The organism is Blastococcus sp. SYSU DS0828, assembly GCF_054050975.1.
Map to the genome: position 1 here is coordinate 1 of NZ_JBJHAK010000010.1, position 56,755 is coordinate 56,755.

55 protein-coding genes (1 of these 55 cut by a window edge) are annotated in these 56,755 nt (G+C 74.3%); 21 read left to right on the forward strand and 34 right to left on the reverse strand.

All coding sequences use genetic code 11. From position 1 onward, the window contains the following. Positions 1-398: 398 nt before the first annotated feature. From ACI79Q_RS09985 to ACI79Q_RS10020, 8 genes are all read right to left on the reverse strand, one after another. Complete coding sequence (locus ACI79Q_RS09985; RefSeq protein WP_456590221.1) at positions 399-1,091, reverse strand: hypothetical protein; 693 nt, start codon at positions 1,089-1,091, stop codon at positions 399-401. Next, positions 1,088-2,002, reverse strand: a complete 915-nt coding sequence (locus ACI79Q_RS09990; protein ID WP_456590222.1) for an ABC transporter ATP-binding protein — start codon at positions 2,000-2,002, stop codon at positions 1,088-1,090. Before ACI79Q_RS09990 ends, ACI79Q_RS09985 begins: the two co-directional genes overlap by 4 nt. Next, positions 1,999-2,361: a GntR family transcriptional regulator gene (locus ACI79Q_RS09995; RefSeq protein ID WP_456590223.1), complete on the reverse strand. Its 363-nt coding sequence runs from the start codon at positions 2,359-2,361 to the stop codon at positions 1,999-2,001. The genes ACI79Q_RS09990 and ACI79Q_RS09995 overlap by 4 nt, the downstream gene beginning before the upstream one ends. A 228-nt stretch (positions 2,362-2,589) precedes the next feature. Continuing rightward, positions 2,590-3,720 (reverse strand): ergothioneine biosynthesis PLP-dependent enzyme EgtE, encoded by a 1,131-nt coding sequence (egtE, locus tag ACI79Q_RS10000; RefSeq protein WP_456590224.1) that lies wholly within the window; start codon positions 3,718-3,720, stop codon positions 2,590-2,592. A 21-nt stretch (positions 3,721-3,741) separates the two neighbouring features. Next, complete coding sequence (locus ACI79Q_RS10005) at positions 3,742-4,530, reverse strand: anti-sigma factor domain-containing protein (RefSeq protein WP_456590225.1); 789 nt, start codon at positions 4,528-4,530, stop codon at positions 3,742-3,744. Then, positions 4,511-5,113 carry an RNA polymerase sigma factor gene (locus tag ACI79Q_RS10010; protein ID WP_456590226.1) on the reverse strand — a complete coding sequence of 201 codons (603 nt, stop codon included), beginning with the start codon at positions 5,111-5,113 and terminating at the stop codon, positions 4,511-4,513. The genes ACI79Q_RS10005 and ACI79Q_RS10010 overlap by 20 nt, the downstream gene beginning before the upstream one ends. A gap of 47 nt (positions 5,114-5,160) precedes the next feature. Next, positions 5,161-5,829, reverse strand: a complete 669-nt coding sequence (locus ACI79Q_RS10015; RefSeq protein WP_456590227.1) for a class F sortase — start codon at positions 5,827-5,829, stop codon at positions 5,161-5,163. Positions 5,830-5,854: 25 nt separating this feature from the next. Next, entirely contained in the window at positions 5,855-6,676 is an 822-nt protein-coding gene (locus ACI79Q_RS10020) for a DUF4397 domain-containing protein (protein WP_456614631.1), read from the reverse strand. A 149-nt stretch (positions 6,677-6,825) separates the two neighbouring features. Here ACI79Q_RS10020 and ACI79Q_RS10025 point away from each other — a divergent pair, with 149 nt between their 5' ends. Together ACI79Q_RS10025 and ACI79Q_RS10030 are read left to right on the forward strand one after the other, a co-directional pair. Next, positions 6,826-7,293, forward strand: a complete 468-nt coding sequence (locus ACI79Q_RS10025; protein ID WP_456590229.1) for a DUF309 domain-containing protein — start codon at positions 6,826-6,828, stop codon at positions 7,291-7,293. A gap of 68 nt (positions 7,294-7,361) precedes the next feature. After that, a complete protein-coding gene (locus tag ACI79Q_RS10030) occupies positions 7,362-8,150 on the forward strand; it encodes a hypothetical protein (RefSeq protein ID WP_456590230.1) in 789 nt (262 codons plus the stop codon). A 3-nt stretch (positions 8,151-8,153) separates the two neighbouring features. Here ACI79Q_RS10030 and ACI79Q_RS10035 read toward each other — a convergent pair whose 3' ends face one another. Both ACI79Q_RS10035 and ACI79Q_RS10040 read right to left on the reverse strand, forming a co-directional pair. Next, the gene (locus tag ACI79Q_RS10035) at positions 8,154-9,521 is read right to left on the reverse strand and encodes a cryptochrome/photolyase family protein (RefSeq protein ID WP_456614632.1); all 1,368 of its coding nucleotides are present in this window, start codon (positions 9,519-9,521) and stop codon (positions 8,154-8,156) included. 37 nt (positions 9,522-9,558) lie between these two features. Further along, positions 9,559-9,933, reverse strand: coding sequence for an STAS domain-containing protein (locus ACI79Q_RS10040; RefSeq protein ID WP_456614633.1), 375 nt, complete (start codon positions 9,931-9,933; stop codon positions 9,559-9,561). Between the two features lie 114 nt (positions 9,934-10,047). On the opposite strand from ACI79Q_RS10040, the gene ACI79Q_RS10045 reads away from it, so the two are divergent. Genes ACI79Q_RS10045 through ACI79Q_RS10055 form a run of 3 tightly spaced genes read left to right on the forward strand, consistent with a single transcriptional unit; the run spans position 10,048 to position 13,275 of the window. Further along, positions 10,048-10,764 (forward strand): response regulator, encoded by a 717-nt coding sequence (locus tag ACI79Q_RS10045; RefSeq protein ID WP_456590233.1) that lies wholly within the window; start codon positions 10,048-10,050, stop codon positions 10,762-10,764. A 7-nt stretch (positions 10,765-10,771) separates the two neighbouring features. Next, positions 10,772-12,145 carry a sensor histidine kinase gene (locus tag ACI79Q_RS10050; protein ID WP_456590234.1) on the forward strand — a complete coding sequence of 458 codons (1,374 nt, stop codon included), beginning with the start codon at positions 10,772-10,774 and terminating at the stop codon, positions 12,143-12,145. After that, on the forward strand, positions 12,142-13,275 hold the full coding sequence (locus ACI79Q_RS10055) for a GerMN domain-containing protein (RefSeq protein ID WP_456614634.1): 1,134 nt from the start codon (positions 12,142-12,144) through the stop codon (positions 13,273-13,275). Before ACI79Q_RS10050 ends, ACI79Q_RS10055 begins: the two co-directional genes overlap by 4 nt. A gap of 79 nt (positions 13,276-13,354) precedes the next feature. On the opposite strand, the gene ACI79Q_RS10060 is transcribed toward ACI79Q_RS10055, so the two are convergent. Further along, a complete protein-coding gene (locus ACI79Q_RS10060) occupies positions 13,355-13,936 on the reverse strand; it encodes an AMIN-like domain-containing (lipo)protein (protein WP_456614635.1) in 582 nt (193 codons plus the stop codon). A 210-nt stretch (positions 13,937-14,146) separates the two neighbouring features. On the opposite strand from ACI79Q_RS10060, the gene ACI79Q_RS10065 reads away from it, so the two are divergent. Further along, entirely contained in the window at positions 14,147-15,001 is an 855-nt protein-coding gene (locus tag ACI79Q_RS10065) for an Fpg/Nei family DNA glycosylase (RefSeq protein WP_456590237.1), read from the forward strand. Positions 15,002-15,036: 35 nt separating this feature from the next. On the opposite strand, the gene ACI79Q_RS10070 is transcribed toward ACI79Q_RS10065, so the two are convergent. From ACI79Q_RS10070 to ACI79Q_RS10080, 3 genes are all read right to left on the reverse strand, one after another. Beyond that, positions 15,037-16,245: an MBL fold metallo-hydrolase gene (locus ACI79Q_RS10070; RefSeq protein WP_456614636.1), complete on the reverse strand. Its 1,209-nt coding sequence runs from the start codon at positions 16,243-16,245 to the stop codon at positions 15,037-15,039. Positions 16,246-16,373: 128 nt separating this feature from the next. Next, on the reverse strand, positions 16,374-18,830 hold the full coding sequence (locus tag ACI79Q_RS10075; RefSeq protein WP_456614637.1) for an ABC transporter permease: 2,457 nt from the start codon (positions 18,828-18,830) through the stop codon (positions 16,374-16,376). A gap of 1 nt (position 18,831) precedes the next feature. Continuing rightward, positions 18,832-19,605, reverse strand: coding sequence for an ABC transporter ATP-binding protein (locus tag ACI79Q_RS10080; RefSeq protein WP_456614638.1), 774 nt, complete (start codon positions 19,603-19,605; stop codon positions 18,832-18,834). Between the two features lie 781 nt (positions 19,606-20,386). Here ACI79Q_RS10080 and ACI79Q_RS10085 point away from each other — a divergent pair. Further along, the gene (locus ACI79Q_RS10085; protein WP_456614639.1) at positions 20,387-21,280 is read left to right on the forward strand and encodes a hypothetical protein; all 894 of its coding nucleotides are present in this window, start codon (positions 20,387-20,389) and stop codon (positions 21,278-21,280) included. A gap of 200 nt (positions 21,281-21,480) precedes the next feature. On the opposite strand, the gene ACI79Q_RS10090 is transcribed toward ACI79Q_RS10085, so the two are convergent. From ACI79Q_RS10090 to ACI79Q_RS10100, 3 genes are all read right to left on the reverse strand, one after another. Beyond that, a complete protein-coding gene (locus tag ACI79Q_RS10090) occupies positions 21,481-22,176 on the reverse strand; it encodes a response regulator (protein ID WP_456590241.1) in 696 nt (231 codons plus the stop codon). Further along, positions 22,173-23,378 carry a sensor histidine kinase gene (locus tag ACI79Q_RS10095; RefSeq protein ID WP_456597394.1) on the reverse strand — a complete coding sequence of 402 codons (1,206 nt, stop codon included), beginning with the start codon at positions 23,376-23,378 and terminating at the stop codon, positions 22,173-22,175. The genes ACI79Q_RS10090 and ACI79Q_RS10095 overlap by 4 nt, the downstream gene beginning before the upstream one ends. Before the next feature lie 75 nt (positions 23,379-23,453). Continuing rightward, the gene (locus ACI79Q_RS10100; RefSeq protein WP_456590243.1) at positions 23,454-24,017 is read right to left on the reverse strand and encodes a hypothetical protein; all 564 of its coding nucleotides are present in this window, start codon (positions 24,015-24,017) and stop codon (positions 23,454-23,456) included. Between the two features lie 94 nt (positions 24,018-24,111). Between ACI79Q_RS10100 and ACI79Q_RS10105 the strand changes: the two genes are divergently transcribed. Next, complete coding sequence (locus ACI79Q_RS10105; RefSeq protein WP_456590244.1) at positions 24,112-24,276, forward strand: hypothetical protein; 165 nt, start codon at positions 24,112-24,114, stop codon at positions 24,274-24,276. 6 nt (positions 24,277-24,282) lie between these two features. Here the strand turns inward: ACI79Q_RS10105 and ACI79Q_RS10110 are convergent, their stop codons facing one another. Beyond that, complete coding sequence (locus ACI79Q_RS10110; protein WP_456614640.1) at positions 24,283-25,596, reverse strand: Rieske 2Fe-2S domain-containing protein; 1,314 nt, start codon at positions 25,594-25,596, stop codon at positions 24,283-24,285. A gap of 113 nt (positions 25,597-25,709) precedes the next feature. Then, on the reverse strand, positions 25,710-26,123 hold the full coding sequence (locus ACI79Q_RS10115) for a hypothetical protein (RefSeq protein WP_456614641.1): 414 nt from the start codon (positions 26,121-26,123) through the stop codon (positions 25,710-25,712). A 183-nt stretch (positions 26,124-26,306) separates the two neighbouring features. Here ACI79Q_RS10115 and ACI79Q_RS10120 point away from each other — a divergent pair, with 183 nt between their 5' ends. Then, complete coding sequence (locus ACI79Q_RS10120; RefSeq protein WP_456590247.1) at positions 26,307-26,585, forward strand: DUF4212 domain-containing protein; 279 nt, start codon at positions 26,307-26,309, stop codon at positions 26,583-26,585. Then, the gene (locus ACI79Q_RS10125) at positions 26,582-28,318 is read left to right on the forward strand and encodes a sodium:solute symporter family protein (protein ID WP_456590248.1); all 1,737 of its coding nucleotides are present in this window, start codon (positions 26,582-26,584) and stop codon (positions 28,316-28,318) included. The genes ACI79Q_RS10120 and ACI79Q_RS10125 overlap by 4 nt, the downstream gene beginning before the upstream one ends. A 106-nt stretch (positions 28,319-28,424) precedes the next feature. Here the strand turns inward: ACI79Q_RS10125 and ACI79Q_RS10130 are convergent, their stop codons facing one another. The 3 genes from ACI79Q_RS10130 to ACI79Q_RS10140 all read right to left on the reverse strand — a co-directional run bounded on the left by ACI79Q_RS10130 (position 28,425) and on the right by ACI79Q_RS10140 (position 30,526). Next, positions 28,425-28,694 carry a hypothetical protein gene (locus ACI79Q_RS10130; RefSeq protein ID WP_456614642.1) on the reverse strand — a complete coding sequence of 90 codons (270 nt, stop codon included), beginning with the start codon at positions 28,692-28,694 and terminating at the stop codon, positions 28,425-28,427. A 103-nt stretch (positions 28,695-28,797) separates the two neighbouring features. Next, positions 28,798-29,658 carry a manganese catalase family protein gene (locus ACI79Q_RS10135; RefSeq protein ID WP_456590250.1) on the reverse strand — a complete coding sequence of 287 codons (861 nt, stop codon included), beginning with the start codon at positions 29,656-29,658 and terminating at the stop codon, positions 28,798-28,800. A 130-nt stretch (positions 29,659-29,788) separates the two neighbouring features. Further along, positions 29,789-30,526 carry a sensor histidine kinase gene (locus ACI79Q_RS10140; RefSeq protein ID WP_456590251.1) on the reverse strand — a complete coding sequence of 246 codons (738 nt, stop codon included), beginning with the start codon at positions 30,524-30,526 and terminating at the stop codon, positions 29,789-29,791. A 62-nt stretch (positions 30,527-30,588) separates the two neighbouring features. Between ACI79Q_RS10140 and ACI79Q_RS10145 the strand changes: the two genes are divergently transcribed. Beyond that, entirely contained in the window at positions 30,589-31,305 is a 717-nt protein-coding gene (locus ACI79Q_RS10145) for a response regulator (RefSeq protein ID WP_456590252.1), read from the forward strand. A 93-nt stretch (positions 31,306-31,398) separates the two neighbouring features. On the opposite strand, the gene ACI79Q_RS10150 is transcribed toward ACI79Q_RS10145, so the two are convergent. Both ACI79Q_RS10150 and ACI79Q_RS10155 read right to left on the reverse strand, forming a co-directional pair. Beyond that, positions 31,399-32,940: a PH domain-containing protein gene (locus ACI79Q_RS10150; RefSeq protein ID WP_456614643.1), complete on the reverse strand. Its 1,542-nt coding sequence runs from the start codon at positions 32,938-32,940 to the stop codon at positions 31,399-31,401. A gap of 5 nt (positions 32,941-32,945) precedes the next feature. After that, positions 32,946-33,485, reverse strand: coding sequence for a PH domain-containing protein (locus ACI79Q_RS10155; protein WP_456614644.1), 540 nt, complete (start codon positions 33,483-33,485; stop codon positions 32,946-32,948). Positions 33,486-33,554: 69 nt separating this feature from the next. Between ACI79Q_RS10155 and ACI79Q_RS10160 the strand changes: the two genes are divergently transcribed. Further along, positions 33,555-33,884 (forward strand): rhodanese-like domain-containing protein, encoded by a 330-nt coding sequence (locus tag ACI79Q_RS10160; protein ID WP_456613388.1) that lies wholly within the window; start codon positions 33,555-33,557, stop codon positions 33,882-33,884. Positions 33,885-34,001: 117 nt separating this feature from the next. On the opposite strand, the gene ACI79Q_RS10165 is transcribed toward ACI79Q_RS10160, so the two are convergent. The 6 genes from ACI79Q_RS10165 to ACI79Q_RS10190 form a co-directional block, all read right to left on the reverse strand. Beyond that, positions 34,002-34,787, reverse strand: a complete 786-nt coding sequence (locus ACI79Q_RS10165; RefSeq protein WP_456613387.1) for a hypothetical protein — start codon at positions 34,785-34,787, stop codon at positions 34,002-34,004. Continuing rightward, on the reverse strand, positions 34,784-35,290 hold the full coding sequence (locus ACI79Q_RS10170; protein WP_456590257.1) for a SigE family RNA polymerase sigma factor: 507 nt from the start codon (positions 35,288-35,290) through the stop codon (positions 34,784-34,786). Before ACI79Q_RS10170 ends, ACI79Q_RS10165 begins: the two co-directional genes overlap by 4 nt. Before the next feature lie 149 nt (positions 35,291-35,439). Next, positions 35,440-37,056 carry a long-chain fatty acid--CoA ligase gene (locus tag ACI79Q_RS10175; protein WP_456590258.1) on the reverse strand — a complete coding sequence of 539 codons (1,617 nt, stop codon included), beginning with the start codon at positions 37,054-37,056 and terminating at the stop codon, positions 35,440-35,442. Positions 37,057-37,119: 63 nt separating this feature from the next. Next, positions 37,120-38,124, reverse strand: a complete 1,005-nt coding sequence (locus ACI79Q_RS10180) for a hypothetical protein (protein ID WP_456614645.1) — start codon at positions 38,122-38,124, stop codon at positions 37,120-37,122. Continuing rightward, positions 38,121-38,645, reverse strand: a complete 525-nt coding sequence (locus ACI79Q_RS10185) for a SigE family RNA polymerase sigma factor (RefSeq protein ID WP_456590260.1) — start codon at positions 38,643-38,645, stop codon at positions 38,121-38,123. Before ACI79Q_RS10185 ends, ACI79Q_RS10180 begins: the two co-directional genes overlap by 4 nt. Positions 38,646-38,739: 94 nt before the next feature. Further along, complete coding sequence (locus ACI79Q_RS10190; protein ID WP_456590261.1) at positions 38,740-39,948, reverse strand: cytochrome P450; 1,209 nt, start codon at positions 39,946-39,948, stop codon at positions 38,740-38,742. 144 nt (positions 39,949-40,092) lie between these two features. Here ACI79Q_RS10190 and ACI79Q_RS10195 point away from each other — a divergent pair, with 144 nt between their 5' ends. The 8 genes from ACI79Q_RS10195 (at position 40,093) to araA (ending at position 50,422) form a co-directional block, all read left to right on the forward strand. Next, positions 40,093-41,022 carry a DUF5926 family protein gene (locus tag ACI79Q_RS10195; protein ID WP_456590262.1) on the forward strand — a complete coding sequence of 310 codons (930 nt, stop codon included), beginning with the start codon at positions 40,093-40,095 and terminating at the stop codon, positions 41,020-41,022. Positions 41,023-41,311: 289 nt separating this feature from the next. Continuing rightward, entirely contained in the window at positions 41,312-42,463 is a 1,152-nt protein-coding gene (chvE, locus tag ACI79Q_RS10200) for a multiple monosaccharide ABC transporter substrate-binding protein (RefSeq protein ID WP_456590263.1), read from the forward strand. A 142-nt stretch (positions 42,464-42,605) separates the two neighbouring features. After that, positions 42,606-44,141: a multiple monosaccharide ABC transporter ATP-binding protein gene (mmsA, locus tag ACI79Q_RS10205; RefSeq protein ID WP_456590264.1), complete on the forward strand. Its 1,536-nt coding sequence runs from the start codon at positions 42,606-42,608 to the stop codon at positions 44,139-44,141. Beyond that, positions 44,138-45,388: a multiple monosaccharide ABC transporter permease gene (gene mmsB, locus ACI79Q_RS10210; RefSeq protein WP_456590265.1), complete on the forward strand. Its 1,251-nt coding sequence runs from the start codon at positions 44,138-44,140 to the stop codon at positions 45,386-45,388. Before mmsA ends, mmsB begins: the two co-directional genes overlap by 4 nt. Positions 45,389-45,440: 52 nt before the next feature. After that, positions 45,441-46,481 (forward strand): LacI family DNA-binding transcriptional regulator, encoded by a 1,041-nt coding sequence (locus ACI79Q_RS10215; RefSeq protein ID WP_456590266.1) that lies wholly within the window; start codon positions 45,441-45,443, stop codon positions 46,479-46,481. Between the two features lie 34 nt (positions 46,482-46,515). Beyond that, on the forward strand, positions 46,516-48,219 hold the full coding sequence (locus ACI79Q_RS10220; protein WP_456614646.1) for a xylulokinase: 1,704 nt from the start codon (positions 46,516-46,518) through the stop codon (positions 48,217-48,219). Further along, on the forward strand, positions 48,216-48,896 hold the full coding sequence (locus tag ACI79Q_RS10225) for an L-ribulose-5-phosphate 4-epimerase (protein WP_456590268.1): 681 nt from the start codon (positions 48,216-48,218) through the stop codon (positions 48,894-48,896). The genes ACI79Q_RS10220 and ACI79Q_RS10225 overlap by 4 nt, the downstream gene beginning before the upstream one ends. 14 nt (positions 48,897-48,910) lie before the next feature. After that, a complete protein-coding gene (araA, locus tag ACI79Q_RS10230) occupies positions 48,911-50,422 on the forward strand; it encodes an L-arabinose isomerase (protein ID WP_456590269.1) in 1,512 nt (503 codons plus the stop codon). 298 nt (positions 50,423-50,720) lie between these two features. Here the strand turns inward: araA and ACI79Q_RS10235 are convergent, their stop codons facing one another. From ACI79Q_RS10235 to ACI79Q_RS10245, 3 genes are all read right to left on the reverse strand, one after another. Then, positions 50,721-52,037 carry a M20/M25/M40 family metallo-hydrolase gene (locus ACI79Q_RS10235; RefSeq protein WP_456614647.1) on the reverse strand — a complete coding sequence of 439 codons (1,317 nt, stop codon included), beginning with the start codon at positions 52,035-52,037 and terminating at the stop codon, positions 50,721-50,723. Continuing rightward, positions 52,034-53,533 carry an MFS transporter gene (locus ACI79Q_RS10240; RefSeq protein WP_456614648.1) on the reverse strand — a complete coding sequence of 500 codons (1,500 nt, stop codon included), beginning with the start codon at positions 53,531-53,533 and terminating at the stop codon, positions 52,034-52,036. Before ACI79Q_RS10240 ends, ACI79Q_RS10235 begins: the two co-directional genes overlap by 4 nt. Before the next feature lie 141 nt (positions 53,534-53,674). Continuing rightward, positions 53,675-54,898 (reverse strand): arginine deiminase, encoded by a 1,224-nt coding sequence (locus ACI79Q_RS10245; protein ID WP_456590272.1) that lies wholly within the window; start codon positions 54,896-54,898, stop codon positions 53,675-53,677. A 107-nt stretch (positions 54,899-55,005) separates the two neighbouring features. Between ACI79Q_RS10245 and ACI79Q_RS10250 the strand changes: the two genes are divergently transcribed. Beyond that, complete coding sequence (locus ACI79Q_RS10250) at positions 55,006-55,773, forward strand: SDR family oxidoreductase (RefSeq protein WP_456614649.1); 768 nt, start codon at positions 55,006-55,008, stop codon at positions 55,771-55,773. A gap of 72 nt (positions 55,774-55,845) precedes the next feature. Here ACI79Q_RS10250 and ACI79Q_RS10255 read toward each other — a convergent pair whose 3' ends face one another. After that, positions 55,846-56,755: the 3' portion of an FAD-binding oxidoreductase gene (locus tag ACI79Q_RS10255; protein WP_456590274.1), read on the reverse strand. The gene runs 743 nt beyond the window's last position; 910 of the gene's 1,653 nt are visible here — the last part of the coding sequence; its start codon lies off the right edge, out of view — the gene reads right to left on this strand; the stop codon is at positions 55,846-55,848.

Below are 56,755 nucleotides of genomic sequence, written 5' to 3' on the forward strand. Positions count from 1 at the left end.
GAAGCTAAGCCTCTCAGCGCCGATGGTACTGCCCTGGAGACGGGGTGGGAGAGTAGGACGCCGCCGGACAACCATTCCCGAAGGGGCCCCAGCATTCGTGCTGGGGCCCCTTCGTCGTTCCCCCAGCCCGGTCGGCATCGCACGGCCCCCGCTCACGGGCGGTCGGCGGAGCGGCGCGTCGGACACGGAGCGGGGCGGCTGCGTGAGGCGGTCCGGTGCCGATGGAGGCGCCTCGTGCGCATGCGTCGGCGCGGTCGTCGGATGCGGCACGCACTCCCGGGCGGCGGTCCGGCGCGCGACACCGCGACGGGCGGATCACCACGCTGGGGAAATGGGAGCGGCCCCCAAACCGTCACATGACGGAACGGGGGCCGCGGTGCAGGCGGAGGGGCCCGGAGCTACGGCACCACCCGCCGGATGCCGGGGAAGGAGACGAGCGCCGCCACCGCCGCGAGGGCCAGGGGCAGGGCGACCGTCAGCGTCACCGTCGACTGGTCGGTGAACCACACCCCGATGCTCCCCCAGGCGTCGAGCCAGGTGATCAGCACGGTGAGGCCACCCAGCACCACGATGGAGCCGAGGATCAGTCCCCAGGTGCCCATCTGGCCCCAGCGCTGGTGCACCACACCCATGCCGACGCCGACGAACATGAAGGCGAGCAGCGGGGCCCCCGAGGCGAACACCTGGAGCACCGGGTTGCCGACCTCGAAGACGCCCGGGGCCCAGAAGTCCATCCCGGCGCCCCAGCCGTTCGTGGCGTTCTCGATGCTCACCAGCGCGGAGAGCGCGATTCCGTAGGCGACGGCCTGCACCAGCGCGACGAGCGCGGTCCCGAGGTAGAAGGCGCGGCGGCTGAGGCTGATCCCCATGGCGAAGGGCAGCACCTGCGTCACCGCCTGCACGTAGACGACCAGCACGGTGATGTAGAAGGCCAGGATGCCGCCGGTGAAGCCGCTCTCCTCGCTGGCCGGGGTGAGGTGCCAGACGGCGAGGTTGATGGCGAAGCTGATCGACACGACCAGCCAGGGGATGCCGAGAGCCACCAGCGGGTGGACCAGGTGCAGGCGAGCGGCCTGCAGCACGCGGGTCATCGGGAGACCTCCTCGAGGTGGACCGGTGCGGTCGGGCCGCCGGCCGCGGTGTGCAGGCTCATGGCGACGACGAGCTGCTGGAGGCTGGTGGCCTCCCAGGACAAGCCGGCCGCCGTCGCGTCGTCGCCGTCGGCGCCGTCGCGCAGCCGCACGACGGCCCGGCTGGTGCTGCCGAGGGACTCGGTGTGCAGCAGCTCGTGCCGGCCGCTGAACGCGGCGACCCGCTCCCGGGGTCCGGTGACCGTGAGCGCCGTGCCGCGCAGCGACTCCGCGTCGGCGTCGAGCAGCACCCTGCCCCGGTCGATCAGGATCACCCGCTCGAGCAGGGCGGCGATCTCCTCGATCAGGTGCGTGGAGAGGACGATCGTGCGCGGGTGCTCGGCGTAGTCAGCGAGCAGGCGGTCGTAGAACAGCTGACGCGCGACGGCGTCCAGTCCCAGGTAGGGCTCGTCGAACAGGGTGAGCGGCGCCCGGGAGGCCAGTCCGACGATGATGCCGACGGCGGAGTTCATGCCGCGCGAGAGCTTCTTGATCGGGCGCTTGGCGGGCAGGTCGAAGTCGCGCAGCAGCGAGGCGGCGAGGTCGGCGTCCCAGTCGGCGAAGACGAACGCCGCGGAGTCGAGCGCGTCCTTGACCCGGAAGTGGTCGGGGTAGCGCTGGCCCTCCTTGATGAAGCAGATCCGGCGCAGGACGTCGTCGTTCTCGAACGGCCGAGCCCCGAAGACCTCGATCCGCCCGCTGGTCGGGACGCGGTGGCCGGTCAGCAGTTGCATGAGGGTCGTCTTGCCGGCGCCGTTGCGGCCCAGCAGCCCGGTGATGGCGTCACGTTCCAGCACCGTCGACACGCCGCTGAGGGCGGTGTGCCCGGGAAAGCGCATCGTGACGTCGGAGACGGTGGCGACGGCGGTCATCGCGGGTCCTCCCAGCGATCGATCATGTCGGTGAGCTCGTGGGCGGGGATGCCGAGCTTCTGGGCCTCGGTCATCAGGGGGCGGACGTACTGGTCGGCGAACTCGCTGCGCCGACGCTTGAGGACCTGTTCGCGGGCGCCGGTGGCGACGAACATCCCGACTCCTCGTCTCTTGTAGAGGACCCCGTCGGTGACCAGCTGGTTCAGGCCCTTGGCGGCGGTCGCGGGGTTGATGCGGTGGAAGGCGGCCAGTTCGTTGGAGGACGGCGCCTGGCTCTCCTCGGGCAGCGAGCCGTCGACGATCGCGTTCTCGATCTCGGCGGCCACCTGCCGGAAGATCGGGCCGGCGTCCTCGTTCACGACGCGGCCCCGGCGTCACCAGGGCCGGGATGGTCCCTGGGTTCATTACTCATGTAATGAACCATAGGACCACCGCCACGCGGGCACAAGTCCCCGCCGCGGGGCGCCGCCGGGCGGCTGCTTCCGACGCCGGGCCCGCGTCGGGGCCGAGGTGCGCGGGGCGGAGCCCGCTCGCCGCCGGTCACCCGGCGAGACGTCGTGCTGGACGGGGGTGAGGGGGCGGTCCGCTCAGAGGGCGGCGGCGAGGGCCGCCAGGTCCTCCGCGGTGGCGTCCAGGTGGGGGGAGACCCGCAGGACCGGCCCGGTCATCTCCCCCGGGGCCCGCTCCCTGCCGGCCGCGGTCAGCACGATGCCGTGCTCGGTGAGCAGCCGGGTGCGGGTGGCGACGACGTCGACACCGTCCGGGGGCCGCAGCGTGGTGATGGCCGTCGGCTCCTCCAGCGGCTCCACCACCCGCCAGCCGGCGACGCCGTCGAGCAGTTCCCGGGTGGCCCGGCCGAGCCCGGCCAGCCGGGCGCGGACGCGCTCGGGCCCCGCGGCGAGGTGCTCCCCGACGGCCACCACCAGGCCGATCCGGCCGGCCACGTGGGCCTCTCCCGACTCGAAGGCGCGCATCGGCGGGACCCCCTCCGGCTCGGCCAGCACCGGTACCAGCTCGGCGGCGATCGACGGGCCGACGATCAGCACGCCCACGCCACGGGGCCCGGCCAGCCACTTCCGCGAGGTCCCGTAGACGACCTCCGCGCCGAGGTCGACGTCGACGTGCCCCAGGGACTGCGCGGCGTCGAGCACCAGGGGGACGCCGGCCGCGCGGCACAGTGCCGCGATCTCGCGCGCCGGCTGCACGATCCCGCGGTGGCTGCCGATGTGGGTGAGATGCACGAACCGGGGCGGGTCGGTGGCCAGGAGCTGCTCCACGCCGTCGACGTCGGCCCGCCCGAGGCCGTCGACCGGCAGCGGCTCCGGGCGCAGGCCGGCGGCGCGCAGCTGGGCGACGTTCGGGGCGTACTCGCCGGGCAGGCAGGCGACCCGCGAGCCCGCGGGTAGCCGCCAGCCGCCGAGCAGGGTGACCAGCGCGGCCTGGGCGGACTCGACGAAGGCCACGTCGGCGGCGGCCATGCCGGCCAGGCCGCCGATGACCGAGCGCCCCTGCTGCAGCAGGTCGTCAGCGGTCGCCTCCGCGACGTAGCCGCCCAGCTCGGCCTCGTGCCGGGCGTGGTGCGCCGCGGCCTCCAGCGCCCGGTGGCTCTGCCGGCTGGACGCCGCGCTGTCGAGGTGCCGGCCCGCCGGCCGGGGACGCACCGTGCGCCAGTGCGCACCGAGGTCGTCGAACGGCAGGGGGGTGTGCGCGGCGGTCACCTGCAGCACGCTAGGCGTCGCTCAGCTCTCGAGCACACCCCGGGCCACGGAGACCCCCGAGTGCGCCGGGTCGCCGTCGAGCGGCTCCACCGAGACGTCGACGATCGGGAACTCCCCGAGGTCCAGCCCCGCCGGCAGCTCGAAGGTCTGCGCCCCGGGGCGCAGGACGCCCAGCGGCACCATGTCGACGATCCCGGGTTCGATCAGCCAGATCTCGTAGTAGCCGTCCTCGACTTCCGGCGCGTCGAGCTCGACCCGCATGGCCCGGGACCCGTCGGAGCGGAGGACGACCTCCGCCCGCCCGGCGGCCGGCTCGTCGCCGAGCGGTTCGAGGGCCACGGCGGTGATCGGCTCGACGCCGTCCCCACCGCGCAGCAGCGCGACCGCTCCGGCCCCCACGACGGCACCGGCGACCGCGGCGGCCACGGCGAGGAGCAGCGGCCGGCGGCGGCGGAAGGGCAGCACCTCGCCGCCGCGCGCCGGCGGCGCAGGTGCCACGGGCGGCGTCGCGGCCGTGGCCCCGGCGGCGCCGGTGGCCGCAGGCGCGGTGGCGGTCGGTGCGGCGGCGGCCGGGCGGGGCGTCGACGACACCCCGGTGGCCGCGGCGATCCCCGCCCACACGGAGGCCGGTGGCGCCACGGGAGGGCCGGGCTCGGCGAGCTCGGGGACGGCGACGGCGTCGACGGCCCGCTGCAGGCCGGCGACCTCGTCGCGGCACCGGGCGCACGCGGACAGGTGGGCGGCGTCGTCGGCCGGCAGCGGTTCGTGCAGCGCCGCGAGGGCGAGCTGCTCAGGCTGGCAGTGTGGCACCGTCCACCTCCAATCGTGTCCTCAGGCGTTCGAGCGTGCGGCGGATGTGGGATTTCACCGTGCCGAGCGGGATGCCGGTGCGCTCGGCGATCTGGGCGTGGGTGAGGTCGGCGAAGAAGGCGAGCTCGATGATGCCGCGCTGCGGTTGGCCCAGGCGATCGAGCTCCTCGAGCACCAGCAGCCGGTCGCTCACGACGCCGTCCACGGGCGGGGTCGTCCCGCCGGCCGGTGCGGCCTGCGCCTCCGACGCGGCGGCCTCGGCCTCGCGGCGCATCCTGTCCCGCCGGGCCCAGGCGTCGGCGATCTTGTGACGGCAGATGCCCACCAGCCAGGCGGGGAGGGGGCCCTGGTCGGGGCGGTAGCGCGCGCGGCCGGTCCAGGCGGAGATGAAGGTCTGCTGGGTGACGTCCTCGGCGTCGGGCCCGGGACCGAAGGCGCGCACCGCCATGCCGTGCAGCTGCCCCGCCCACCGCTCGTACGCCAGCGCGAGCGCCTGCTCGTCACCGGTGGCGAACCGGCGGCCCACCTCGGCGTCGTCCGGCTCCGCGGCGCCATCCGGCGGCGGTTCCGGAGGGGAGGTCACGGCCGGGACGCTACCGAGGTCGGCCCGCGTCCGGGCGAGCAGCCCGGTCACGGCGCACCGTCCACCACCGGTTCCGCGACCACGACGACGTTGTCGCGGTAGCTGCGGTACTCCGGGAGGAACGGGCCGCCGCAGGTGATGACCACCAGCCGGGCCGGCCCCTCGCGGGCGAAGATCGTGTCGAGCGGCAGCACCTGCTTCTGCACGAGCTCCCGGGAGACGACGCGCCAGCGGGTGGTCTGCCCGGCGGCGTCGGTGACGGTGAGCTCGTCGCCGGGCTCGGCGTCGCGGAGCGGGAAGAGGGCGCCGGGGCCCTGCTCGCGGTCGTCGACGTGGCCGGCGAGCACGGCGTTGCCGTCCGCACCGGGTGCCGGGCCGTGGCGGTACCAGCCCACCCGGTCGACGTCCTCGGGGAGTTCCATCTGCCCGTCCCCGGCGACGCCGACCGGATCGACCGGTGCGGTGACGCCGAGGCCCGGCAGCTCCAGCCGGAGCGGCGGGGGTGTGGCGGGGACGGCGGCCGGTGCCGCGTCGCGGACGGACACCGGGGGGAGCGAGGAGGCCCCGGACGGCGCCGGGGTGGCGGCGTCGGGGCGCTCCAGCACCCGCTCGACCGGCGGACCCGCCGCCGCGTCCGGCCGGGTCACGGCCCACGCGGTCGGCGCACCGACGGCGAGGGCCAGCCCGAGCACGGCGGTGGCGGCGGCGGGTCGCACGGTCAGCTCCTCGGAGTGACGGTGATCAGCGCGAGGACCGGGCGAGCCGCAGGGCGCCGGCGCCGGCCAGGGCGAGACCGGCCACGGCCGCGGCACCCACGGGCAGGGGGAGGTCCGAGTCGTCGGCCAGCCCGGCGGTGCCACCCGGGACGCCGCTGGGCGCGGAGTGCTGGGCGGAGACGCTCTGGACGGCGAGCTCGAAGCCGGCGTCCTCCGAGCCCCACGCGTAGACGACGGTCGAGGTGCCCTCGGCCAGCGTCAGGTCGGCGGGGCCGATGGCGACGGTGTCGGTGCCCGCGAGCACGACGTCGGCGTTGATCGTCCCGGCCGGGACGGTGAGGGTCTCCTCGTTCGGGTTGGTCAGCCCCTCGATCACCGGCTGGCCGCCGGCGCGGACGTCCACGGCGGGCGCCGCGGCGACGTGCCGGACGGTGACGCGGGCCTGACCGGCGGGCACGGAGCCCGTCTCGTTGACGAACGGGGTGAGCGCGGGCTCGCCGGCCTCGGTCAGGTGGGCCACCACGGTGGCGTTGGCGCCGGCCGGGACCTCCACGCCGTCGGCCGACAGGATCGGGTCGCCGGAGTCGTCGGCGGCGTCGGCCGGGTAGAGGGCGAGGTCGTAGCTGCCGCCGGGCAGCTCCAGCGGGTCGGTGAGGGTGCCCGGCTGGAAGTCGTCGATCAGCCGCTCGCCGTTGGCGTACACGTCCACCGGGGTGTCGGGGACGCCGTGCAGGACCGAGACCGTGGCGGTGTGGTTGTCGGCCATGGCCGGGGTGGCGACCAGGACGACGGCGCCGACGGCACCGAGGACGCCGGCGGAACGGCCGACTGTGCGGATGGTGCTCACGGGTGGCTCCTCATCTCGTAGGGGGTCGTGCTGCCTGGTCTTCCGCTGCGCTCCGGCCGCCGGATGCGGATCGCCTCCAACAATCTCGGACGCGATTCGGATCGATACCTCCCGAGGCGCTCCCCGGGCGGCGCGGGGAGGATGCCCCTGTGCCTGACCGAGACCGCGACGAGCAGGGCCGGGCCCGCAACGCGCGCCCGCGGGATGCGCTCGGGCGGCCGCTGCCGCACGGCGCCGTCGGGGAGGAGCGCGCCCCCGAGGGAGTGGTCCGGGCGCCGGAGGTGGCGCTCGCCGAGGCGCAGGAACTGCTGGACGCCGGGCGCCCGTTCCACGCCCACGAGGTGCTGGAGGATGCCTGGAAGTCCGCACCCGAGGACGAGCGCGAGCTGTGGCGAGGGCTGGCCCAGCTCGCCGTCGGCCTGACCCACGCCGCCCGCGGCAACGACCGGGGCGCGACCAGTCTGCTCGAGCGCGGGGCGGCGGCCCTCGGTCCGTACGCCGACCGCCGTCCGCACGGGGTGGACGTGGCCGGGCTCGCCGGGTGGGCGCGTGCGCTGGCCGCCGCGCCCGCCACCGGCCGCGACCCGGTGCGCAGCGCTCCCCGGCTCCGCGGTTGAGCGGACCGTCCGGCGGCGAGGCGGTCGGCCAGGTTTCGGGTACGGGCGGTGCCGGGCACCGCCGGGGGATGAGCGGGACGGCAGGCCGGCAGGACGGGCTCCGGGCGGCGGCGGTGATCGCCGCCGCCGTCGCGCAGGTGGCCGGCAGCCCCGTGGGCAGCGCGATCGCCGGCCGCAGCGTCGGCGCGGTCAGCGACGAGACCGGTTCGCTGATCACCCCGGCGGGCTACGCCTTCAGCATCTGGGGTGTCATCTTCGCCGGATCGCTGGCCTGGGCGGTGTACCAGGCGCTGCCGGCCCAGCGCGGCCGGGAGCTGCACCGGCGCACCGGCTGGCCGCTGGCCGCGGCGTTCGCGGGCAACACCGCGTGGGAGATCGCCTTCCCCCTGATCGGGGTGTCGGTGCCGCTGGTTCCGGTCGTGCTCCTGTTCTGCATCGTGGCGGCCGCCGCGGTCGCCTGGGCGCGGTTGCAGGACCTCCCGGTCGAGGGCCTGGGGCGGGTGCTGCCGGCCGCCGTCGCCGGGCTGCTGCTCGGCTGGGTCACCGTGGCCGCGGCGGTCAACACCGGCCAGGCGGGGGTCGCGCTCGGCGCCCCGGCGTCCGGCACGACCGCGCAGCTGTGGGCTGTCGGAGCGCTGGCCGGGGTCGCGCTGATCGCGTGCGCCCTGGTGCTCGCCGCCCGCACCGCGGCCGGGCCGTTCGCGCTCGCCGTCGTCTGGGGGCTGGTGGCCGTCGCGGCCGCCGGCCCGCCGGCCCCGGTGGTGATCGCTGCCTTCGCCGCCGCGGCCGCGGTGGCGGTCGCGCTCGTCGTCCGCACCGTCGTCCGGCGGGACCCGGTCTCGCTGCTCGTCGGCTGAGCCTCAGCGGCCGCGTACGCGGGTGTAGCGGTCCAGCGCGACCCGGCGCTCGTGCGCGTGGTCGACGACCGGCTCCGGGTAGCCGGCCGGGATGCCGCCGGGCGCGGTCCACGGCTCGTGCACGTGCCGCGGATCGAGGTCATGCAGCTCGGGCACCCAGCGCTTCACGTAGGTGCCGTCGGGGTCGAACTTCTTGCCCTGGGTGACCGGGTTGAACACGCGGTAGTAGGGCGAGGCGTCGGTGCCGGTGCCGGCGACCCACTGCCAGCCGTGCTGGTTGCTGGCCAGGTCGCCGTCGACCAGGTGCCGCATGAACCAGCGGGCGCCCACCGTCCACTCCTGGTGCAGGTCCTTGACCAGGAACGAGGCGACGATCATCCGCACCCGGTTGTGCACGTAGGCCTCGCCGAGCAGCTGGCGCATGCCGGCGTCGACGATCGGAAAGCCGGTGCGGCCGGTCTCCCAGGCCCGCACGAGCTCCTCGGCGTCCGGGCCGCTGTCGTAGCCCATCCCCTGCAGCTCCGGCTTGAGGTACTCCCGGGCCGACTCCGGTCGGTGCCAGAGGACGTCGGCGTAGAACTCCCGCCAGGCCAGCTCGTCGGTGTACCGGCGCACCGACTCGGTCTGCTCCGCCGCGGCGAGGTCGGCCAGCAGCGTGCGAGGGTGGAGGCAGCCGTACTTGAGGTAGGCCGACAGCCGGCTCGTCCCGTCGCCGCCCGGGGTGTTGCGCCCGTCGGCGTAGCCGAGCAGCCGCTCGTCCCGGAAGCGCGCCCAGGCGGCCAGCGCGGCGGCCTCGCCGGCCGGGGGCAGGACGACGCCGTCGAGGTGGGGTGCTGGCGGGTGGTCGTCGGAGCGGACGCCGGTGCGCCAGCGGACGCCGTCGGGGGAGGACGCCGGCGGGCGCCAGCCGTGCTCCCGCCAGGCCCGGGCGAACGGCGAGTACACGCGGAACGGCGTCCCGTCGGCCTTGGTGACCCGGCCGGGCGTCACCGCGTACGGCGACCCGGTGCGCGCGAACGGGACATCGCCCAGGGCCCGCTCCACGGCCTGGTCCCGGTGCCGCCCGTACGGCCCCGCGTCGGCGCTGACGTGCACCGACGTCGCGCCGACCTCGTGGACCAGCGCCGGCAGCACCCGGACGGGGTCGCCGTGCCGGAGGACCAGCGCGCCGCCGAGGTCGGCGTCCAGCGCGGCGAGGCAGTCGAGCAGGAAGCGGCGGCGCGGCTCGCCGGACGGGCCCCACAGCCGGTCATCGACCACGAACACCGGGAGGACCTCGCCGTCCGGCCCGGCCGCGTCCCGCGCGGCCAGCAGCGCGGGGTGGTCGCCCAGGCGCAGGTCGCGGCGGAACCAGAGCAGCGCGGTCGGCACCCGGCCGAGCGTAGGAGGCCCCGGCCCCGGGCGCGCCTCAGGCGGAGCGGTCCAGGTTCTCCAGCGCCAGCACCCGCCACAGGCCGGTCCGGCGCAGCAGGCCCTGGGTGCGCCGGTTGGCCCCGCGGACGACGACGCTGCCGCCGCGGGCCCGGCATGCCCGGTGGGCGGTGAGCAGGCTGGCCGCTGCCGGGCTGGTCAGGTGCTCCACCTCGCCGACGTCGACGACCACCCGCCGCGCACCCGCCAGCAGGGCGTCGTGCAGCAGCCAGCGGATGTCGGCGACGCCGTCGGCGAGCATCTCCTCGGTCAGCCGCAGGACGACCTCACCGCGGCCGCCCTCGGCACCGGGGGCACGGGTGTCGCGGTCGGCAGGGCGCACGGCGGTCTCCTCGGCGGTCGGTCTCCGCACGGTCCCCAGCAGCTTCTCCACCGGAGTTTGCGATTCCCCGGGTCGCGACATTGCGATCGCATGACGGTGGCCGCCGCGTCCGAGGTGGCCGGCCCGCGGTGGCAGCATGTCCGCGTGTCGTTGCGGATCCTGGTCGTGGAGGACGACGACTCCATCCGCACCGCGCTGCGGTGGGCGCTGGAGGACGAGGGGTACGACGTCGCCGAGGCCGCCTCCGGGGAGGACGCCGTCGGCATGGTGGGCATCGCCGCGCCCGACATGATGATCGTCGACCTGATGCTCGGGTCGATGGACGGCCTGGCCGTCATCCGCGAGGTCCGCCGCGCCCACGACCTGCCCGTCGTCGTCGTCAGCGCCCGCGCGGACACGCAGGACATCGTCGAGGCGCTCGAGGCGGGCGCCGACGACTACGTGACCAAGCCCTTCCAGATCAAGGAGATCACCGCCCGGCTGCGTGCGCTGCGCCGCCGGACGGCCACGGCTCCGGCGGGCTCCCCGGCCGACGCCGCCCGGGCGGGCGTCGTCCTCGACCACGACCCGGCGGGCCCGCTGGTCCTGCGGGAGGCCAGCGGCACGGTCTACCGCGGGGACGAGCTGGTCCCGCTGACGCTGACCGAGTACCGGGTGCTCTGCGAGCTGGCCGGCGCGCCGGGGCGGGTCTTCAGCCGGCAGGCGCTGCTCGAGCGGGTCTGGGAGCACGGGTTCTTCGGGGACGAGCGGATCGTCGACGTGCACGTGCGACGGCTGCGGACGAAGGTCGAGCGGGACCCGAGTGCTCCCCGGCTCGTGGTCACCGTCCGGGGGCTGGGCTACCGCCTGGACCCGCAGTGAGCGGCCGGTGAGCAGGGTCCCGGGGCGGCGGGGGCTGCGGAGGCGGATCGTGCTCGGCTTCGCGGCCAGCACGTTGCTGGTCTCCGCGGTGCTCGTCACGACCACGTGGCTGCTGGCGCGCAGCTTCGTGGTGGAGCAGCGCGAGCAGGCGCTCACGCAGCAGGCGTTCGCCGACGCCGAGGTGCTGCGCAACCGGCTGTCCAGCGCAGGTGCCGACGTCGGGCGGGTGCTCGGGGAGCTCGTCCCGTTCGGTGACGCGGAGATCGTCGTCCGGCGGGAGGACGACTGGTTCTCCTCCAGTCTGGAGGTCGGCGGTCGTGACGTGCCGGCCGCCCTCCAGGAGGTGGTGTCCACCGGCGCGGCGGGCACGCTGCGGGTGGACTCCGCCGAGGGGCCGCGGCTCGTCGTCGCCGTGCCCGTGGTGAGCGCGGGCGTGGAGTTCTACGAGGTGGCGCCGCTGGACGACCTGGAGGCGTTGCTGCGCACGCTGGCCGTCGTCCTCGGTGCCGGTGCGGTCGCGGCGACCGTGGCCGGCGCCGGGTTCGGGATGTGGGCCAGCCGTCGTGCGGTGCTGCCCCTGGAGCAGGTCGCCGGGGCCGCGACGAGCATCGCCGGCGGCGAGCTCTCCACCCGCCTGCCGGCGACCGACGACCCCGACCTGGTCGGGATCGTGGCGGCGTTCAACAGCATGGTCGACGCCCTGGCCGCGCGGATCACCCGCGACGCCCGGTTCGTCGGCGACGTCAGCCACGAGCTCCGCAGCCCCCTCACCAGCCTGACCACGAGCGTCGAGGTGCTGGCGACCCGCCGCCAGGAGCTCCCGCCGCGTGCGCAGCAGGCCCTCGCCCTGGTGGAGGGCGAGGTCGCGCGGCTGCGCGTCACCCTCGACGACCTGCTGGAGCTGGCCTGGCACGACGGCGTCGGGCAGCTGCCCGACGCCGTCCCGGTGTCGATGGCGGTGCTGGTCCGGGAGGTGCTGGAGCGGACCGGCCGGCCCGTCGGCCTGCTGGACGCCGGCGCGCCGGAGGAGACCACCGTCCTCGGCGACAAGAACCGGCTGGAGCGCGCCGTGCGGAACCTGCTGGACAACGCCGACCGCTACGCGGGCGGGCCGGAGCACGTGGACGTCGGGCGCTGTGAGGGTTCGGTCGTGGTGACGGTGGACGACGCCGGCCCGGGCGTGGCCCCGCTGGACCGGGAGCGGATCTTCGAGCGCTTCGCCCGGGCCCCCGGTTCGGCGCGCGGTTCGGTGCCCGGGGCCGGGCTCGGGTTGGCCATCGTGGCCGAGACGGCGGCCCAGCACGGGGGCGCGGCGTGGTGCGCCGCCGGCCCGAGCGGCGGCGCCCGGTTCGTCCTGTCGCTGCCGGCGGCGCGGACGTGAAGCGCCTGCGCCGGGTGAGCGCCGCGGGCACCCTGGGCGCCGTCCTCGCGGCAACGGCCTGCGGCGTCCCCACCGGCGGGGACCCGTCGACGATCGCGGCGTCCGACGTCCCGTACGGGCTCGCCGCACCGGCTGCCCCGCCGTCGGCCGCGCCGTCGTCCGTCCCCGGCCAGACCGGGTGGGCCTACCTCGTCGGCCCCGACGAGTCGCTCGTCCCCCGGGCCCGGGACGCCGGCACGGGGTCGCTCGACGAGCGGCTGGGCGCCCTGCTGGACGCGCTGACCGCCGGCCCGACCGAGGACGAGCGGGCCGAGCAGGTGTCCACCGCCCTCCCCTCCGGCGTGACGCTGGCGGTGGCGGGCATCGACGGCACCACGGCCACGATCGACATCTCCGGCACCGCGCCGCTGTCCTCCAGCCGCCGCGCCGTGGCGCAGATCGTGCTCACCGCGACGAGCCTGCCCGGGATCGAGGCCGTCCTGCTGACCAGCGACGGGGAGCCGGTGGAGGCGCCGCTGCCCTCCGGTGCGCTCACCGACGCGCCGCTGCTGCCCGCCGACTACGCCGTCTTCCTCAGCCCGCCGCCGCCACCCACGGAATCCACCTCGCCGGCCGTGCCGGCCCCTCCCATCACCGGGGCGCAGCCGACCGTCACCGGGCCGCGACCGTCGCCCACCGTGGCGCCACCCTTCGTCGCCGACACCCGGCCGGACACGGCATCGGCGTCGCCCGGGGCCGCCGTCACCGTGACCGACCTCCGGGTCGGCCGCCACGAGGGGTTCGACCGGGTCGTCCTCGAGGTGGACGGCGCCGGGCTGCCGGGCTGGGACGCCCGCTACGTGCCCGAGGCGCGGTCGGAGGGGAGCGGCTCCCCGGTGCAGGTCGCGGGGGAGGCGGTCCTGCGGCTCGCGGTCACCGGCGTCGGGTTGCCCGGGGACACCGGCGTGGCCCCGTACCCGGGCCCCGGACGGCTGGCGCCGGGGTACCCGGCGGTGCGCGAGGTCGTCCTGGACAGCACCTTCGAGGGGCAGACGGTGACCTTCGTCGGCACCGCGGCCGAGCGGCCGTTCCGCGTGTACCGGCTGCAGAACCCCGACCGGGTGGTGGTCGAGGTGCTCCACCAGGGCTGAGACGGGCGAGATCTGCACACCGGCCCGGTTCCGGGGCCGGATGGGGGCCGGTGTGCAGATCTGGCCGGGTGCGGAACGGTCACCAGCGGTGGGCCACGTCGATCACGAGGCGCACCGCGTCGTCGTCCCCGGGGGCGCCGAGCAGGGTGAAGGTGCGGAACGGCAGCCGGGCACGGGTGCCGACGCCGAGCGTGGTGCGGCCCTCGAAGGAGCCCGCCCACGCGACCTGCTCGACGGTGCGGAAGCCGTCGACGTCCACGACCTCGCCGCGGCTGGGCGGGAGGTAGGTGGCCCGCCCGGAGGCGTCGTAGGCGGGGGCGTCGACGACGACCTGCAGCGCCGCACCGCCCGCCAGCGGGACGGGGGTGCCCGAGCCCTCCTGGTGCACCGCGTCGACGTAGCGCACCGAGTAGCCGGTCGCCGCGGCGGGACCGCGCAGGTCGACGACCAGGCGGTCGAAGCAGGCGTGTCGGCCGGCGCGCACGTCGGTCACGGCCAGGCCGGCGGTGGACGCCGCGCTGCTCTCCGGCAGCGACCCCCACACCAGCCCGCAGTACGGCGCGCGGGTCGCCCCGGCCGCCGTCGCCGGGGTGAGGACGCCGACCAGCAGCGCGATCACACCGGCGAGGACCGCCAGGGAACCGAGTCGGATCCTTCTCACGATGACCTCCATCTGTCGGGCCCGCGCCCCTGCGGAACGGGCCTGTGGACGGAGGTCTACTCGCCCGCGGGGAGCTCGGAAGCGGCCGCAACAGGGTCTCCACCAGGTCGTCGCGGCCGTCATCCGGCCGTCGCACCGCCGCAACGCCGCCGTCGGAGAACCGCCTGATCGGGGACGGCGGGACGCCGGGATCCGCGCGATCATGGTCGGGTGCCCGAGTTGCCCGAGGTGGAGGCGCTGACGGCGTTCCTGCGCGAGAACGCCGTCGGCCACGTGCTGGCGCGCGCCGACCTCGCCGCCGTCCAGGCGATCAAGACCTTCGACCCGCCGCTGTCCTCACTGGCCGGGCTGGAGATCACCGGCGCCGCCCGGCACGGCAAGTTCCTCGATCTCGACGTCAGCGGGCTGCACCTGGTCGTCCACCTGGCCCGGGCCGGCTGGCTGCACTGGCGGGAGAGCCTGCCGACCGCACCGCCGAAGCCGGGCAAGGGTCCGCTCGCGCTGCGGGTGCACCTCGATGACGGGAACGGCTTCGACCTCACCGAGCAGGGCACCCGCAAGGGCCTGGCCGTCTACGTCGTCCGGTCACCCGCCGAGGTGCCCGGGATCGCCCGCCTGGGGCCCGACGCGCTGGAGGTCGACCGGGAGACGTTCGCCCGCCTGATGGCCGGCCGCAGCGGGCAGCTCAAGGGGGCGCTCACCGACCAGACGCTGCTCGCCGGCATCGGCAACGCCTACTCCGACGAGATCCTGCACGCCGCCCGGCTGTCGCCGTTCAAGATGGCCGACAAGCTGAGCGACGACGAACTGGTCCGTCTCTTCGACGCGGTGCGGGGGACGCTGACCGAGGCGCTGGGCCGCCAGGTCGGCCAGCGGGCCGCCACCATGAAGGGCGAGAAGCGCTCGGGGCTGCAGGTGCACGCCCGCACCGGGCTGCCGTGCCCGGTGTGCGGGGACACCGTGCGCGAGGTCAGCTTCGCCGACACCTCGTTGCAGTACTGCCCCACCTGCCAGACCGGCGGCAAGCCGCTCGCCGACCGGCGGATGAGCAAGCTCCTGCGCTGAAGGAGGTCCCTGCCCCGCACGGACGCCGCCGTCGTTCAGCCGGGCAGCGACAGCAGGCGGGTCAGCGCGCGCACGAAAACGCTGCTGCCGACGCCCGCGTCGTCCGGGCGCCCGGCCGATTCGGCAGCCGAGCCCACCGCGGACCACCAGTCGCGCAGCGGCGGTGGGGCGAGCACGTCGACGCGCTCCCCGGGCTGCGGGACGGCGACCTCGACACCGCGCGCGCCGGCCGCGGCCAGCAGCCGCTGCACCGGCTCGGCCCACCGGTGGAAGGCCAGGTTGAAGGTGGCCCAGTGCACCGGCAGCAGCACCCGCCCACCCAGGTCGCCGTGCGCTCGCACGGCCTCCTCCGGGTCCATGTGGATGGCGTGCCAGGCGTCGTTGTAGGCGCCGATCGGCAGCAGGGTGAGGTCGAAGGGGCCCAGCTGGGCACCGATGGCGGCGAAGGCCGGGGTGTAGCCGGTGTCGCCGCCGAAGAAGACGCGGTGCCGGGGGCCGGTGATCGCCCAGGACGCCCACAGGGTGGTGTCGCGGTGGAAGTAGCGCCCCGAGAAGTGCCGGGCCTCGGTGCAGGTGAGCGTCAGGGGACCGATGCGGTGCTCGCCGTCCCAGTCCAGCTCGACGATCCGCTCCTCGGGCACCCCCCACACGCGCAGGTGCTCGCCGATGCCGAGCGGGACCACCCAGGGCGCGCGCTGGGTGCGCAGCAGCGTGCGCACGGTGGGCAGGTCGAGGTGGTCGTAGTGGTCGTGGGAGATGAGCACCGCGTCGACCTGCGGCAGCTCGTCGAGGGCCATGGGCGGCTCGTGCAGCCGCGTCGGCCCGATGATCGGCGACGGCGAGACGCGGTGGCCCCACACCGGGTCCAGCAGCACCCGCCGGCCGTCGATCTCCAGCAGCGCGCTGGCGTGGCCGAACCAGGTGACGGCGAGCTCGGCGGCGTCGGCCGGGAGGTCGGCGTGCGCCAGCGGGATCGGCCCGCCCGGCAGCCCGACGTGCCGCTCCTCGTGCCACTGCCGGAGCAGCCCGTCGCGGGTGTTGGCCGGGGCGAGCGCCGGGGTCGGCATCCGGTTGTGGAACTTGCCGTCGAAGAACTGCGGCGAGCCGGCCACCACGCGGCGCAGCCGGCGGCGGTGCGCCCCGAGCGCGGTCGGCAGCCCCCAGGCGGCGGCGGTCACCCAGCCGACGGGACCGGCGAGCAGGGCGGCGGCGAGAGCGGTACGGCGGAGTGAGCGGGACGGCACGCCCTCCAGCATCCCAGCCGGAGCTCGATCCCCGCTGTGAACCGGGCGACGCCTCCCGCCGGACGAGATCTGCACACCGGCCCCCTTCCCCGCCCGGAAGGGGGCCGGTGTGCAGATCTGGCCGGGCGTCAGCCGGCGATGGCGGCCACCGGGGAGGTCCGGGCCGCCCGGCGGGCCGGCAGCACCGAGGCCGCCAGCCCGGCCGCCGTGGCCACCGCCACGATCGCGGCCACCTGCAGCCACGGCATGCTCAGCACCAGCTCGCCGTACGAGCCCAGTACCGAAGCGACGCCGATCAGCCCGTAGGCACTGCCCAGCACCACCCCGAGCACCGCGGCCACTCCCGCCACCAGGGCGGCCTCCCAGGCGAGCAGCCCGCGTAGCTGGCCCCGCGTCAGCCCGAGCGCGCGCAGCAGCCCGTTCTCCTGCCGCCGTTCGACCACCGACAGGGCGAGGGTGTTGCCGACGCCGATCAGCGCGATGACCACCGCCACCCCCAGCAGGCCGGTGACGACGAGCAGCAGCACGTCGAGCACCGAGTCGATCGCGGCGCGCTCGCTGGCCAGGCCGGTGACGAAGGCGAACGGCATCGCCGCGCCCGCCACGTCGGTGACGTCGTCGATCACGTCGGCCTGGTCGGCGTCGTCGGCGAGCCGCAGCCACACGGTGTCGACGGCGGCCTCGGGCGCGAGGCGCTCCAGCTCCGCGGCGTTGAGGGTCGCCAGCTCGACGTCCCCGAACAGGGCGGTCAGCGTCGCGGTCCGGTCACCCGAGGTGAAGGTGACCTCGTCACCCTCGGCGACGTCCCAGCCCTTCTGGGTCCACCACGGGAGCACGACCTCCCCCGCCTCGGGGATCGGCACGTCACCGGTCGACCGCATGACCGTCGCCGCCGTGGTCGCGTCGAGCCCGGCCACGCCGGTCTCCCCGTCGGGCCCTTCGACGAACGCCCCGGTCAGGGACGACGCCGCCACCACTCCGTCGATCGCGGCGAGCTGCCCGGGCAGCGACGACGGCATCGCCTCGCCGCCCTGCACGATCACGTCGGTGGGGTACTGCGCCGCGAGCCCGGCCTGCGCGGTGGCCCGGGTGGACGCCGCGCCGACGACCATGGCGGTGGTCAGGGTGACGCCGATGAGCAGCGCCGTCGCCGTGGCCGCCGTCCGCCGGGGGTTGCGGGTGGCGTTGCCGGCGGCGAGCCGACCCGGGACGCCGCCCAGCCGGGCGGCCAGCCGGCCGACGGCCCCCACGACCGGCGGCAGGACTCGCTGGGCGAGCAGGACGACGCCGAGGAAGCTCAGTGCCCCGCCCGGCAGCGCGATCAGGACGTCGGCGAGGTACACCCCGAGCCCCATGAGCAGCACCCCCGGGACGACCAGCAGCAGCCCGAGCACCAGGCGCAGCACGCCGCCCCGCGACCGCAGCGGCGCCGGATCGGTCGGGCGGAGGGCGGCCAGCGGCGCGACCTTCGTGGCGCCACGGGCGGGGGCGAGGGCGGCGAGCAGCGTGGTGAGAGTGCCGACGGCGAGACCGGCGACCACCGCGACCAGCGGCACGGAGAGGCCCGAGAGCGGGACGGGGGAGTCGGCGGCCCCGGCGATCGCCGACACCCCGGCGGCCAGGCCGATGCCCGCGAGGACCCCGATGACCGAGGCGGCCAGCCCGGTCAGGACCGCCTCACCGAGGACGCTGCGGCGGACCTGGCGGGCGGTGGCGCCCACGCAGCGCAGCAGCGCGAGCTCGCGGGTGCGCTGGGCCAGCAGGACGGCGAACGTGTTGGCGATGACGAGGCCTGCGACCAGCACCGCGACCGTGGCGAAGACCAGGAGCACCGCGGTGAGCGCCATCGTGTCGCCGGTGAGCGCGGCGGCGGCGTGCTCGGCCTGCTCGGTGCCGGTGCGCACCACGACCTGCCGGTCGGCGAGCGCGGCGCCGACCTGCTGCACCACCTCCGGAGCCGGCACGCCGTCGGCCCCGGTCACCCGCAGCTCCGTCGGGTCCACCGCACCCCAGCCGCGCAGCTGGTCGGTGGTGCCCCAGATGCGGCCGTAGATGCCGGCCGTGGGGTCGCCGCCCAGGTCCACCACGCCGGTGACCGTGACGGCGGCCTCCCGCTCGGCGCCGTCCGGCGCGAAGTAGGTGACGTCGATCGTGTCGCCGACGGCGGCGCCGGTGCGCTCGCTGACCGCGATCTCGCCGGGCGCGTCGGGCAGCTCGCCGTCGGCCATCGACTGCCAGCGCAGGGCGGGGGCGTCGGCGACCGATTCGGCGAGCAGGTACTGGGCGCCCGTGCGGCCGGGCAGCAAGGCCTGGACGCCGGTCCTCCAGGTGGCGTCGACCGCGGCGACGCCGTCCAGGGCGGCGATGCGGTCCAGCTCGTCGTCGAGGGCGGTGCCGTCCTCGGAGAGGACGACCGCGTCCGTTCCGACGTAGGGGGCGCCCGCGGCCTCCAGCACGGTGGCGCGGGAGGTCTCGTTGAGCACCAGGGTGGCCACGACGAAGCCGACGGCGATGACGATCGCGAGGGTGGAGGCGATCAGCCGGGCGGCGTGCGCCCGGGCGGTGGCGATGGTGACGCTGCGCATGTCAGGCACCCAGTCCGCGCAGCGCGTCGAGCACCGACTCGGCGGTGGGGCGCAGCAGCTCGCCGGCCAGCCGCCCGTCGGCCAGCAGCACCACGCGGTCGGCGTAGGCGGCGGCGGACGGGTCGTGGGTGACCATGACGACGGTCTGGCCGGTCTCCCGGACGCTGGAGCGCAGCAGGCCCAGCACCTCGGCGCCGCTGCGCGAGTCGAGGTTGCCGGTGGGCTCGTCGGCGAAGACGACGTCGGGCCGGGGGAGCAGCGCGCGGGCGATCGCCACCCGCTGCTGCTGCCCGCCGGAGAGCTCGTGCGGCCGGTGCCCGAGCCGTTCCCGCAGGCCCAGCCGGGCGACGACGTCGTCGAACCACACCGGGTCGGGGCGCTGGCCGGCCAGCTGCATCGGCAGCACGATGTTCTCGCGGGCGGGCAGCACCGGCAGCAGGTTGAATGCCTGGAAGACGAAGCCGATCCGCGAGCGGCGCAGTGCGGTCAGCTCGTCGTCGCGCAGGCTGGTCAGCTCGGTGTCGCCGAGCCAGACCTGCCCGGCGGTGGCGGCGTCCAGCCCCGCCAGGCAGTGCATGAGCGTGGACTTGCCCGAGCCGGACGGGCCCATGATCGCGGTGAACTCGCCGCGGGCGAACGCGACGTCGACGCCGGCGAGCGCGTGGACAGCGGTCTCCCCGCGGCCGTAGGTCTTGCGCAGGCCGGTGGCGCGGACGGCGGCGGCGGAGAGGGACGCCGGCGGCTCGCCGGGGACGGTCATGACGGGCACTGGCACTTCGGGCCTCCGGGAACGGTGATCATCGACGGTGATCACGCTGCCGCCCGGGGGCCTCCTCCCGCGTCGGAGCGCAAGAGGATTCCAGGGTCCTACTGCGGTAGGACCCGCCGTCCGACTCCAGATGCTGGAGGAGCAAGCACCGAGCAGGAAAAGTAGGCCAAGCTTGCGCTAGGCGGTATGCCTCGCGCTACTCGTAGTGTCCGTGGGGTGCGCCGTGCAGGTCCTGCACATACATCTAGTGCTAGCGCCGTCGGCCGATGCGACGCGGGAACACGTAGCACTGGTAACGCAGTCGCATGTGGTGCCGAGCGATCTCGCCGTGCCGGCGGGGCAAACGGCCATGATTGTAGTACGGCTGAGTCCACTCTCTCGTGCCGCGGCAGCCAGGGAAGAAGTGGCCACCCTGCTCTCGCAACTGCAAGCCGCAGGTCTGCGGGCAACGCATCTGGCCACCACCTTCCCGGACGGGTCGGAGTCGGACTCTAGTAAGACTTGGGCTCTGCTTCATGAAAATCCGCGCTTCGGGCACGCGCGCGCGAAGGCGTCGGGCTTCAAGCCGCCACGTCGCTGCAAAGCCCTATCGAGTACTGCTAGACGCGCCGCTATTCTCAGGTTCGGAGTCCAGGCGTACATTACGGCATCGGATTACAGAGAGGCTCTGCGCCGGGGTAAGGCCATCGCGGGCGCTCCAGTGTATGGCCGACTAGTCGAACTGCGTCGGAGAGGGGGCAGTGAGACCAGGCTGCAGGACCGGCGGTTCGGATATGCGATCGTCGGCGTGGCCATATTGGGTGGTTCGGCATTCGGTCTCGCCTCATCCGAGATCCTCGCTTTGGCCGTCGGAGCAATCGGCCTCATTGCTGCCTTTGTATACGCATTGATCTCCCGGCCGCCTCTCGGAGCGAGCCGCTCGGATCGCATCGGCTCAGTCGTGCTAGCGGGATTCCTCGGAGCGTTCCTGTTCCTGTCGATCGATCGGCTGTACTCGGGCGCATCAGAGGCGGCTGCGTACCTGTCGGGGACACTAGGGGGGATGGCGCTGAGTTACGGAGTCTTGACCGAATGGCGCACGCGGCGATTCGGCCAGGCTCTTCACTGGACCCTCCCGATCGTGCTGTCGCTCCTGGGAGGGACGACTTTGGCTCTGGGGGTGCTCGGTTATCGCTTGTTCGAGGAGGCGCTAGGGGTCCCGGCCGGCGCCCTTTCTTACGAGACTTTTGACTACGTCATTACGGGAAGTGTGCCCGTTATTGTCGGCGTCGCCGTACTCTTTGTCGGGGTTGGATTTATCGGTTTGTTGCGCCGTTACGCTGGCATCGGCACGATGGGCGGTGGCTTCGTTCCCACGCTCGTCGTCGCCTCGTTTTTTGCCATGGCCACTGCCGCATCGCTGGCTCCCACGGTTGCAGCGGAACTTCGAGTCGATGGCCCGACAGGCTCGTACTTTCCGTTTTACGGCGTGAGGGTCGACGCTTCATGCGTTCGATTTCTGGCGGAGGATGGTTACGCGGTCGAGGGCGGTGAGATGGACGTGGGGCAGCCCTGGATATTGCTGGGAGAGAAGGATTCCCGCTACTTGCTATGGGATTCGCGGCGCGGCTACAGGCGGGTCTTAGTCGACCAGGTATCCCTGACCATCGTGCCGGACGATGAGTCGCGCTGCCCCGCTTAGTTCGACGGTGCGGGGTGCCTGCTCGCTGTAGCCAAATTGTTCCAAGGGTTGGTCTCGTCGTGATTGGCATTGCCTTCCAAAGTGTCCAGGCTTGCGGTATTGCTGAGCCTGCGCGAGAGGGTCTTGTCTGGACAGCATGCCCGCCAGGCGCCTCGCGTACTACTCGGCTGGTGTTGCTTGACATTCGGTAGAGCGCGGGCTCAGGCGTTGCGGAGCAGGTCCGCCGGCGCGACCAGCCCGGAGCGGTAGGCCAGGACGACGGCCTGCACCCGGTCGCGCGACCCGGTCTTGGCCAGCACCCGGCCGACGTGCGTCTTCACCGTCGCCTCGCTGACGAAGAAGTGCGCGGCGATCTCGCTGTTGGTCGCGCCGTAGGCCATCTGCTCCAGCACCTCGCGCTCGCGGGGGGTGAGCTCGGCCAGCGCGGCGTCGTCGCCACCGGTCGGCGCCGCGGTCCCGCCGCCGCGCAGCATCGGGGCGACGTGCTGCAGCAGCCGGCGGGTGGAGCTGGCAGCGATCACCGAGTCTCCGGCGTGCACGGTGCGGATGGCGTCGAGCATCTCCTCCGGCGCGGCGTCCTTGAGCAGGAAGCCGCTGGCCCCGGCCCCGATCGCGGCCACCACGTACTCGTCGAGGTCGAACGTCGTGAGGACGACGACCCGCGGCGGCTCGGGCAGCGCGGTGACCTGCCGGGTGCCCTCGATCCCGTCGGTGCCCGGCATGCGGATGTCCATGAGGACGACGTCGGCGCGGGTGCGGGTCAGCAGCTCGACCGCCGCCGCGCCGTCCCCGGCCTCCCCGACCACGGTGAGGTCGGGCTGGGACTCGATGACCATGCGGAACCCGGCCCGCACCATCTGCTGGTCGTCCACGAGGACCACCCGGATCGCGCTCATCGGGACGCACGGTAGGGCAGCGCCGCGTGCACGCCGAACCCGCCACCGTGCCGGGGCCCGGCATCCAGGCGCCCGCCGTGCAGTTGGGCGCGCTCGCGCATCCCGCGCAGCCCCTGCCCCTGGCCGTCGGAGGTGCCCACCGCGGCCGAGGCCCCCCGGCCGTCGTCGAGCACCGAGAGCTCCAGCGCGTCGGGCCGCCACTGCAGCCGCACCCAGGCGCGACCGGCGGGGCCGGCGTGCTTGAGCACGTTGGTGAGCGACTCCTGCACGATCCGGTAGGCGGCCAGCTGCGGTCCGGCGGGCATCGGCTGCGGCGTCCCTTCCACGATGAGGTCGACGTCCAGGCCGCTGGCCCGCACGTCCTCGACCAGGGCCGGGATCGCGGCGACGTCGGGCTGCGGGGCGTACTCTTCCCCGCCGCCGTCCCGGAGCACCCCGAGCAGCGCCCGCATGTCGGTGAGCGCTTGCCGGCCGGTGGTGGCGATCGCCTCCAGCGCGTCGGTGGCCGCCTGCGGATCGGTCTTCCCGGCGTAGCGGCCGCCGTCGGCCTGCGCGATGACGACCGACAGGGAGTGGGCGACGACGTCGTGCATCTCCCGCGCGATGCGGGCGCGCTCGGCGGTGGCGGCCAGCCGCATCTCCTGGTCGCGCTCCAGCTCGAGCAGCTGCGCCCGCTCCTCGAGCGCGGCCAGCCGCTGGACGCGCGCCCGCCGCAGGTCACCCAGCGCCCAGGCCGCCACGACGGAGACGACGATCGCCCCGGCGGTGAGCAGCGTGGCGTCGAGGTCGACCAGCGAGTAGCCGACCGAGAAGTACCGGGCCGAGGCGAGGACCGCACCGACCAGTCCGATGGCCAGGCCGGCCCGCCCGGCCCAGCGCGGGGCGTAGGCGGCCAGGGAGTAGACCATCACCAGCGCCGCGACGTTGGCCGCCAGGAAGTCGTCGGTGACGACGAGCTCCAGGAGTCCGGCCGCGATGACGACCGCGGCCGCGGGCACCGGGGCGACCCGGCGCCACGCCAGCGGGGCGACCAGGAGCACCCCGAGCACGAACGCACCCGTCTCGGCGGGCCAGTAGCTCCCGGCGAGGGCGGGCAGCGCCACGGTGACGACGCCGACGCAGGCCGCGAGCACGGCGTCGACGGCGAACGTCCGGGTCCGCAGCCGGGCGGCCGGACGCTCGACGACGGCCGACCGCTCCATGACCGGGAGCCTAGGGAGCCCGAGCGCCCGCTTCATCGCCCCCCGGGATGATCTGCGCGTCGTCCGGCAGGCGGATCAGCTCTCCCCGGTCGGGTCCTCGTCGGACTCGGGGACGTCGTCGCTCGACGCAGCCACCACCGCCTCGATGGTGACCTCCTCGCCGTCACCGAAGCTGAAGGTGACCGGGATGGACTGGGAGGAGCGCAGGTCCTGCTCGAGCTCGACGAGCATCACCGAGGGCGCATCGGGTGCGCCGACGTAGAGGTTGTCGTTGCCGGGCACCTCCAGCGTGGCGTTCCCCTCCTCGCCGCTGATCCGCGCCTCGGCGAAGTCCTCGCCGGTGATCTGCTCCAGGGTCACCGGGTCGGCGGACGTGTTCGTGACGGTGAAGGTCAGCGGGGCGTCCTCGCCGGCGCTGTAGACGCCGTCGTCGGGGTAGGGCAGCTGGACATCGGCGAGGGTGATGTCCTCGGTGACGGACTCGTCCGGCCCGGCGTTGCCGCCGTCGACCTCCGTGCCGAACTCCTCCATCGGGTTGGCCGACTCCTCCTCGTCGGCGACCCCGCCGCAGGCGGCCAGGGGCAGGGTGGCCCCGAGGAGCAGGGCGGCGAACGGGTGCGTGCGCGTGCGGCGGGTCATGCTGGTCCTTCCGGGACGGTGGTCGACCGTCCGGGGCTACCCCGGCCGCCCGCCGGCACCGCACCGGTGTGTGGACCGCAACAGAGTTGTCGCATTGGGGAAGCGTGTGGACGACGACGAGGGCCGGCGCGCGGCCGGCGACGACGGCGGCGACCCGGCCTGCTGGCTGCGCCGGGTGTGCCCGGCCTGCGGCGGTCTGGCGGACGAGGACCCGCCGACCGCCTGCCCCCGGTGCGGGGAGTGGCTGCCCGCGGAGTGAGCGACGTCAGGCGGCCGCGGAGGCGCGCCCGGCCGACCGGAGGTCGCAGAGCGCGTCGCGCAGGGCGAGCCCGAGGCGGTCGGCGGGGAGGTGCAGCTCGTCGCGGCGGTCCAGCGGCAGGCCGGGGAGCTCGGTGCCGGCCAGCAGCGCCAGGTCGGTGTCGAGCGACCGTTGCTCGGCCGCGACGTGCTCGGCGAGCAGTGCGCGGGAGGGCAGGGGCTGCCCCGACCCGGCGGAGTGCAGCAGCCGGGTGAACACCCGCGTGGAGTCGGCGTCCTCCGGCTGTAGCAGGGTGACGACCGTCGTCGTCGCGCCGGAGTCGAGCTGGTCGCGGCGCACCCGGAGGGCGAACGGTGCCCGGTACGCGTAGGTGACCCGGCGCCGCTGCCGCAGCGGCCGCCCGCCCAGGGCGACCTCGGGGTCCAGCGGGTCGTCGCACCACTGCTCCTGCACGGAGCAGAAGCCACCGGGCTCCCTGACCACCTCGTACGGCGGCACCTCCGGGTGGTCGGCGGCCGCGGACGTGGCCCCGTGCACGAACGGCAGCCGGGCGACGTCGAGCAGCAGGTCGGCGACGACGGCCGCGGGGGCCGCGGTGCGCCGGGGTGCCAGCCAGCGGCTCAGGAAGCGCCGGTCGGCGTGCTCCGGCACGTTCAACGGGACGTCGTCCGGCGTGCACGGGGCGAGCTCGACCACCCCCCGACGCTCGCGGACCCCGGCGGCGGGCGGATCGGCGCGCAGCCCGTCGCCGTCCCGCCGCAGCGTCCACGTGCGGCCGAGCAGCCGGACCTGCAGCCAGCCACCGGGCCGCAGCTCCCCGGACAGGGCCACCGGGTGCCAGGCCGCGGCGAGTGACGGGTCGAGGTTGCCGAACAGCGGCCCCTGCGGAGCCGGGGCGGGGGGTACCGGCTCGGGCGTGGGCGGCCCGGCAGGGCGAGGCGGCAGTGGGAGCGCGGTGCGGTCGGGGGCCAGCCAGATCCAGCCGTGCCGCTCCTCCACCGCCCAGGGCACCGGCAGGTCCGCGCGCGGCGGCGGGACGCCGGCCGGTCCGAGGGAGGGGACGGCCACGCACCGGCCGTCGGCGTCGAACCGCCAGCCGTGGCGCGGGCACTCCAGCCGGCCGTCGGAGACCGTGGCCGCCGCGAGCGGCACGGCCCGGTGCGGGCAGCGGGCCGGGAACGCGCTCACCTCGCCCCCGGGCTGGAGCCTGACCACCACGTACGCCCGCCCGCCGGCGCCCACGGGCACCGGCGTGGTCCCCACGTCGGCGGCGCGGGCCACCGCGAACCATCCCGACGGCAGAGCGCTGATCGCGACCATGAGCCATTGCACCGTCGCCGGATGTTCGCGGCGTTACGGGCGGCGCAACGTTGTGGGTCGGCCGGCCCGGGGCGGCCGGGCGGTCCGGCCCGGGACCGCGGCCGGGTGACCGGTCAGCTCGTCGGGGGAGCGGCCCGTCCGGCCCGGAAGAGGGAGACGGCGGCGGTCCCGGCGAGCACCCCGCCGCCGAGCGTCATGACCAGGCCCGGGCCGGGCGCCCACCCCGCGAAGCCCACCAGGCCTGCCAGGCGCAGCACCTGCCACAGCGGGAGGGCGGTGGCCACCACGGCCAGGACCGCCGCGTGCACGGCGGCGAGGGTGGGGGACCGGAGGATCGCCCCGGCGATGCCGAGCGCCGCCGCGTACATCGTCCACAGGCCGGCGCCCCGCACTCCCGCGACGTTGCCCGCGGCGGTGGCGATCCAGGGGAGGAAGGCCCCGAAGAGGACCAGCAGGGCGGCGCCGAGCAGGCGCCTGCTCCCGGGGCTCCGGCGTCCGCCGCGGCGCCCCGACTGCTGTGCACTCATCGCCATGAGGGCAGGACTGTAGGTGGTGCGGCGTCGTCCCGGTAGCCCGTCATCCGCCGGTGCCGCCCCCCACGTCCGTCCAGGTCACAGCTTCGTCGCACTGTTTGACCCCACTCGGCTGGTCTGGTTCCCTTTCCGCGCACATGTGATGTAGCACACACGAGCGGATCTCTGGAGGAGCGGGTGGACGCTGCGCAGCGCAAGGAGTACTGGCGGAGGAATCTCCGCCTGATGAGCGTGCTGCTCGTCATCTGGGCACTGGTGTCGTTCGGCGCGGGGATCGTCTTCGTCGAGCCGCTGAACGGCATCGAGATCCTCGGGTTCCCGCTCGGCTTTTGGTTCGCCCAGCAGGGGTCCATCGTCACCTTCGTCGTGCTCATCGCCGTCTACGTCTGGCGGATGGACAAGCTCGACGCCGAGTTCGGCATCGACGAGTACGAGGAAGAGGTCCACCACTCATGAGCGACATCCAGGTGTGGACGCTCGTCTTCGTCATCCTCACGTTCGGCGTCTACATCTACATCGCCTACGCCAGCCGGGTGTCCACCACGTCCGGCTTCTACGTCGCCGGCGGCGGCATCCCGGCTCCGGCCAACGGCGCCGCGATCGCGGCGGACTGGATGAGCGCGGCGTCGTTCATCTCGATGGCCGGCATCATCGCGTTCGCCGGGAACGGCTACGCCGGTTCGGTGTACCTGATGGGGTGGACCGGCGGCTACGTGCTGCTCGCCCTCCTGCTCGCGCCCTACCTCCGCAAGTTCGGCAAGTACACGATCCCCGACTTCGTCGGCGACCGGTACTCCGAGACCGCCCGCCTCGTGGCGGTCGTCGCGGCGATCGTCGTCTCGTTCGTCTACGTCGCCGGGCAGATGGCCGGCGTCGGCCTCGTGTTCCAGCGGTTCCTCGGGGTCGGCACCACGGCCGGCGTCGTCATCGGCATGGTGATCGTCTTCTTCTACGCCGTGCTCGGCGGCATGAAGGGGATCACCTGGACGCAGGTCGCCCAGTACAGCGTCCTGATCGTCGCCTACCTCATCCCGGTGGTGGCGATCTCGGCGCAGTTCACCGGCAACCCGTTCCCGCAGATCGGCTTCGGCCAGATCCTGTCCGAGCTCGACGGCCTCCAGCAGGACCTCGGTTTCGCCGCGTACACCGAGGCGTTCACGCAGACGACCATGCTCAACATGGTGCTGATCACCGCGGCACTGATGTTCGGCACCGCGGGTCTGCCGCACGTGATCGTCCGGTTCTACACGGCCAAGAGCGTGCGCGCGGCCCGGTACTCGGCGCTGTGGGCACTGTTCTTCATCGCCCTGCTCTACACCTCGGCCCCGGCGGTGGGCGCCTTCAGCAAGCTCAACTTCATCGAGCAGATCGCCGGCACCGACGTCGACGACACGCCGGGGTGGTTCAACACCTGGGCCGACGTCGGCCTGATCACCGTCGACGACGTCAACGGCAACGGCGTCATCGACTACGGGCCCGAGACCGGCGAGCTGGTGATCAACAACGACATCATCGTGCTCGCGTCGCCGGAGATCGCCGGGCTGCCGGCGCCCGTGGTCGGGCTGGTCGCCGCCGGCGCCCTGGCGGCGGCCCTCTCCACCGCGTCCGGGCTGCTGCTGGTCATCTCGTCCTCGGTGGCCAACGACGTCTACTACAAGCGGATCAACCCGGGCGCCACGGAGGGCCGCCAGCTGCTCGTGGGCCGGATCGCGATGGCGCTGGCCATCCTCGTGGCCGGCTACCTGGGCATCAACCCGCCCGGCTTCGTGGCCCAGGTGGTGGCGCTCGCCTTCGGCCTGGCGTGTGCGAGCTTCTTCCCGATCCTGGTGCTCGGCATCTTCTGGAAGAAGACGACGGCGATGGGCGCCACGGCAGGGCTCGCGGCGGGTCTCGGCACGACCGTCGCCTACATGCTGTGGACGATCGACATCTACGGCAACAGCGAGGGGCTCTTCGGCATCCCGGAGACCGGCTTCGGCACGATCGGCATGATCATCAACTTCGTGGTCACGATCGTCGTCTCGCAGTTCACCCCGAAGCCGTCGCCGGTGATGCAGGAGCTGGTGGAGGAGATCCGCTACCCCGGGAAGAGCCGGCTGGTCGCGGCGCACGCCGAGGGGCACCTCGACGAGGTGATCCACGAGGCCGGGTCGCAGGAGCCGCCGCCGCACGAGCCGCGCTCCCGCTGATCGCTCCACCTCGACGCAGGGACGCCGGCGTCGCCTGCCGGCCGCCCCGGTCGTACCGGAGGCGCGCGCTTCCCCGACGGGGAGGCGCGCGCCTCGCGCTCCCGGGTCAGGCAGCGGTGGCCGGGGCGGGCTCAGCGGTGAGGACGGCGTCCACGGTGTCGGTGCTCTCCGCGACGGCGAGCGCCACGGGCGCGGCTGCCCGCTCGGGGCGGCGGGCGCGGACGACCCAGCGGGCGACCAGGCCGGTCAGGACGACCAGGCCGGCGACGGCGTGCTGGCCGGGTGCGCTGACCGCGACGGCGATCGCGGCGAGGTACACCAGCGAGAGCAGCACGGCGGGCAGGGGCAGGCGGGGCAGGTGCAGGTGGGGGTGCACGACGAGACCTCCGGGAGGGGCTGGGCCCGCCGGGCCGGCGGCCGCACCCGTCGCGGGTGGGCCGCCGGCACGGCGACGGCGCAGGTGCAGGTGGGGCCAGGGCCTACTTGAGCATGTCCTTGGCCCGCTGCAGCATCGACTGACCCTCCATCTGCGGGGTCGGGAACAGCCGCGGGTCGCCCGGGGGCAGGATCGGCGCGTCGGCGGTCGCCTCGATCGGGGCGGCGGACATCTCGCCGCGACCGTCCACGGCCGGGCCGGAGGCCCAGCGGCCGGCGGCGGCGTCCGGGCCGTCGGAGGCGTCGATGAAGGTGTAGCCGAAGTTGCCCGGCTCCTCCTCGAGCGGGAACGCCTCCGGCACCGGGATGCCCTCGAGGCCGTCCTCCTTGAGCTCCTCGATCGCGGCGAGCCACTGCATCTGGTGCATGTGGTCGCGGGCGATGAGGAAGCGCAGCATGTCCTTGACCCCGGGGTCGTCGGTCATGTTGAAGAGCCGGGCGACCTGCAGCCGGCCCTGCATCTCCGCGGTGGCGTTGTAGTGGAAGTCGGCCATGAGGTTGCCGCTGGCGGTCACGTAGCCGCCGCTCCAGGGCAGGCCCATGGAGTCGCGGTAGTAGGCGCCGCCGCCGTTGACGATGGCGTGCTGCGGGTTGACGTCGCCGTACCCGGCGGCCGCCTCCTTGGTGCGGTCGGCGGAGTCCGGCTTGAGCGGCTGGTGGTCCAGCAGCCGGTCGATCATCGTCACGATCATCTCGACGTGGGCCAGCTCCTCGGTGCCGATGGCCAGGAGCATGTCCTTGTACTTGCCGGGCAGCCGGCAGTTCCAGCCCTGCAGCAGGTACTGGGTGGCGACCGTCATCTCGCCCCACTGGCCGCCGAGGATCTCCTGCATCCGGCGGGCGAACGCGGCGTCGGGGCCGTCGGGCTTGGCCTCGTACTGCAGGGCGTGGGTGTGCGTGAACACGGGCTCTCCTTGCGTCGTCGCTCCACCGCGTTCGCGGTGACGACGAGGTTCTGCCCGCCCCGGGTGGCCCACCGGTGCCGTCCCGTGGCCCCCCGGTGCCAATTGCTCGGTCGTCCGGAGGGCGACGTGCTCAGCGGTCCGGGAGCCGCACCGTGAGGGTGAAGTCCTCGCCGTCCCGGAACCACAGCACCCGGCCCCCCAGCTCCCCGGCCTGGCGCTGCACCGACCACAGCCCGAGCCCTGTGAGGTCCACCGGCGGCCGGGTCTGCCGCAGGTGCTGGACGATGCGGTCGACGGGGACCCCGGGCTGGGTGAGGGAGAGGTCGACCCAGCCCGCGCGGGCGGTCACGCGGAGCCGCACCGGGGCGCCGTCGCCGTGGCGGTGGGCGTTCTCCAGCAGGTTGATGAGGATGCGCTGCACCCGCGCGTCCCCGACGGCGATCTCCCCCGCACCGTCGTCGAACTGCACCGTGAGCTGCGACCGGGGCAGCCCCGAGGCGGCGACTGAGGCCTGGAGGACATCACGGAGACGGCGGGTGCCGGGTGACCGCCGGACCGCGCCGCCGGTGGCGTCGGCCGTGCGGAGCATCGACGACAGGTGCGCGGTCTGGGCCCGTGCGAGCGCGAGCAGCTCACCGGCCTGCTCGGGGGCCCGGTCCAGCGAGCCCAGCACCGCCTCGAGCGAGGCCAGCGGGCTGCGCATGTCGTGGCAGAGCGCACGGACGACGGCGTCCTCTGGGCTGGGGATCTCCGGATCGGATCCGGGCCTCCGGCGCGGGTGCGGAAGGTGCGCGCGCAGCACGCGGACGAGATCGTTGAGCAGTCCGCGGCTACGCGTCGACGTCTGCGTGTCGGCAGCCAGGGTCACGGGCACCTCCTCAGGGGAGCCGGGCAGTGGCACCGTGGGGCGCACCGACCGTCAGGAGTGATGTGGGGCAGACCGACGACGCGGCCGCTGCTGACCGCAGGCCGCCGGTGGACGTGGTCGTCGTGGACGACCACCCGCTGTTCACGCGTGGGCTGGGCCTGCTGCTGCCGGGGCTCAGCGAGGGCCGGGTCCGGGTGGTGGCGACGACGGACGACGCCTCGGCCGCCGCGGCGCTGGTGCAGCGCCACCACGCCGACGTGGCGATCGTCGACCTGCACATGCCGCCCCCCGGCGGCACCAGGGCGATCGCCGCCATCCGCCGGGCGGACCCGATGGTGCGGGTGGTCGCGCTCTCCGGCCTGGCGGAGGCGGACGCCGCCATCGAGGCGCTGCGGGCCGGCGCGGCGGGCTTCCTGCCGAAGACGGCGGACCCCGAGGCGTTGGTGCGGCCGCTGCTCGCCGTCCTCGACGGGTGGTCGGTCGTGCCGGAGGCGCTGCTGCGCCAGCTGCTGGAGGACGCCGCGCCCGCCGGGCAGCAGAGCATCGTCGACCAGCTCACCGCCGACGAGCGGCGCCTCTGGCGGCTGATCGCCGACGGCACCAGCACGGTGGACATCGCGACGACGCTGCACGTCTCGGAGCGGACGGCGAAGCGGCTGGTGGCCCACCTGCTGCGCCGGCTCGGCGTGGCGACGCGGGTGGAGGCGGCGGCGCTGGCCGGCCGCGTCGGGCTGGGCGCCGGGGAGCCGGTGCGGCACACCGGTGGCCTCGTCGGCTGAACTCCCCAGGACGTCATCGCCGGGCCAGCTACCCGGGGGCATGATCGACAACCGCCGGTCTCGGAAGGTTCACCTTCCCTTACCTCGGGCAGCTCACCTGCCGAGCGTGCCGGCCCAGGGCTCGGAGGCGGCCAGCGTGAACGCGGGGACCTCGTCGGCGGCCATGTCCTGCGCGGCGTAGCCGCCGCTGCCCGCGCCCACGCACGCGGTGACGGTGGCCAGTCCCGCACGCCGCTGGAAGAAGGACTGCCGCACCTGCCAGCCGACGACTGCCCGGCGTTCGAGCACCACCTGCTCGCGCACCAGCCAGCCGCTGCGGACGGAGAAGGTCCGGGGCCCGGTCACATGCCCGAGGGAGCGGTAGCGGGCGATCCCGACCGGGACGCCGAGCACGGTGAGGACGATGCCGACGGCGAGCAGCCACCACCAGCCCTGCTCGGCCAGGAGGACGCCGCCGCCCGCGGTGACCAGCAGCCCGAACACGACCGCCCGCATCACCCGCCGGCGCCGGGCCGCGGGCGGGTGCGGGGTGAGCTCGCCGGGGACGTCGGTGACCCGCCGGGCCAGCGCCCACGCCTCCGCACGCGGGCCGAGGGGGAGCAACTGGCCGCGGCCGCTGGCGTCGCCGAGGCCGGTGACCAGCGCGTTGACGCGGGCGATGCGGACCAGCCGCATGCCGAGCCCGTCGGTGACGGTGACGCCGCGGATGCGGTCGACCTCCAGCTCGGTGTGCCGGCGGGTGAGCAGCCCGCGCGAGGCGACCAGCGAGCCGCCGCGGCGGGCCAGCCGGAACCGCCAGTTGACGACGGCGGCGCCGACGACGGACCCGAGCAGCAGCACGAGCACGGCGATGCCGATCCCGGCACCGATCAGCTGGACGTCGGAGAGGTTCGGTTCCTCGAACTCGGGGGTGAGCTGCTCGGGCAGCTCCTCGGCCAGCCGGAACAGGGCGCCGACGGCGGCGAGCGGTACGGCGAGGTAGGTGCCGACCAGGGGGGCGTAGAGCAGCCAGCGGTGGTCGAGGCGGGCGTACTCCTCCTCGACGGGCTCGGGTGCCGGTGCGCCGTCCGGGGGAGTCGCGGGTGCGGCGGCGGCGCGGTGGGTGAGCACGGCGACGCGCAGCCGATCCCCCTCGGCGCGCGGGACGCCGTCGACGAGCAGCTCCTCGTCGCCGTCGGAGACCGCCCCGGCGGCGGCGTCGATGCGGACGCGCACCAGGCCGAAGAGGCGGTGCAGCGGCGGTACCTCCACCTCCACGCCGCGGATGCGGTCGTTGGGGACGGTGCGCACCGAGCGCGCCAGCAGCCCGCGGGTGATGACGACCGCGGACGGCCCGTCGGCGTAGCTGAACCGCCACCAGTTGAGGGCGGCGGTGAGGAGCGAGAGGACGGTGACGCCGATGACGAGGGCGACGACGGTGCGCGTCCCGCCGCCGAACCCGGTGGCCGCGACGATCGGGATGACGGCCGGGACGAACTGCCGGGCCTGGCGGAACGTCGCGGTGTGGACGGCGATGACGCGCGGGGAGAGCCGCCGTCCGGGCTCGGTGGGCGGCGCGGGCGGCGGGCCGAGGGGCGGGGGCCAGGGCGGGAGCGGGCCGGCCGGCCGGCGCGGGGGTGGGGGCGCGGGCTGCACGGCGCTCAGGTGGCCTGGTCGCGGACCAGCTCGGCCCGGCGGGCGAGGTCGTCGGCGACGCGCTGGGCGACGTCCTGCTCCAGGTGCCAGATGCGCACGGTGCCCTGGCTGGAGGCGGTGAGCACGGCGACGGAAGCGAGGCCGAACATCTGCTGCAGCACGCCACGGGTGACGTCGACGGTCTGGATGCGGGAGATCGGCACCAGCGTCCAGGTCTGGGTGAGCCAGCCGGTGCGCGTGTAGGCCGCCTCGTTGGTGATCTCCCACCGGTACACGCGGTGCTTGAACCACGGCCGGACGCTCAGGGCGATGACCGCGTAGACGCCGCCGGCCAGGGGGAGCAGCGTGCGGATCAGGGGGACCGGGTCGCCGGCGTCGGCGGGGACGAAGAGCAGGAACGCGCCGATGCCCAGCCACATGAAGGCCGCGCTGATCAGGCTCTCCACCACCCACAGCCCGATCGCCGAGCGCGGCAGCTCCCAGGCGGGCTCGCGCACGGGCGTCGGGCGGGCGGCGCCTGGGGCGGCCCGGTGGCTGGGGGACATCGGGCCCATCCTCCCAGTGCGGCGGGCGCCGGTCGCGCAACCGGTGTTCGTGCCACGATGGAGAGCGTGATGCCGCAGCAGGTTCCGACCGTGCCCGCCTCCGAGATGCCCGCGGACGCCGTGGTCCTCGACGTCCGGGAGGACGACGAGTGGGTGCACGGGCACATCGAGGGCGCCACCCACATCCCCATGGGCGACGTCCCTGCCCGGCTCGACGAGCTGCCCGAGGCCGACCCGCTCTACGTCACCTGCCGCGGCGGTGGCCGCTCGGCACGGGTGGCCGCGTGGCTCAACGCCAACGGCTACGACGCGGTCAACGTCGGCGGCGGCATGGGCGAGTGGCAGGCCGCCGGCAAGCCCATGGTGAGCGAGACCGGCGAGGAGCCCTTCGTCCGCTGAGGTCCAGCGCCGGTCGTCTGCGAGGGTTGAGCCGCTCGGGCGGACGTCGAGCCGTGCCGTGGCGCGGCTTCAGGTCAGGTGGCGCGGGTCAACGCGGGAACGGTGACTGCTCTGCGCTCAGGGGGAACGCCAGGACGCGGCGGTCTCCTCGTCGTAGTAGCGGGTGAAGCCGCAGAGCCAGGCGATCGGCTCCAGCGGCTCGCCCTCCCAGCGGTCGGCGCCGCTGACCAGCAGGCGCGACCCGACCCCGTAGACCGGGCCCGGCGTGCTGCTGCCCGCTGCCGGGTCGTACGGCGCCGGGAGGTCCACGGTCACAGTCTCGCCCGATCCGCCGGAGAACCACTCCTGCACGGCGAAGGTGACCCCGACCAGGTCCTCCGGCGGCCCGGGTGAACCGGCCTGCGTCGTGACGGCTGGCCCGATGCCCACCACCACGCCGGCGAAGGCGAAGTCCAGCCTGCCGACGGCGGCGGAGCTGTACTCGAGCGCGCAGGAGCTCGCCTCCGTGCCGGCGAGCGGCCCGGTGCGCCTGGCCGTCGGGTCCTCGGCGAGCTGCGACAGCTCGCTGCCGGCCGCCGTCCCGGGCTCGTCCCCGCCGTCGGCCGGAGGCATGCCGGTGCCCGGGTCGGCGTCGGCGGCCTCCGGAGCGTCCTGCCGCGGTTCCTCGGCGACCAGCACGGAGGCCGAGCCCGCGGCGTCGTCCTGCCCGCTCGGCAGGTCGACGACGGTGACCACCCCGCCGGCCACCACCGCCACCCCCGCGGCGACCGCGAGCGAGACACCCGCCGCTCGGCGCCGCCGAGCCCGGCGGCCGGCCCGCAGCAGCTGCGCCGTCGGCGGCGGGCCGACGGGCACCCGCTCCGCCACCTCGCCCAGCAACGCCGAGGTCTCCCGATCGGTCACGATGCCCTCCCTCCCCGCAGCTCGGCGACGTCCAGATCGGTCTGCAGCTGGGCCAGCGCACGGGAGAGCCGGCTCTTCACCGTCCCCGGCGCGATGCGCAGCGCGTCGGCGATCTGCTGCTCGCCCAGGTGGGCGTAGAAGCGCAGCACGACGACCTCCCGGTGCGCCGGGCTCAACCGGGAAAGCGCGCGTCGGACGGCGTCGGCGTCGTCCACCTGCGCGGTGCCGTCGTCGGTGGCGACGTCGGGCACCTCCGCGGTCGGCCGCTCGCCCCACCATCGGCGGCGGCGGCTGTCGTGGTGGCAGTTGACCAGCACCCGGTAGACGTAGGCGTCCCGGTTGTCGGCGGTGCCGACCCGGTCCCAGGCGACGTAGCAGCGCACCAGGGCCGTCTGCACCAGGTCCTCGGCCTCCGTGCGGGCGCAGCCGAGCAGCACGGCGGAGCGGACGAGCACCGGCCAGCGCTCGTCCACGTACCGCGTGAACGCCTCGTCCCGCTCCACTCACCCTCCGCCGGATCGCCCTCTGGAGAGGATGACGGGCCGGGGGGTGGGCGCGGTTCCGCCGCGCCCGCCGAATTCGATCATCGGCAGGTGGTCGCCCGACACGCCGGTGCCGGCAACCACCTGCCGATGATCAACCCGCGGAGGGGTCAGCTCTTCACCTGGTACTCCGCGAACCGGCTGCGCAGGTCCTTCTTGGAGAACTTGCCGACGCTGGTCTTGGGCACCTCGTCGATGAACTCCACCGCCTCGGGCATCCACCACTTGGCCACCAGCGGCTTGAGGTGGTCGAGGATCTCCTGCTCCGACGCCTCCTCACCCTCCTTGAGGACGACGCAGGCCAGCGGGCGCTCGTCCCACTTCGGGTGCGGGATGCCGACGACGGCGGCCTCCTTCACCTTGGGGTGGCTCATGATCGCGTTCTCCAGGTCGACCGAGCTGATCCACTCGCCGCCGGACTTGATCAGGTCCTTGGTGCGGTCGGCGATCCGGATGGAGCCGTACTCGTCCATGGCGGCGACGTCGCCGGTCTTCATCCAGCCGTCGGCGGTGGTGAGCTCCACACCGGCGTCGGGGTTGTAGTAGTCCTGCGCGCACCACGGCCCGCGCACCTGCAGCTCACCGGTGGCCTTGTCGTCCCACGGCTGCGGCTCGAGGGTGTCGGAGTCGACGATGCGCGCCTCGACGCCGAGGAACGGGATGCCGGCGCGCGCCCGCTGGGCCGCCTTGGTCTCGTCGTCGGCGTCCTCGTAGCGCTTGGGCAGCACGCCCGACGACGCCACCGGGTGGGTCTCGGTCATGCCCCACGCCTGCAGGATCGGGATGCCGACCTGCTCGCGGTAGGCCTCGGAGAGCGCCTTCGGCACAGCGGAGCCACCGCAGCCGATGTCGCGCAGCTTGTGCGGCTGCCCGGCCAGGTGCGGGAGCACGCCCTGCCAGATGGTCGGGACGCCGGCGGTGAAGGTGACGCCCTCGTCGACGATCAACTTCGCCAGCGCCTCGGGCTGCATGAGCGCGCCCGGCATGACCAGCGATGCGCCGGCGGCCGGGGCGGCCTGGGCGATGCCCCAGGCGTTGGCGTGGAACATCGGCACGACCGGCATCGCGACGTCGCGGATGCCCAGGCCGAAGGCGTTGGGCGCCATCACGCCCATGGTGTGCAGGAACGTCGAGCGGTGCGAGTAGACGACGCCCTTCGGGTTGCCGGTGGTGCCGGACGTGTAGCACATCGAGGCCGCGCGCCACTCGTCCGTGACGCCGAACTCGACCGGCTGCGCGTCGGCCAGGAGCGTCTCGTAGTCGAGGATGCGGGGGTCGTCGGGGATCTCGTTGCCGCCGCCGTCGTCCATGACCACGACCTGCCTGACCGTCTTCATGGTGTCGATCAGCGGCCACAGCAGCGGCAGGACCGTGCGGTCGACGAAGATGACCTCGTCCTCGGCGTGGTTGGCGATGTAGGTGAGCTGCTCGGGGAAGAGCCGCACGTTGAGGGTGTGCAGCACGCGCCCGGTGCACGGCGCGGCGAAGTACAGCTCCAGGTGCCGCTGGCTGTTCCAGCCGAACGTGCCGACCCGCCCGTCGGCGCTGACGCCCAGGGTGTCGAGGACGCCGCCCAGCTTGCGGGTGCGCTGCGCCCACTCCGCGTACGTCGCCCGGGTCACGCCCCCGGGGTTGTTGGTGACGATCGTCCCGTCGCCGTAGTGCTGCTCGACGTGCCGGAAGATCGAGTCGATCGTGAGGGGGTAGTCCTGCATCAAGCCGCGCATGTCCGGATCCTGCCAGTGACCGCGCTCACCTTCCAGCGGTAGGGGTGCGGGCCGCCGGGTCGGTCAGCCGTAGATGTCCCGGAGCTGCTCGGTCAGCACGGTCAACGCCTCCGCCGACGAGCGGCCGGTCGACGACTGGGCCGTCGCGGACAGCACCCACACGCCAGCCCCCCGGGCGTCGGGAACGGCGAGTGACCACCGGGCGTCGTAACGCTCGTCCATCCCGGGGCACAGGATGAGCGCCCCGCCGCCAGGGACGTCGGCCGACGGGCAGGGCGTCGCACCCGGGTACTCTGCCTGGCCGCCGCCCATGACGTAGGTGCTCCGCAGCTGCTCGACCGTCGTCCCGTCGCCCAGGAAACCCACGTCGACGAGGTACGCGTAGTCGTAGGGCCCGTCGTAGGACAGCGGCACCGGCACCCAGGTGCAGCCGGACGGGCCGGCCGGCAGGGTGCCGGTCCAGTAGCTGAACTCGTCGTCGAGGGCCTCACCGAGCCGCGCGGACAGCCGCGGGCAGGTCGCCATGTCCTCCTCGGTGGAGACCCCCGGGTAGGGCTTGCCGGCGGGCAGCCACCGGTCCCACTCAGCAGGGGACCTGAGCACGACCGGCCCGCCCAGCGCGGCGGCGGTGGCCTCGAGCTCGGGCGCGGCAGCGGCCGCAGCCGCCTGGGCAGCGGCCGCAGCCACACCGGCCTGCGCCTCCTCCGCTGACGCCCGTTCCGCCTCGGCTTCCGCCGCTGACGCCCGTTCCGCCTCGGCTTCCGCCGCTGCCGCGCGGTCGGCCTCCGCCGAGGCCGACCGCTCCGCTTCCGAGGTCCGATCGGGGGCGACCGTCGCCGGGGCGGGCGCGGCCGGGCCGGCCGGTGCCGACGACAGCGAGCCGACCGTGGCCGGGACGCCGACTGCGATCACGACCATCGCGGCGACCGTCGACAGGACGCCGGCCCGGGTGCGGCGGCGCTGCCGGTGCCGGGCGACGACGTCGTCGGGCGACACGCGCCCGCCGGCCGCGATGCTGTCGGCGAGCGCGGTCAGCCGCGCGGGCAGGAACTGCTCGACGTCGTTCACGACGACCTCCCGGTCAGCTGCTCGTAGGGGTCCCCGGGTGCGAGCAGCGCCCGGAGCGCGGCGAGCCCGCGGGTGACGTGGTTGTTGACCGTGCTGGTCGAGCACCGCATCAACCGGGCGGTCTCGGCCTCGCTGAGGTCGTCGAAGTACCGGAGGACGACGGCGGTGCGCGCGCGGGGCGAGAGCTGCAGGAGCGCGGCCCGCAGCTCGTCGGCCGCGGCGTGCGCCGCCTGCAGGTCGGTGCCGTCCCCCCGGTCGGGGACCGATTCGATGACCTGCTCGGTGTTGGTGAGCAGCCGCAGCCAGCTCAAGTGGCTGTTGACCAGCATCCGGCGCACGTAGGCCAGCGGGTTGTCGGCCCGCTGCACCTTCGGCCAGGAGGCGAAGGCGCGGGCGAGCGCCGTCTGCACCAGGTCCTCGCCCCGGGCGCGGTCCCCGGTCAGCAGGCAGGCCGTGCGCAGCAGCCCGGGCCCGTGGTCGCGGACGAAGTCCGTGAACCCGTCGTCCCTCGGTCGTCCCACGCGCCCACCCTCCGCCGATGCCTCCACCCGGAAGACGTATCGGCCCGGCAGCCGGACCCCAGCGCGGAAGATCTCGGTTCGGTAACGGCCTCGATCAGGCGGTGAGGACGACGGGCAGCGTCTCCAGGCCGCGGATGACGAACTCGGGACGGCGCACCGGCTCACCGCCGAGCTCGAGCACCGACGTCCGGTCCAGCAGCGCGCCGAAGGTGGCCTGCAGCTCGACCCGGGCCAGTGGCGCCCCGATGCAGAAGTGGATGCCCGCACCGAACGCGATGTGCGGGTTGTCGCTACGGCGGACGTCGAGGGTCTCGGGGTCGGCGAAGACGGTGGGGTCGTGGTTCGCCGCGCCGAGGAGGGCGGCGATCTTCTGCCCCTCGGCCACGGTCACGCCGCCGAGCTCCACGTCCGCGGTGGCGGTGCGCTCGAACAGCTGCAGCGGCGGGTCGAAGCGCATGAGCTCCTCCAGCGCCGCGGGGCGCAGACCCGGCTCCGCGCGGAGGGCGGCCAGCTGGTCGGGGTGGCGCAGGAGCGCCAGCATGCCGTTGCCGGTGACGTTCACCGTGGCCTCGTGGCCGGCGTTGAGCAGCAGGATGCAGGTGGTGACCAGCTCGTCCTCGGTCAGCCGGTCGCCGTCGGCGTCCCGGACGGACACCAGGTGGGAGAGCAGGTCCTCGCCGGGGGCGGTACGGCGCTCGGCGGCCAGCTGCCGCAGGTAGGTGACGAACTCGTCCGCCGCGCGCTCGGCCGCCTCCTCGACGGCTGCCGTGCGCCCGTACTCGTACATCTTCACGATCGCGTTCGACCACGGCCGCAGCAGCGGGCGGTCGGCCTCGGGCACGCCCAGCAGCTCGGCGATCACCGCGACCGGCAGCTGCTCGGCCATGCCGGTGAGCAGGTCGACCGGCGTCGACCCGGCCGAGCGCTCGACCAGCTCGTCGGCCAGCCGGCCGGCCAGCTCCTCCACCCACGGGCGCAGCCGCTCCACGTGCCCGCGGGCGAACGCGCTGGTGATCAGCCGCCGCAGCCGGGTGTGGTCCGGCGGCTCCATCTCCAGGATGGCGTTGCGGTGGATGAGGTTGAAGCTCTCGAACCGGTCGGCCGGCTCCTTGTCCGCCCAGATGCGGCCCAGCCGGCGGTCGCGCAGCACGGCGTTGGACTCCGCGTGGGTGAACGCCAACCAGAGTCCCAGCCCCTCGTGCCACTGCACCGGCGCCTGCGCCCGGGCCCGCGCGAACGCCGGGTACGGGTCGGCGACGAACGAGGGGGCGGTGAGGTCGAGCGCGTCGACGGCCGGGGACACGCCGGGAAGCCTAGGAGCCCGCCCGCGGCGTCCGGCACCCGCGGGCCCGCCGACGAGTGAGACGAACTCGGCTTCGAGGCCGCGTCCCCCGGCGCCCGCGGCCTCGGGGCGGGGCCCCGCACCCCGCCACATACGCTGACCCGCATGGCTTCCCGCAAGCGCTCGTCCGCCCCCGCTGCCGCGCCGGAGGGCGTGAACCCGAAGGCGCCCTGCCCCTGCGGGTCGGGCCGCCGCTACAAGCACTGCCACGGCTCCGGGTACGCCCCGCCGGTCGTCCGGCCGTTCGAGGGCCTGCCCGGCGAGGCCGACTGGGTGGCGCTGCGCGAGCTCGTCCCGGCGGCGACGGCGACGCTGCGCTCGGCCGACGGGCGCGAGCTCACCCTGGCCAGCGTGCTGCCCGGCGGCGCCCCCGCTCTGGTGCGCGCCAACGGCCAGATCCTCGTCGGCGCCCAGCTGGCGACGTCGTCGGACGACGTCAGCCGCGACCTCGGCACCGCCGTCGCCGCCGCGCTGGAGGCCCCCGCGGGCGCGCCGGTGGACCCGGGCCCCATCGGTGGCACCGGCTCGGCCGGCCCACGGCTGCAGGAGGTGCTCGACCTCACCGCGCCGCTCGAGGTGACCGTGCACGACAGCTTCGACTTCTGGCTGGAGGGCACCGACCCCAGCCCCGCCGCGCGCGCCGGCCTGACCCAGGCCAACGAGGCGATCCTGCCCACCGTCCGGCTGGAAGGGCTGGAGGCCGCCTACTGGGTGCGCCCGGGCAGCGAGCGGGCGCACCTGCGCTGGGTGCGGCCGGAGAAGGAGGAGCAGTTGCTCGACGCGCTGGCCCGCCTGTCGGCGTCCGAGCAGATCCTCCTCGGTGAGGGCACCCGCTACGCCGGCGCCTTCCGCGCCCACGGTCTCGTCGTCCCGGTGTGGGACCTGCCGGCCGACACCCCGGCCGAGGACTGGGCCGCACCGGCGACCGAGTTCCAGAGCCGGCTCGAGGCCGCCCTGGCCGAGACGGCCCCGCTGACCGCCGACGAGCGGCGCGCCCGCGCCGGGCTGCTCTCCCGCCAGATCACCCTGCGGTAGCCGGCTGCGGGGCGCACGAACGGGTGACGCCGCGCAACCGACGCGCCCGGGAGCGGCCCGCCCGGTGACCGCCCGTACCGGCCGCCCGGCGGGGAGAACGCGCTGGCGGCCGGGCGTGCGCCTGCCCGGACGGCGCTGCCCGGTGTCCGGCGGATGGACGTGTCGTTACGCGACCGTGACGCGAACCGCACTTGACGGCGGCTCGTGTTAGCGCTCACATAGACGGGTCCGCAGACGCGGGCCTGAGCGCCGACGCGACGGCGGCAGAAGCTTCAACGAGGAGGCCCATGTGAGCAAGAAGCTCGGCCTGACCGCACTGGGCGCCACCCTGGCGCTCGGTCTGGCGGCGTGCGGCGGCGAGGGCGCCGGCAGCACCAACGACACGGCCAACGCCAACCCGGAGGACCTGTCGATCGGCGTCTCGATGCCGACGCAGACCTCCGAGCGCTGGATCGCCGACGGCGAGAACGTCGAGGAGCAGCTGACCGAGGCCGGGTACGACGTCGAGCTGCGGTACGCCAACGACGACATCCCGACCCAGGCGCAGCAGATCGACACGATGATCACCCAGGGCGTCGACGCCCTGATCGTCGCCGCCATCGACGGCACCGCGCTGACCAGCCAGCTCGCCAACGCCGCCGCCGAGGGCATCCCGGTCATCTCCTACGACCGGCTCATCCGCGACACCGAGAACGTCGACTTCTACGTCAGCTTCGACAACTTCAAGGTCGGCGTCGCCCAGGGCGAGTCCCTGCTCAAGGGCCTCGGCGTCCTGGACGAGAACGGCGAGCGCACCGACGCCGCCGGTCCGTTCAACGTCGAGCTGTTCGCCGGCTCGCTGGACGACAACAACGCGCACTTCTTCTGGGACGGCGCCATGTCGGTGCTGCAGCCGCTGATCGACGACGGCACGCTGGTCGTCCCGTCCGGGCAGACCGACATCGGGCAGGCCGCGATCCTGCGCTGGGCGCAGGAGGGCGCGCAGCGGCGCATGGAGGACCTGCTGACCTCCACGTACAACAGCGGCACCGTCCTCAACGGCGTCCTCTCGCCCTACGACGGCCTGTCCCGCGGCATCATCACCGCCCTGGAGAACGCCGGCTACGGCCCGACGATCACCGCCCCGGAGCGGCCGATGCCGATCATCACCGGTCAGGACGCCGAGATCGCCTCCGTCAAGCTGATCGACGACGAGATCCAGTACTCGACGATCTTCAAGGACACCCGGCTGCTGGCCGAGCAGGCCGTCGCGGCCGCCCAGGCCTACCTGGAGGGCGAGGAGCCCGAGGCCAACGACACCGAGAGCTACCACAACGGCGTGAAGGTCGTGCCGTCGTACCTGCTCCCGGTGGAGACGGTGACCAAGGAGAACATCGAGCAGGTCCTGATCGACTCCGGTTACTACACCGCCGACGAGGTCGCCGCCGGTCAGACCAGCTGACCCGCGCTCCTCGGCAGCACCCCGCACGACCGGTCGGGCTCGGCGCCGCGTTCTCGCCGCCGGGCCCGACCGGGCACCATCCAGCAGTTCCGTGCACCGCCCAGCACCGTGACCCACTCAGCACCGAGGACGACGGAGTCCCATGGACAACATCCTGGAGATGCGCTCCATCACCAAGACCTTTCCCGGGGTCAAGGCGCTGGAGGACGTGAACCTCGCGGTTCGCGCCGGCGAGATCCACGCGATCTGCGGGGAGAACGGAGCCGGCAAGTCCACCCTGATGAAGGTGCTCTCGGGCGTGTACCCGGCGGGCAGCTACGACGGCGAGATCGTCTTCGACGGTCAGCCGGTCGCCTTCAGCGGCATCCGGGACAGCGAGCAGGTGGGGATCGTGATCATCCACCAGGAGCTGGCGCTGGTCCCCTACCTCTCGATCGCCGAGAACATCTTCCTCGGCAACGAGCGCCGCGGCCGCGGCGGCCTGATCGACTGGAACCGCGCGCACGCCGAGGCCGAGGCGCTGCTGCGGTCGGTGGGCCTGCGGGAGAACCCCGAGACGCCGGTCGGCCAGCTCGGCGTCGGCAAGCAGCAGCTGGTCGAGATCGCGAAGGCGCTGTCGAAGAACGTGCGGCTGCTCATCCTCGACGAGCCCACCGCCGCCCTCAACGACACCGACTCCGCGCACCTCCTGGGGTTGCTCCGCGACCTCAAGGGGCGCGGCATCACCTGCATCATGATCTCGCACAAGCTCGGTGAGATCACCGCGATCGCCGACAACGTCACGGTCATCCGCGACGGCAAGACGGTGGAGACGCTCAACCTGCACGCCGGCGAGGTCACCCAGGACCGGATCATCCGCGGGATGGTCGGCCGCGATCTGGAGAGCTACTACCCCGACCGCGAGTCGCACCCCGGGGAGGAGGTGCTCCGGGTCGAGGACTGGACCGTGTGGCACCCCACCCAGGACCGCAAGGTCGTCGACGGCGCCGGCTTCGACGTGCGCGCCGGCGAGGTGGTCGGCATCGCCGGGCTGATGGGCGCCGGGCGCACCGAGCTGGCGATGAGCATCTTCGGCCGCTCCTGGGGCCGCAACATCTCCGGCCGGCTGTACATGCACGGCAAGGAGATCCAGGCCCGCAACGTGCCGGAGGCGATCGACCACGGCATCGCCTACGCCACCGAGGACCGCAAGCACTACGGCCTCAACCTGATCGAGGACATCCGGCGCAACGTCTCCGCCGCCGCCCTCGGCAAGCTCTCCCGCCGGGGCTGGGTGAACGCCAACGAGGAGACCAAGGTCGCCGAGGCCAGCCGGCGCAGCATGAACATCAAGGCGCCGACGGTCTCCGCCGTCGTGGGCAAGCTCTCGGGCGGCAACCAGCAGAAGGTCGTGCTGTCCAAGTGGCTGTACACCGACCCCGAGGTGCTCATCCTCGACGAGCCGACGCGCGGCATCGACGTCGGCGCGAAGTACGAGATCTACACGATCATCAACCGTCTGGTGGCCGACGGGAAGGCCGTCGTCGTCATCTCGTCGGAGCTGCCCGAGCTGCTCGGCATCTGCGACCGCATCTACACCCTCTCCGCCGGCCGGATCACCGGTCAGCTGCCCGTGCGCGAGGCGACCCAGGAGAACCTGATGGAGCTCATGACCCAGGACAAGGAGGTCGCGGCGTGACCAAGACCGTGCCGCAGACCGAGGAGATCACGCCGGCGCCGGGCGCCGCGCAGCAGGCGAAGGAGGACGCGCGGGGCGGCGGGCTGCTGGGCCTGGTCACCGCGAACCTGCGCACCAGCGGCATCTACATCGCCTTCGTGGCGATCGTGGCCCTGTTCGCGGTCCTCACCGGCGGGGACTCGCTGAGCCCCGGAAACCTGTCCAACATGGTCCTCCAGTACTCCTACATCCTGGTGCTGGCCATCGGCATGGTGATCGTGATCATCGCCGGGCACATCGATCTCTCGGTCGGTTCCGTGGTCGCGCTCACCGGTGCGGTCTCGGCCGTGCTGGTGATCCAGCAGGGCTTCCCGTACTGGGTCGGCATCGTGGCCGCGCTCGCCGTCGGCATCGCCGTCGGCGCCTGGCACGGCCTCTGGGTGGCCTACGTCGGCATCCCGGCGTTCATCGTCACCCTCGCCGGCATGCTGCTGTTCCGCGGCCTCACCCTGCAGGTCCTGGACAACGTCTCGCTCTCGCCCTTCCCCCGCGAGTACGGGCAGATCGCCACCGGCTTCATCAACGGCTGGCTCGGCGGCTACGGCTACGACGCGTTCACCCTGCTGATCGGTGCGGTCGCAGTGGCCGGCTACGCGGTCAGCGGCTGGCGGGCCCGGTCGGCGCGCATCCGCTACGACCAGCCGGTCGAGAGCCTCGGCCTGTTCGTCCTCAAGGTGGTCGCCGTCGGCGTCGTCGTGATGGCGTTCGCCTGGCAGCTCGCGAACTCCCGCGGCCTGCCGATCGTGCTGATCATCCTGGCCGTCCTGGTGCTGGTCTACGGCCTGGTCACCACCCGCACGGTGTTCGGGCGGCAGGTCTACGCGATCGGTGGGAACCTGCCGGCGGCGATGCTCTCCGGGGTGAAGGTCAAGAAGGTCAACTTCTGGATCTTCGTCAACATGGGCTTCCTCGCCGCGATCGCCGGGATCATCTACTCCTCGCGCATGAACGGGGCCCAGCCCGCAGCGGGTGAGATGTTCGAGCTCGACGCCATCGCGGCGGCCTTCATCGGCGGTGCCGCGGTGACCGGCGGCGTGGGCACGGTGGTCGGCGCCATGGTCGGCGGGCTGATCATGGCGGTGATGACCAACGGCATGCAGCTCATGGGGATCGAGCAGCAGGTGCAGATGGTCGTCAAGGGCCTCGTGCTCCTGCTCGCCGTGGCCTTCGACGTCTACAACAAGCGGCGCGCCGGCGCCTCGCGCTGACCGGCGGCGGCGCCTGCGGAGGACCGTGCCGGGCAACGAGGGAGGAGCGGGCGTGACAGCCGAGGTCGTGGGGTCCCGTCCCCCGGGGCTGGCCGCCGTGGCCGCGCGGGCGGGGGTGTCGCACCAGACGGTCTCCCGGGTCATCAACGGGCACCCGAGCGTCGCGCCCCTCACCCGCGAGCGGGTCCAGCGGGCGATCGCCGAGCTCGGGTACCGCCCGAACCGGGCGGCCCGGGCGCTGGTCACCGGCACCACCCGCACGATCGGCCTGGTCACGGTCAACATCGCCCAGTACGGCCCGGCGCAGATGATGATCGGCCTGGAGCGGGCCGCCCGGGCTGCCGGGTACGCGCTGTCGGTGGCGATCCTCGACGAGGCCACCGCCGACGCCATGCGGGAGTCGGTCGACAACCTGGTGGCCCAGGGTGTCGACGCGGTCGTGGCGCTGTCCACCTACGACGACGCCGCCGACGCGGTGAGCCGGCTCGAGCCGCCGGTCCCCCTGGTCGCCGTCCAGGTGGGCGGGGCGGACGGGCGGCCGGCCGTCGCGATCGACCAGGAGGCCGGGGCGCGGGCGGCGGTGCGGCACCTGCTGGACCTGGGGCACGCGACGGTGCACCACCTGCCCGGCCCGGCGGACTCCCAGGAGTCCCGCGGTCGCGCCGACGGGTGGCGCGCGGAGCTCGCGGCCGCCGGTGCGTGGCTGCCCGAGGAGTTGCCGCGCGGCGACTGGACGCCGGCTTCCGGATACGCCGCCGGCGAGGAGCTCGTGGCCCGGCGGCGCGCGGGGGAGCAGATCACCGCCGTCTTCGCGGCCAACGACCAGATGAGCCTGGGTCTGCTGGCGGCGCTGCACGACGCCCGGCTCACCGTGCCGGGCGACGTGAGCGTCGTGGGCTTCGACGACCTGCCCGAGGCCCCGTACTTCGTGCCGCCGCTGACCACGATCCGGCAGGACTTCGCCGAGCTCGGCCGACGGGGCGTGGACCTGGTGCTCGGCCGCATCCGGGGCGAGTCCCCGCATCCCGACCCTGTCCCGCCGAGCCTGGTGGTGCGGGCCAGTGCGGGCTCCCCGCCCGCCGTGAGAGGCTGATGTGAACGCTCACAAATCACCCGGAGGAGACCCGATGGGCCAGCAGGCGGACGCCGTGACGGCCGGCGCCGGTGCCGGCACGGACCCCGGCGAGGCGATCACCGCGGGCCGCACGGCGCTGGGCATCGAGCTCGGGTCGACGCGGATCAAGGCGGTGCTGATCGGCCCGGACCACGCTCCGCTCGCCGTCGGCAGCTCCGACTGGGAGAACCGGCTGGTCGACGGCGTGTGGACGTACTCGCTGGACGCCGTCTGGTCGGGCGTGCAGGAGAGCGTCGCGGCCCTGGCCGAGGACGTGCGGGGCCGCCACGGGGTCGAGCTGACCGGAGCCGGTGCGCTCGGGGTGTCGGCGATGATGCACGGCTACCTGGCCTTCGACGCCCGGGGTGAGCTGCTCGCGCCGTTCCGCACCTGGCGCAACACCAACACGGGGCGGGCCACCGAGCGGCTCAGCGCGGAGTTCGGCGTCAACATCCCGCACCGGTGGAGCGTCGCGCACCTCTACCAGGCGGTCCTGGACGGCGAGGAGCACCTCGCCCGGCTCGACCACCTGACCACCCTCGCCGGCTACGTGCACTGGCAGCTCACCGGGGAGCGGGTGCTCGGCGTGGGGGACGCCAGCGGCATGTTCCCCATCGACGCCACCACCGGCGGCTACGACGCCGCGATGCTGGCCCGGTTCGACCAGCTGGCCGCCGAGGCCGGGGTGGAGGTCACCCTCGCCGAGCTGCTGCCGGCCATCGCCGTCGCCGGGCAGCCGGCCGGCACGCTCACCGCGGCGGGCGCGCGGCTCCTCGACCCGGCCGGACGGCTGCGCCCCGGCATCCCGCTCTGCCCCCCGGAGGGCGACGCGGGCACCGGCATGGTCGCCACGAACTCGGTCGCGCCGCGCACCGGCAACGTCTCCGCCGGGACGTCGATCTTCGCCATGGTGGTGCTCGAGCGGGAGCTCGCCGCGGTGCACCGCGAGCTGGACCTGGTCACCACACCGGCCGGCGACCCGGTGGCGATGGTGCACTGCAACAACGGCGCCAGCGAGCTGGACGCGTGGGCCGGGCTGTTCACCGAGTTCGCCCGGGCGCTGGGTGCCGACGCCGAGCCGGGGAAGGTCTTCGAGACCCTCTTCACCGCCGCGCTGGACGGGCAGAGCGACTGCGGCGGGATGCTCGCCTACAACTACCTCTCCGGGGAGCCGATCACCGGTCTGGAGGAGGGGCGGCCGCTCTTCCTGCGGTCGCCGGACAGCAGGCTGGACCTGGGCACCTTCATGCGCACCCACCTGTTCTCCTCCCTGGCCACGCTCCGGATCGGCATGGACGTCCTGCAGAAGGCCGAGGGCGTGCGGCTGGACCGGATGTTCGCCCACGGCGGCATGTTCAAGACCGAGGGCGTCGCCCAGCGCTTCCTGGCCGCCGCGACCGACACCCCGGTCTCCGTCGGCGACGTCGCCGGTGAGGGGGGTGCCTGGGGCATGGCCGTCCTCGCCGCCTTCGCGACCGGTCGCTCCCCGGAGCAGGGCCTGGCCGACTACCTGGACACCGCGGTCTTCGCCGGCACCAGCCTGCAGACCGCCGAGCCCGACCCGGTCGACGTCGCGGGCTTCGACGCGTTCATGGAGCGGTACGTCGCCGGCCTGCCGGTCGAGCAGGCCGCCGTCGACCACGTGGGAGTCGGCCGCGGACGGGCCGCCGACGCCCCGACGACCTCCCCCGTCCCGAAGGAGGAGCACCTGGCATGAGCAGCCCGACCCTGACCGAGCGCGGCACCCACCGGGAACTGCGCGAGCACGTCGCCGCGCTGCACGGCGAGCTGACCCGGTACGAGCTGGTCACCTGGACCGCCGGGAACGTCTCGGCCCGCGTGCCCGGCGAGGACCTGTTCGTCATCAAGGGCAGCGGCGTCTCCTACGACGAGCTGACCTGGGAGGGCATCACCGTCTGCGACCTGGACGGCGCCGTCGTCGACGGGGTCAAGGCGCCCTCGTCGGACACCGCCGCCCACGCCTACGTCTACCGGCACATGCCGGAGGTCGGGGGCCAGGTGCACACGCACAGCCCGTACGCCGCGGCCTGGGCCGCGCGCGGCGAGGAGATCCCGTGCGTGCTGACGGCGATGGCCGACGAGTTCGGCGGCCCGATCCCGGTGGGCCCCTTCGCGCTGATCGGGGACGACTCGATCGGTCAGGGCGTCGTCGCCACGCTGTCGGGGTCGCGCTCACCCGCCGTCCTGATGCAGAACCACGGCGTCTTCACCATCGGCCGGGACGCCCGGGCCGCCGTCAAGGCGGCCGTCATGACCGAGGACGTCGCCCGCACCGTGCACCTGTCCCGGCAGCTGGGCGAGCCGATCCCCATCGCGCAGTCGGACATCGACTCGCTCTACGCGCGCTACCAGAACGTCTACGGACAGCGCTGAGGAAGGACGACTTCGTGGCACAGGACCCCTACGCCGGGGCGCAGGTGTGGTTCCTCACGGGCAGCCAGGGGCTGTACGGGGAGGAGACGCTGCAGCAGGTGGCCGACCAGTCCCGCCGGGTGGCGGTCGCGCTCGACGCGGCCGCCGAGATTCCCGCCGAGGTGGTGTGGAAGCCGGTGCTCACCGACGCCGGCGCCATCCGCCGGGCGATGGGCGAGGCCAACGAGGACCCGTCCTGCATCGGGGTGATCACCTGGATGCACACCTTCTCGCCGGCCAAGATGTGGATCGCCGGGATCGACGCCCTGCGCAAGCCGCTGCTGCACCTGCACACCCAGGCCGACGCCGCCCTCCCGTGGGCGACGATCGACATGGACTTCATGAACCTCAACCAGGCCGCCCACGGCGACCGCGAGTACGGGTTCGTCCTCACCCGGTTGCGCCAGCCGCGCACCACCGTCGCCGGCCACGTGGACAACCCCGCGGTGCGGGCACGGGTGGGTTCCTGGGTGCGCGCGGCCGCCGGGGCCGCGGCCGCCCGGAACCTCAAGCTGGCCCGCTTCGGCGACAACATGCGCGACGTCGCCGTGACCGAGGGCGACAAGGTCGAGGCGCAGCTCCGCTTCGGCATGTCGGTGAACACCTGGGGGGTCAACGACCTGGTCGCCGTGGTCGACCAGGTGGCCGACGCCGACGTCGACGCGCTGGTGCAGGAGTACGGCGACCTCTACGAGCTGGCCGCCGACGTCCGGCCGGGTGGGGAGCGGCACGACTCGGTCCGCTACCAGGCGCGGATCGAGCTGGCGCTGCGGCAGTTCCTCACCGAGGGTGGGTTCGGGGCCTTCACCACCAACTTCGAGGACCTCGGCGGACTGCGCCAGCTGCCCGGGCTGGCCGTGCAGCGCCTCATGGCCGACGGCTTCGGCTTCGGCGGGGAGGGCGACTGGAAGACCTCCGCCCTGCTGCGGGTGCTCAAGGTGGCCGCGGCCGGCCTGCCGGGTGGCACGTCGTTCATGGAGGACTACACCTACGACCTGGCCTCCGACCGGCCGAAGATCCTCGGCGCGCACATGCTCGAGGTCTGCCCGACGATCTCCGGCGAGCGGCCCCGGCTCGAGGTGCACCCGCTCTCGATCGGCGGCCGGGAGGACCCCGCCCGCCTGGTCTTCACCGCCGCTCCCGGCGAGGGGGTCGTCATCGGCTGGGCCGACCTCGGCGACCGGTTCCGCTGGGTGGCCAACGAGGTCGACGTCGTCCCGCCGTCCGAGCCGCTGCCGAACCTGCCCGTGGCCCGGGCGGTCTGGGAGCCGCGGCCGGACTTCGCGACCTCCACCGAGGGCTGGCTGACCGCCGGCGGCCCGCACCACACGGTGCTGTCCACCGCGCTGGACGCCGACGTGCTCACCGACCTCGCCGAGGTGTTCGGCGTGGAGCTCGTGGTCATCGACGGCGACACCACCCGCCGGTCGCTGGCCAAGGAGCTGCGCTGGAGCGCCGCGTACCACCGGCTGGCCGCCGGGATCTGACCGCCGGCCCCCGGGGGGCGGCGCATGCCGCACCGCCCCCCGGGTAGGCGCCAGGCCCGTGGTCGACACCGCCCCGGTGACGAGCAGCCGCCGTCTGCCCCCGAGACCGGGGCCGGCGCGCCTTCCCGCGGCCGCCGCGTGCCGGCCTTCCTCGCCGTGACGCTCCGGCAGGGACGGGCCGCCCGCCGCTGACCGGCGCACCACCCAGCCGCACCGCCGACATCCCGGCGCACGGTCTGCCTCTGCTCCCAGGTGCACTCAGAGGCAGACTGCGCCGGGGGACACCTCCTGCCCGGCCTCAGAGGCTGCGGATCAGGTGCCGGAAGAACTCGACGCCCCGCTCCAGGGTCTCGACCCGGATCCGCTCGTCCGCGGCGTGCAGCGCCCCGAGCTCCTCGCGGCTGAGGTCGAAGGGCATGAACCGGTACACGCTGTCGCTGATGGCGTGGAAGTGCCGGGCGTCGCTGGCCTGCACCATCACGTAGGGCGCCACGGTCGCGTCGGGGTAGACGGCCAGCGCCGAGGCCCGGATGGCGGCGAAGGCGTCGTTGTCGGCCCGGGAGATCGTCGTCGGGTCGCTGCCCGAGACCACCCGCACCTCCACGGCCGGGTCGCCGATCACCCGGCGTAGCCGGTCGACCGTCGACTGCACCGTCTCGCCCAGCGCGATCCGGATGTTCAGGTGCGCCGTCGCCCGGGTGGCCAGGACGTTCGCCGCCCGGCTGCCCTCCAGCTGGGTGACCGCCACGGTGGTGCGCACCATGGCGTTGGCCTCGCGGCCGGCGCGGGACAGGACGGCGGCCAGGGCCGGCCGCAGCCGGTGCGCCCGGCCCAGGACGGCGCGCACCGGTGCGGGCGCCTTCGGCCGCACGGCCTCGATCATGCCGAGGACGACGTCGTTGAGGCGGGCCGGGAACGGGTGCTCCTCCAGGGCGACGATCGCTCGCGCGAGCCGGGCCGGCGCGCCGTTGCGCGTGGGGGAGGAGGCATGCCCGCCGGGGTCGCTGGTGGCCAGCTCCACGTCCAGCAGGCCCTTCTCGGCGAGCCCGACGACGCCGATCTGCCCGGGCACCCCGGGGAACATGCCGCTCACCACGGCGCCGCCCTCGTCGAGCACGGCCCACGGCCGGATCCCCCGCGCGCGCAGCGAGTCCACTGCCAGCTGGGCACCGACCCCGGCGACCTCCTCGTCGTTGCCGAAGGAGAGGTGGACGTCGCGGCGCGGGGTGAAGCCGGCCGCCGCCAGCGACTCGACCGCCTCGATGATCGCGACCAGCGAGCCCTTGTCGTCGATGGCGCCGCGGCCGTGCACGACGCCGTCCTCGATCGAGCCGGAGAACGGGTCGCGGCTCCACTCCTGGCCGTCGACGGGGACGACGTCGTAGTGGGCCATGAGGACCAGCGGCGGCTCGTCGGTCGTGCCGCGCCACCGGTACAGCAGGGCGCCGTCGCCCAGCACCTCGCGCTCCAGCACCTCGTGCGTGGCCGGGTAGAGCTCGGCCAGCCGGTCGCGGAACCGGGCGAACACCGCCTGGTCGACCCGCTCGCGGTCGCGGGAGGAGACGGTGGGGATGCGGATCAGCTCCGCGAGCCGTTCAGCTGCTCCGGTGGTCACGTCCGGCTCCTCTCGTCCACGTCGGGCAGGGTCGGGTCGGCCACCGGTCCGTCGGAGAAGGCCAGCCGCGGCACGAACACCAGCGCCACGGCGGCCAGCAGCGCCGTCGTCCCGCAGACCACCCAGACCGTGATGTAACCCGACAGCGAGCCGGCGGTGCCCGCGGAGCCGTCGGGCAGCAGGGGGACGTTGGAGGCCAGCGCGATGGCGAAGGCGGCGGAGGCGAACGACCCGCCGAGCACCTTCGTGGTGTTGGTCAGGCCGGTGGCGACCGCCGTCCGGCCGACCGGGGCCGCTGCGGCGGCCGCCGCCGGGAGCGCGGCGACCAGCGCCCCGGAGCCGAGGCCGGCGATCGCGATGCAGGCCAGCATCTGCGCCAGCGTGTCGTGGAAGGGCACCAGCAGCAGGTAGCCGACGCCGGTCAGGGTCGCCGCGCCGATCAGCGTGCGCCGGGGCGTGGTCAGCCGGCTGACCCGGGAGAACTGGCTGGCGCCGACCAGCATGGAGACGACGTACGCACCGATGACGATGGACACCTCGCTGGTGGAGAGCCCGAGGCCGTAGCCGTAGACCTCCGGGTCGGTGCGCGCGAACGTGGAGAGCGGGCCCTGGGCGCCGAGCACGCTGATGCCGAAGAGGCCGGCGGTCAGCTGGACCGGCCACATCGAGGAGCTGCGCAGGACCCGGAAGTCGACCAGCGGGTCGTCCTGGCGCAGCTCGTACAGCACGAACGGGACGAGCAGCACGAGGCCGAGCGCGGTGACCGCCCACGGCCACAGCGCATCCTCGTTGAGGCGGACGAAGCTCAGCCCGCCGGTGATGACCAGCAGCACCAGGCTCAGCAGGGCCGCGCCCGTCGCGTCGACGCTGCCGCCGGTGCGGTCCTCGCTCTCCGGCACGAGGAAGGCCACGATCGCGCAGACGCCGACGACCAGGACCAGCGGGGCCAGGAGCACCAGCCAGAAGGTGCCGGCCAGGCTCTGCCCGATCTGCCCGCCGCCGAGCGCACCGACGATGGCGCCCGCCTGCAGCGCGGCCACGATCAGCCCGGTCGCCCGCCGGGTCTGGCTCGCGGCCCCGGGCGTCCGGCGCGACCGGTCCCAGATCAGCGCCACCTGCAGCGGCAGCCAGACCACGTACATGCCCTGCAGCGCCCAGGCGACGAGGAACAGCGGAAAGCTCTGGGCGAAGGCGAGCACGACGGTGGACAGCGCGACCACCACGGCGGACCACAGCAGCACCCGGCGGTGGCCGTAGAGGTCGCCGAGCTTGGCCAGCACCGGCACCGCGATGGCCGAGAGCATGAGCTGGGCCGCCTCGAGCCAGTTGACGTCGGCGTCGTTGACCCCGAGGTAACGCGCGATGTCGGTGAGCAGCGGGACGTAGTAGCCCTGCAGCACGCCGCTGGTGAACTCGACGAAGACCAGGTAGCCGACGAGCCCTCCGCCGATCCCCGCGATCCGGCCGGTCCGCCGTGCCGTCTCCGTGCGTGCCACCAGGCATCCCTTCGCCGAGCGCCGGGCCCGGCGCGGGAAGTTGGCAGCGTAGTGGTCGCGATCACGCTGGTGGGGGCTCCGGTGCGGAGAGTCCCCCGGTCGGAGCGCCGCGCCGCCGTCCCCGGTGTCGTGCGCCCGGCGTCAGAGCGGGGCGCGGGAGACGGGGCAGGACATGCAGCGCGGGCCGCCCCGGCCGCTGCCGAGCTCCGAGCCGGCGATCCGCACCACCTCGATGCCGGCGGCCTCGAGTGCGGCGTTGGTGACGGTGTTGCGCTCGTAGGCGACCGTCAGGCGCGGGGCCAGGGCCAGGGTGTTGTTGCCGTCGTCCCACTGCTCGCGCTCGGCGGTGACCGGGTCCAGCCCGGTGTCGATCACCCGCAGCTTGTCGATGCCCATCGCGGACGCGGCCGCGGTGAGGAACGGCTGGGGGCCGGTGACGGCGAGGTCGGTGGTGTCGGCGTCGTCGGCGATCCCGTACGGAGCCTTCACGGTCCAGGCGACCAGCGAGTCGGCGACCGCGGGATACATGACCATCGCGTCGACGTCGACCATCGTGGCGATGGTGTCCAGGTGCATGGTCGCCCGCTCCTGGGCGATCGGGACGACGAGCACCGTGTGCGCCAGGCCGCGGGCGAACAGCCGCCGCGCCAGCCGCTCCGCGCCGCCCGGTGTCGTCCGCTCGCCCACCCCCACGGCGACGACGCCCTCGGCCAGCAGCAGCACGTCACCGCCCTCCAGGTGCTCCAGGCCGGGCCCGTACAGCTGCTCGGACCCGGCGAAGCGCGGGTGGTGGGTGTAGATGGCTTCCGTGATCGTGCTCTCCCGGTGCCGCGCCGGCATCGCCAGCGAGGTCACCGCCACCTCGTCACCGATCCACACCGAGGAGTCCCGGGTGAACAGCAGGTTGGGCAGCGGGGGGACGACGAAGTCCGAGCGGTCCATGAGCTGGTAGGCCAGCCCGTGGCCGCGCAGCTCGTCGTGCGCCAGGCCCGCGATCAGCGCCGTCGCCAGGTCCTCGGGGGAGAGCCAGGCCAGGTGCCGCGTGGCGTCGCGCTGCAGGGTCGCGCCCAGCCGCGGGTCGTCGACGGCGGCGCCGATCAGCTCGGCCCGGGCGGCCGGGAAGGCGAGGACCTCGGCCAGCAGCGTCGCCAGGTGCAGCACCTCGACGCCGCGGTCGGTGAGCGCCTGGGCGAACGCGTCGTGCTCCTCCTGCGCCCGGGCCACCCACGGGACGCCGTCGAAGAGCAGCTGGTCGTTGTTGCGCGGCGTCAGCCGGCGGAGCTCGGGGCCGGGCCGGTGCAGCATCACCGTGCGCAGCGGGCCGACCTCGCTCGTGGCGCCCGGGGTCGCGGCGGATCCGATCATGGGAGCCAGGCTGGCACACCTGGCTCCGGCGCCGCCCGCTGCGGCCCTCGTTAGGGTGCCGGAGGTGGTGCCGACGACGGCGCCGCGACGCCGAACCGGAGGTACCCGTGGACCTGTTCGACCTGACCGGCAAGGTGGCTGTGGTCACCGGTGGCACCCGCGGCATCGGCCTGATGATGGCCAGGGGGCTGCTGCAGGCGGGGGCGAAGGTCTACCTCAGCTCCCGCAAGGCCGAGGCCGGCGACGCCGCCGTCGCGGAGCTCGCCGAGTTCGGCACCGCCGTCTCGATCCCTGCCGACCTCTCCACGGAGGCGGAGTGCTTGCGGCTGGCCGAGGAGGTGGGCCGTTCCGAGGAGCGGGTGCACATCCTGGTGAACAACGCCGGCGCCACCTGGGGCGAGCCGCTGGAGACCTTCCCCGAGTCGGCGTGGGACAAGCTGCTCGACCTGAACCTCAAGTCGCCGTTCTTCCTCACCCGCGCCTTCCTGCCGAAGCTCGAGGCCGCGGCCGCCGAGGGCGACCCGGCGCGCATCGTGAACGTCGGCAGCATCGACGGCCTGCACGTCAACCCGATGCCGACCTACTCCTACGCCGCGAGCAAGGCCGGGCTGCACCACCTCACCCGGGTGCTCGCCAAGGAGCTCGGGCCCAAGGGCATCACCGTCAACGCCGTGGCGCCGGGGCCGTTCGAGTCGAAGATGATGGCCGCCACGCTGGACGCCTTCGGGGCCGAGATCGCCGCGAAGTCGCCGCTGGGCCGCATCGGGCGTCCCGACGACATGGCGGGCGTCGTCGTCTACCTCTCGTCGCGGGCCGGCGCCTACGTCACCGGCGCGGTCATCCCCGTCGACGGCGGGATCGCCACGACCGCCTGAACCACCGGGCGAGATCTGCACACTGGCCCTCATCAGGCCGCTGATGGGGGTCAGTGTGCAGATCTCGCCCGTTCAGTCGGGGAGCAGGACGCCGGGGTTGCAGATGCCGCGCGGGTCGAGCCGCTGCTTGACCGCCCGCAGCACCTCCACGCCCAGCGGCCCGATCTCGCGCTCCAGCCACGGGCGGTGGTCGGCGCCGACGGCGTGGTGGTGGGTGAGCGTGCCGCCCGCGGCCAGCAGCGCGTCGGTCGCCGCCCGCTTGGCGGTGAGCCACTGCTGGATGGGCAGCGCGTCGTCGCGGTCGGCGATCACGGTCAGGTAGAGCGACGCGCCGGTGGCGTAGCCGTGCGAGACGTGCGCCAGCACCAGTGGCCGGTGCCCGCCGCGGGTCAGCGAGCCCTGCAGCGCGCGGCGGGTGGCGTCGTACACGGTGGGCAGCGCCGTCCAGGTGGCCGCCGTCTCCAGGGTCTCCACCAGCAGGCCGCCGTCCATCAGCCGGTCGCGCAGGTACGGCCCCTCGAACCGGTGCCGGCGCCAGGAGTCGCCCACCCGGCGGCCGAGCCGCACGGCGCCGCCGTCGCGCAGCAGCGAGGCGGCGGCCCGCATCCGGGCGCGCACCAGGTCGGGCACCCCCTCCCAGCCCACGACGAGCATGCAGCCCTCGCCGCGCCCCCGGGCCCGCAGGCTGCCGCGCAGCGCCTTCGCCCCGGCGCCGGCGGCCATGAGCAGGTTGGCGCGGGTCTCGTCGGCGTCGGAGAGCCGGACGACGTCGGGCAGCAGGTCGTGCCGGGCGAGCAGCTGGAGGGCGGCGAGCCCCGCCGGCCAGGTGCGGAACGACCAGCCCTCGTAGGCGCTGGCCGACGGCTTGGGGCGCACCCGCAGCGTCAGCTCGGTGATGACGCCGAGGGTCCCCTCCGAGCCCAGCGCGAGACCGAGCAGGTCGGGGCCGGCGGCCGAGGCGGGCGGGGAGCCCAGCTCCAGC

Excerpts from the sequence above, each read along its gene's own strand:
- ACI79Q_RS09990 (WP_456590222.1), bottom strand. The coding sequence starts at position 2,002 with ATGACCGCCGTCGCCACCGTCTCCGACGTCACGATGCGCTTTCCCGGG.
- ACI79Q_RS10225 (WP_456590268.1), top strand. The coding sequence starts at position 48,216 with ATGAGCAGCCCGACCCTGACCGAGCGCGGCACCCACCGGGAACTGCGC.
- ACI79Q_RS10160 (WP_456613388.1), top strand. The coding sequence starts at position 33,555 with ATGCCGCAGCAGGTTCCGACCGTGCCCGCCTCCGAGATGCCCGCGGAC.
- ACI79Q_RS10075 (WP_456614637.1), bottom strand. The coding sequence starts at position 18,830 with ATGCGCAGCGTCACCATCGCCACCGCCCGGGCGCACGCCGCCCGGCTG.
- ACI79Q_RS10115 (WP_456614641.1), bottom strand. The coding sequence starts at position 26,123 with ATGAGTGCACAGCAGTCGGGGCGCCGCGGCGGACGCCGGAGCCCCGGG.
- ACI79Q_RS10245 (WP_456590272.1), bottom strand. The coding sequence starts at position 54,898 with ATGATCGGATCCGCCGCGACCCCGGGCGCCACGAGCGAGGTCGGCCCG.
- ACI79Q_RS10195 (WP_456590262.1), top strand. The coding sequence starts at position 40,093 with ATGGCTTCCCGCAAGCGCTCGTCCGCCCCCGCTGCCGCGCCGGAGGGC.
- ACI79Q_RS10090 (WP_456590241.1), bottom strand. The coding sequence starts at position 22,176 with ATGAGCGCGATCCGGGTGGTCCTCGTGGACGACCAGCAGATGGTGCGG.
- ACI79Q_RS09985 (WP_456590221.1), bottom strand. The coding sequence starts at position 1,091 with ATGACCCGCGTGCTGCAGGCCGCTCGCCTGCACCTGGTCCACCCGCTG.
- ACI79Q_RS10030 (WP_456590230.1), top strand. The coding sequence starts at position 7,362 with ATGAGCGGGACGGCAGGCCGGCAGGACGGGCTCCGGGCGGCGGCGGTG.
- ACI79Q_RS10110 (WP_456614640.1), bottom strand. The coding sequence starts at position 25,596 with ATGGTCGCGATCAGCGCTCTGCCGTCGGGATGGTTCGCGGTGGCCCGC.
- mmsA (WP_456590264.1), top strand. The coding sequence starts at position 42,606 with ATGGACAACATCCTGGAGATGCGCTCCATCACCAAGACCTTTCCCGGG.
- ACI79Q_RS10095 (WP_456597394.1), bottom strand. The coding sequence starts at position 23,378 with ATGGAGCGGTCGGCCGTCGTCGAGCGTCCGGCCGCCCGGCTGCGGACC.
- ACI79Q_RS10125 (WP_456590248.1), top strand. The coding sequence starts at position 26,582 with ATGAGCGACATCCAGGTGTGGACGCTCGTCTTCGTCATCCTCACGTTC.
- ACI79Q_RS10175 (WP_456590258.1), bottom strand. The coding sequence starts at position 37,056 with ATGCGCGGCTTGATGCAGGACTACCCCCTCACGATCGACTCGATCTTC.
- ACI79Q_RS10155 (WP_456614644.1), bottom strand. The coding sequence starts at position 33,485 with ATGTCCCCCAGCCACCGGGCCGCCCCAGGCGCCGCCCGCCCGACGCCC.
- ACI79Q_RS10220 (WP_456614646.1), top strand. The coding sequence starts at position 46,516 with ATGGGCCAGCAGGCGGACGCCGTGACGGCCGGCGCCGGTGCCGGCACG.
- ACI79Q_RS10100 (WP_456590243.1), bottom strand. The coding sequence starts at position 24,017 with ATGACCCGCCGCACGCGCACGCACCCGTTCGCCGCCCTGCTCCTCGGG.